Origin of the sequence: Paenibacillus sp. ALJ109b (assembly GCF_010747435.1) — a bacterium.
GTDB classification, from domain to species: domain Bacteria; phylum Bacillota; class Bacilli; order Paenibacillales; family Paenibacillaceae; genus Paenibacillus; species Paenibacillus taichungensis.
On the sequence record NZ_JAAIFP010000004.1, the window covers coordinates 288,357 to 346,027 of the forward strand.

At 46.2% G+C, this 57,671-nt stretch carries 47 protein-coding genes and 1 riboswitch (2 of these 48 cut by a window edge); of the genes, 12 read left to right on the forward strand and 35 right to left on the reverse strand.

Annotated features, from left to right (window positions below; all coding sequences use genetic code 11):
- From G3352_RS04410 to G3352_RS04455, 10 genes are all read right to left on the reverse strand, one after another.
- Nucleotides 1-134, reverse strand: the beginning of a protein-coding gene (locus tag G3352_RS04410) for a Zn-dependent hydrolase (protein WP_163754200.1). The gene continues 1,174 nt to the left of window position 1, outside the view; 134 of the gene's 1,308 nt are visible here — the first part of the coding sequence; its start codon is at nucleotides 132-134; its stop codon lies off the left edge, out of view.
- The gene (gene allB / locus G3352_RS04415; protein ID WP_163754203.1) at nucleotides 131-1,537 is read right to left on the reverse strand and encodes an allantoinase AllB; all 1,407 of its coding nucleotides are present in this window, start codon (nucleotides 1,535-1,537) and stop codon (nucleotides 131-133) included. The genes G3352_RS04410 and allB overlap by 4 nt, the downstream gene beginning before the upstream one ends.
- 40 nt (nucleotides 1,538-1,577) lie before the next feature.
- Complete coding sequence (uraH, locus tag G3352_RS04420) at nucleotides 1,578-1,955, reverse strand: hydroxyisourate hydrolase (protein ID WP_163754205.1); 378 nt, start codon at nucleotides 1,953-1,955, stop codon at nucleotides 1,578-1,580.
- Complete coding sequence (pucL, locus tag G3352_RS04425; protein WP_345940714.1) at nucleotides 1,955-3,499, reverse strand: factor-independent urate hydroxylase; 1,545 nt, start codon at nucleotides 3,497-3,499, stop codon at nucleotides 1,955-1,957. The genes uraH and pucL overlap by 1 nt, the downstream gene beginning before the upstream one ends.
- 253 nt (nucleotides 3,500-3,752) lie before the next feature.
- Nucleotides 3,753-5,375 (reverse strand): PucR family transcriptional regulator, encoded by a 1,623-nt coding sequence (locus G3352_RS04430; protein ID WP_163754209.1) that lies wholly within the window; start codon nucleotides 5,373-5,375, stop codon nucleotides 3,753-3,755.
- Nucleotides 5,376-5,631: 256 nt separating this feature from the next.
- Complete coding sequence (locus G3352_RS04435) at nucleotides 5,632-8,376, reverse strand: CHASE3 domain-containing protein (protein ID WP_163754212.1); 2,745 nt, start codon at nucleotides 8,374-8,376, stop codon at nucleotides 5,632-5,634.
- A gap of 177 nt (nucleotides 8,377-8,553) precedes the next feature.
- Nucleotides 8,554-9,942: a class II fumarate hydratase gene (gene fumC, locus G3352_RS04440; RefSeq protein WP_163754215.1), complete on the reverse strand. Its 1,389-nt coding sequence runs from the start codon at nucleotides 9,940-9,942 to the stop codon at nucleotides 8,554-8,556.
- Between the two features lie 225 nt (nucleotides 9,943-10,167).
- Nucleotides 10,168-11,178, reverse strand: coding sequence for an aldose 1-epimerase (locus G3352_RS04445; RefSeq protein ID WP_163754218.1), 1,011 nt, complete (start codon nucleotides 11,176-11,178; stop codon nucleotides 10,168-10,170).
- Nucleotides 11,179-11,391: 213 nt separating this feature from the next.
- A complete protein-coding gene (locus G3352_RS04450; RefSeq protein WP_099853967.1) occupies nucleotides 11,392-12,201 on the reverse strand; it encodes an MBL fold metallo-hydrolase in 810 nt (269 codons plus the stop codon).
- A gap of 184 nt (nucleotides 12,202-12,385) precedes the next feature.
- Nucleotides 12,386-12,652, reverse strand: coding sequence for a hypothetical protein (locus G3352_RS04455; protein WP_083678844.1), 267 nt, complete (start codon nucleotides 12,650-12,652; stop codon nucleotides 12,386-12,388).
- Between the two features lie 214 nt (nucleotides 12,653-12,866).
- Between G3352_RS04455 and G3352_RS04460 the strand changes: the two genes are divergently transcribed.
- The 4 genes from G3352_RS04460 to G3352_RS04475 all read left to right on the forward strand — a co-directional run bounded on the left by G3352_RS04460 (nucleotide 12,867) and on the right by G3352_RS04475 (nucleotide 17,165).
- Nucleotides 12,867-14,099: an aminopeptidase gene (locus G3352_RS04460; protein ID WP_099853969.1), complete on the forward strand. Its 1,233-nt coding sequence runs from the start codon at nucleotides 12,867-12,869 to the stop codon at nucleotides 14,097-14,099.
- Between the two features lie 83 nt (nucleotides 14,100-14,182).
- Entirely contained in the window at nucleotides 14,183-15,415 is a 1,233-nt protein-coding gene (locus G3352_RS04465) for an aminopeptidase (protein ID WP_163754221.1), read from the forward strand.
- A 213-nt stretch (nucleotides 15,416-15,628) separates the two neighbouring features.
- Complete coding sequence (locus G3352_RS04470; protein ID WP_076288627.1) at nucleotides 15,629-16,219, forward strand: RNA polymerase sigma factor; 591 nt, start codon at nucleotides 15,629-15,631, stop codon at nucleotides 16,217-16,219.
- Entirely contained in the window at nucleotides 16,197-17,165 is a 969-nt protein-coding gene (locus G3352_RS04475) for a hypothetical protein (protein WP_163754224.1), read from the forward strand. Before G3352_RS04470 ends, G3352_RS04475 begins: the two co-directional genes overlap by 23 nt.
- A gap of 1 nt (nucleotide 17,166) precedes the next feature.
- On the opposite strand, the gene G3352_RS04480 is transcribed toward G3352_RS04475, so the two are convergent.
- From G3352_RS04480 to G3352_RS04515, 8 genes are all read right to left on the reverse strand, one after another.
- Nucleotides 17,167-17,658, reverse strand: a complete 492-nt coding sequence (locus tag G3352_RS04480) for a hypothetical protein (protein ID WP_113054691.1) — start codon at nucleotides 17,656-17,658, stop codon at nucleotides 17,167-17,169.
- A gap of 224 nt (nucleotides 17,659-17,882) precedes the next feature.
- Nucleotides 17,883-18,848 (reverse strand): ABC transporter ATP-binding protein, encoded by a 966-nt coding sequence (locus tag G3352_RS04485; RefSeq protein ID WP_163754227.1) that lies wholly within the window; start codon nucleotides 18,846-18,848, stop codon nucleotides 17,883-17,885.
- Nucleotides 18,841-19,824, reverse strand: a complete 984-nt coding sequence (locus G3352_RS04490) for an ABC transporter ATP-binding protein (protein WP_163754230.1) — start codon at nucleotides 19,822-19,824, stop codon at nucleotides 18,841-18,843. The genes G3352_RS04485 and G3352_RS04490 overlap by 8 nt, the downstream gene beginning before the upstream one ends.
- A gap of 9 nt (nucleotides 19,825-19,833) precedes the next feature.
- Nucleotides 19,834-20,775, reverse strand: coding sequence for an oligopeptide ABC transporter permease (opp4C, locus tag G3352_RS04495; RefSeq protein WP_076288622.1), 942 nt, complete (start codon nucleotides 20,773-20,775; stop codon nucleotides 19,834-19,836).
- Nucleotides 20,776-20,788: 13 nt separating this feature from the next.
- Nucleotides 20,789-21,745, reverse strand: coding sequence for an ABC transporter permease (locus tag G3352_RS04500; RefSeq protein ID WP_063563946.1), 957 nt, complete (start codon nucleotides 21,743-21,745; stop codon nucleotides 20,789-20,791).
- 101 nt (nucleotides 21,746-21,846) lie between these two features.
- Nucleotides 21,847-23,571: an ABC transporter substrate-binding protein gene (locus G3352_RS04505; protein WP_163754233.1), complete on the reverse strand. Its 1,725-nt coding sequence runs from the start codon at nucleotides 23,569-23,571 to the stop codon at nucleotides 21,847-21,849.
- Nucleotides 23,572-23,893: 322 nt separating this feature from the next.
- The gene (locus G3352_RS04510) at nucleotides 23,894-24,802 is read right to left on the reverse strand and encodes an ArsR/SmtB family transcription factor (RefSeq protein ID WP_240342928.1); all 909 of its coding nucleotides are present in this window, start codon (nucleotides 24,800-24,802) and stop codon (nucleotides 23,894-23,896) included.
- Between the two features lie 158 nt (nucleotides 24,803-24,960).
- Nucleotides 24,961-26,277 (reverse strand): hemolysin family protein, encoded by a 1,317-nt coding sequence (locus G3352_RS04515; RefSeq protein ID WP_076288619.1) that lies wholly within the window; start codon nucleotides 26,275-26,277, stop codon nucleotides 24,961-24,963.
- Nucleotides 26,278-26,655: 378 nt separating this feature from the next.
- Here G3352_RS04515 and G3352_RS04520 point away from each other — a divergent pair, with 378 nt between their 5' ends.
- Entirely contained in the window at nucleotides 26,656-28,512 is a 1,857-nt protein-coding gene (locus G3352_RS04520; protein ID WP_205524700.1) for an alkaline phosphatase, read from the forward strand.
- 168 nt (nucleotides 28,513-28,680) lie between these two features.
- Here the strand turns inward: G3352_RS04520 and G3352_RS04525 are convergent, their stop codons facing one another.
- The 9 genes from G3352_RS04525 to G3352_RS04565 form a co-directional block, all read right to left on the reverse strand.
- Complete coding sequence (locus G3352_RS04525; protein WP_163754236.1) at nucleotides 28,681-30,261, reverse strand: sigma-70 family RNA polymerase sigma factor; 1,581 nt, start codon at nucleotides 30,259-30,261, stop codon at nucleotides 28,681-28,683.
- A gap of 217 nt (nucleotides 30,262-30,478) precedes the next feature.
- Nucleotides 30,479-30,970 (reverse strand): spore coat protein GerQ, encoded by a 492-nt coding sequence (gerQ, locus tag G3352_RS04530; protein WP_375165293.1) that lies wholly within the window; start codon nucleotides 30,968-30,970, stop codon nucleotides 30,479-30,481.
- Between the two features lie 18 nt (nucleotides 30,971-30,988).
- Nucleotides 30,989-31,411, reverse strand: coding sequence for a cell wall hydrolase (locus G3352_RS04535; protein ID WP_076288615.1), 423 nt, complete (start codon nucleotides 31,409-31,411; stop codon nucleotides 30,989-30,991).
- 159 nt (nucleotides 31,412-31,570) lie between these two features.
- On the reverse strand, nucleotides 31,571-33,256 hold the full coding sequence (locus tag G3352_RS04540) for a hypothetical protein (RefSeq protein WP_240342929.1): 1,686 nt from the start codon (nucleotides 33,254-33,256) through the stop codon (nucleotides 31,571-31,573).
- Between the two features lie 204 nt (nucleotides 33,257-33,460).
- Nucleotides 33,461-34,210, reverse strand: a complete 750-nt coding sequence (locus G3352_RS04545) for an SDR family NAD(P)-dependent oxidoreductase (protein WP_163754242.1) — start codon at nucleotides 34,208-34,210, stop codon at nucleotides 33,461-33,463.
- Between the two features lie 183 nt (nucleotides 34,211-34,393).
- Nucleotides 34,394-34,786 carry a DUF2500 domain-containing protein gene (locus G3352_RS04550; protein ID WP_062319566.1) on the reverse strand — a complete coding sequence of 131 codons (393 nt, stop codon included), beginning with the start codon at nucleotides 34,784-34,786 and terminating at the stop codon, nucleotides 34,394-34,396.
- A 327-nt stretch (nucleotides 34,787-35,113) separates the two neighbouring features.
- A complete protein-coding gene (locus G3352_RS31065) occupies nucleotides 35,114-36,253 on the reverse strand; it encodes a collagen-like protein (protein WP_163754245.1) in 1,140 nt (379 codons plus the stop codon).
- A 195-nt stretch (nucleotides 36,254-36,448) separates the two neighbouring features.
- Nucleotides 36,449-36,658, reverse strand: coding sequence for a hypothetical protein (locus G3352_RS04560; RefSeq protein WP_024632043.1), 210 nt, complete (start codon nucleotides 36,656-36,658; stop codon nucleotides 36,449-36,451).
- Nucleotides 36,659-36,793: 135 nt separating this feature from the next.
- Nucleotides 36,794-38,071 carry a WD40/YVTN/BNR-like repeat-containing protein gene (locus G3352_RS04565; protein ID WP_163754248.1) on the reverse strand — a complete coding sequence of 426 codons (1,278 nt, stop codon included), beginning with the start codon at nucleotides 38,069-38,071 and terminating at the stop codon, nucleotides 36,794-36,796.
- A gap of 312 nt (nucleotides 38,072-38,383) precedes the next feature.
- Between G3352_RS04565 and G3352_RS04570 the strand changes: the two genes are divergently transcribed.
- Nucleotides 38,384-39,313 carry an L-lactate dehydrogenase gene (locus G3352_RS04570; RefSeq protein ID WP_163754770.1) on the forward strand — a complete coding sequence of 310 codons (930 nt, stop codon included), beginning with the start codon at nucleotides 38,384-38,386 and terminating at the stop codon, nucleotides 39,311-39,313.
- 411 nt (nucleotides 39,314-39,724) lie between these two features.
- Here the strand turns inward: G3352_RS04570 and G3352_RS04575 are convergent, their stop codons facing one another.
- The 5 genes from G3352_RS04575 to G3352_RS04595 form a co-directional block, all read right to left on the reverse strand.
- Entirely contained in the window at nucleotides 39,725-40,657 is a 933-nt protein-coding gene (locus G3352_RS04575; protein ID WP_163754251.1) for a tyrosine-type recombinase/integrase, read from the reverse strand.
- A 27-nt stretch (nucleotides 40,658-40,684) separates the two neighbouring features.
- Nucleotides 40,685-41,758, reverse strand: a complete 1,074-nt coding sequence (locus G3352_RS04580) for a hypothetical protein (RefSeq protein ID WP_163754253.1) — start codon at nucleotides 41,756-41,758, stop codon at nucleotides 40,685-40,687.
- A gap of 313 nt (nucleotides 41,759-42,071) precedes the next feature.
- Entirely contained in the window at nucleotides 42,072-43,511 is a 1,440-nt protein-coding gene (gene bcaP, locus G3352_RS04585) for a branched-chain amino acid transporter BcaP (protein ID WP_163754255.1), read from the reverse strand.
- Between the two features lie 540 nt (nucleotides 43,512-44,051).
- The gene (locus G3352_RS04590) at nucleotides 44,052-45,419 is read right to left on the reverse strand and encodes an amidohydrolase family protein (RefSeq protein WP_345940715.1); all 1,368 of its coding nucleotides are present in this window, start codon (nucleotides 45,417-45,419) and stop codon (nucleotides 44,052-44,054) included.
- A gap of 221 nt (nucleotides 45,420-45,640) precedes the next feature.
- Entirely contained in the window at nucleotides 45,641-46,189 is a 549-nt protein-coding gene (locus tag G3352_RS04595) for a CGNR zinc finger domain-containing protein (protein ID WP_163754262.1), read from the reverse strand.
- A 136-nt stretch (nucleotides 46,190-46,325) separates the two neighbouring features.
- Between G3352_RS04595 and G3352_RS04600 the strand changes: the two genes are divergently transcribed.
- The 6 genes from G3352_RS04600 (at nucleotide 46,326) to G3352_RS04625 (ending at nucleotide 52,173) form a co-directional block, all read left to right on the forward strand.
- Nucleotides 46,326-46,823 carry a DinB family protein gene (locus tag G3352_RS04600; protein ID WP_163754265.1) on the forward strand — a complete coding sequence of 166 codons (498 nt, stop codon included), beginning with the start codon at nucleotides 46,326-46,328 and terminating at the stop codon, nucleotides 46,821-46,823.
- Between the two features lie 83 nt (nucleotides 46,824-46,906).
- Nucleotides 46,907-47,058: riboswitch (FMN riboswitch) on the forward strand.
- Between the two features lie 144 nt (nucleotides 47,059-47,202).
- Nucleotides 47,203-48,183, forward strand: coding sequence for a DMT family transporter (locus tag G3352_RS04605; protein ID WP_163754268.1), 981 nt, complete (start codon nucleotides 47,203-47,205; stop codon nucleotides 48,181-48,183).
- Between the two features lie 136 nt (nucleotides 48,184-48,319).
- Entirely contained in the window at nucleotides 48,320-49,825 is a 1,506-nt protein-coding gene (locus G3352_RS04610; protein WP_163754270.1) for an amidase, read from the forward strand.
- A gap of 139 nt (nucleotides 49,826-49,964) precedes the next feature.
- On the forward strand, nucleotides 49,965-50,582 hold the full coding sequence (locus G3352_RS04615; protein ID WP_163754273.1) for a DUF1989 domain-containing protein: 618 nt from the start codon (nucleotides 49,965-49,967) through the stop codon (nucleotides 50,580-50,582).
- Nucleotides 50,583-50,701: 119 nt separating this feature from the next.
- Complete coding sequence (locus G3352_RS04620; RefSeq protein ID WP_163754275.1) at nucleotides 50,702-51,328, forward strand: LysE family translocator; 627 nt, start codon at nucleotides 50,702-50,704, stop codon at nucleotides 51,326-51,328.
- 83 nt (nucleotides 51,329-51,411) lie between these two features.
- Nucleotides 51,412-52,173, forward strand: coding sequence for a YqcI/YcgG family protein (locus tag G3352_RS04625; RefSeq protein WP_163754279.1), 762 nt, complete (start codon nucleotides 51,412-51,414; stop codon nucleotides 52,171-52,173).
- A gap of 18 nt (nucleotides 52,174-52,191) precedes the next feature.
- Here G3352_RS04625 and G3352_RS04630 read toward each other — a convergent pair whose 3' ends face one another.
- The 3 genes from G3352_RS04630 to helD form a co-directional block, all read right to left on the reverse strand.
- Nucleotides 52,192-53,538 carry an amino acid permease gene (locus tag G3352_RS04630; protein ID WP_163754282.1) on the reverse strand — a complete coding sequence of 449 codons (1,347 nt, stop codon included), beginning with the start codon at nucleotides 53,536-53,538 and terminating at the stop codon, nucleotides 52,192-52,194.
- Between the two features lie 327 nt (nucleotides 53,539-53,865).
- Nucleotides 53,866-56,715 (reverse strand): glycoside hydrolase family 2 TIM barrel-domain containing protein, encoded by a 2,850-nt coding sequence (locus G3352_RS04635; RefSeq protein WP_163754286.1) that lies wholly within the window; start codon nucleotides 56,713-56,715, stop codon nucleotides 53,866-53,868.
- 262 nt (nucleotides 56,716-56,977) lie between these two features.
- Nucleotides 56,978-57,671, reverse strand: the 3' portion of a protein-coding gene (gene helD / locus G3352_RS04640; protein WP_163754289.1) for an RNA polymerase recycling motor HelD. Its footprint extends 1,736 nt past the window's final position; the window shows 694 of its 2,430 coding nt (coding positions 1,737-2,430); its start codon lies beyond the right edge, outside the window; its stop codon occupies nucleotides 56,978-56,980.

Sequence of the window (57,671 nt, forward strand, 5' to 3'; positions counted from 1 at the left end):
ACACCTCCCTGGGCATCAGCGCCATAAGCGGATAACCAGTCAAGCATGCCTTTCAGCTCCACCTGCTCCAATTGCGGCAAAGGATGGGTGGGACGTTTCGTTCCAGACGATGTGTGTACTTCAAAGTCGTTCATGACACCTCCTCCGTTCCTTCAACAACAACTTGAACAGATGAGTTAGCACAGATAAACCGTCCCACAGGTTCATCCGATAACCCTGTTTTTGAACTGTATACTCGTGTGCCCCGGCAGAACACATCGGCAATGCTGGAGGAAAACGTGCGTCCCACATAAGGACTCTGTTTATGTGTGTAGTGCAGGTCATCCGCATTTAAGGTGGTACGCTTCTCCCAATCAATCAGTACCAGATCCGCGTCCTTGCCGATGGCGATCTCACCTTTGCTATCCAACCCAAGTCTTCTGGCAGGTTGCAGAGCCAGAACTTTTCCGAGCAGCGGAAGGGCTACATTTCGCTGAAGATGTCCTTCCTCCAACATGAGCAGCAGCGTGCTTTGCGCACCCGAGATGCCACCCCAGATTTCAAAGAAATTATCAGATTGTTTCATCGATGGCGGACAGGGTGAGTGGTCGGATGCAATAACATCAATTAGACCTTCTCCCAACGCATCCCATAACCGATCTTGCTCAGCCTGACTCCGCAATGGCGGCGCACACTTGGCTACAGCTCCCAACCGGACAACATCCTCATCTGTCAGAGTCAGGTAATGCGGACATGTTTCAGAAGTTACATCCAGCCCGCGCTGTTTTGCTTCTGCAATCAGTTCAAGCGCTTGCCGTGTACTGATATGAACAAAATGCAGTGCACATCCGGTTTGCTCCCCATATTTCAGTGCTCGTGACACCGCCTGAACCTCTGCTTCTGCTGGACGAGATTGCACGTAATCCATCGGGCCGATTCGTCCATCTGCAATACTTCTGGCCCCCAGTTCAGCAACCATCGTCTCGTCTTCGGCATGAAGCGCCAGCACACGGTTTAGTTTTGCAATCTCGTACATGCCATTCAAAAGTGTATCGTCATCCGCTCTGGCGAAGATGTCTTCCCCTTCTCCGCCAGGTTCGGACATAAATGCCTTGAATCCCGTCGCCCCCATATCAGCCAAAGGCGCAAGCTCACCCCGATTGCCGGGAACAAGTCCTCCCCAAAACGCATAATCAACATAGGATTGACCGTCGGCTGCTTTCATTTTGGACTCCCATGCCTCCGGTCTTATCGTTGGGGGGACACCATTAAGCGGCATATCAACGTACGTCGTAATTCCGCCAGCAGCCAGTGATGCTGATCCAGATTTGAATCCCTCCCAGCTCGCGAGTCCAGGTTCATTGAAGTGAACATGAATGTCCACAGCCCCTGGCATCACTGTGAGGCCAATTGCTTCTATTATTTCAGTATCTTCATCACCCACCAGGTGTGAGGACAAAGCTGATATTTTTTCACCAGTAATCCCAATATCCAGTTCTTCCACGCTATCTCTCAACACAACCCGGGCCCCCCGGATGATCATGTCTAATCTTGTCATATGGATGACCCTCCCCTGATCAGAACCGGATTCGTATATTTCAGCTTCCCCGGTATGTACTGTAACCTCCTGGTGCAATCAACAAAGGAATGTGGTAGTGACTTGCAGCATCGGAAACAGCAAACCGAATCGGTACAACCGTCCATAATGCCTGCCCCAATTCTTCAAGAGATCGCCGTGCGTAATAACCCTCAACGTTGAACTGAAGCTCGTAGACCGCTTGCTCAAGCTTCCCACCTTCAAGCAACGGTGCATCCAGACGCCCATCGGCATTGGTCAACGATTCAGCAACTTTCATCTTGTTTTCCTTCTCGCCATCCTTATACAATACAAAAAGTTCAATCCGCACACCTGCGGCCGGAACACCCTTGGAAGTATCCAGCACATGCGTAGTAATCCGTCCACCAGCCACCGACATCATGCCTCCCTTTCTTTCTTCGAGCCCCAATTGTCAACATCTAGATCATCCCTTGTCATTGAGAAGCCCTGAAACCCATAAGGAGGTCTGGCCTCGGTGAATACTTTGCCTTCTCCTTCTTTTACTTCCTCCAGCACCGTTTCCCATGTCCGATTGTTGGATTCGAATGAAACCTCACTGAGCTGTCCAAATCGACGCAAGAGCCTTAGTCCAATTTGATAAATCAGATGCTGAATGGATGCCGAACGACACGCATGGAACACGGCTGCAGCTACATCTCTTACCTGCTCCGCCGCTACATAACGTCCTCGCTGATCGTCCATACCATCTCTCGGGTCCTCGTAACGCCAATTGATATTCAGGAAAATGAACAGTGGACGGTCCCATGTCTCGGGTAAGGTGGTGTACTCATCCTTGACGAAACCGGCAAATTCACTGCCTTTGACCTTAATAAGCCTGATATCTGCGACACCACTGAAATGATTGCTCAGTTCGACCTGATTTCCTTTTCGCTGCGCTTCAATTGCAGCCGTAGCCCGATCATTCTGGGAATAACGGAATACCAGCTCGCTTGTACGAAGGCTTCCCTCTCTGCGAACAGGCACATCTTCAAAAGGAATCTGATCTGCCGTCATTTGCACTTTGGTCATCTGCGGATATGTCTCCAGAAAACGTCGGCTGACGTAAGCGAGAAAACCTTCCACCGTAGCTCCGAAGTAGTCCGCAGCATGTTTCAGGATGAAATTCTTCATTGAATCCGTTGCAACGACGAGAGAATTATCTCCTTCGATAAAAGAAGGCAGAAATTCATCGCCTTGCACGGCTACTTTAATGTTTAATCCGAACAGGATATTATTGCGTCCAGTAAATGGAGATTCCGGGATGGCCTGAATACCCGTCAACGGTTTGGCGTATGAACGGTACACCCATACATCCCCTTTGCCGTAATACATTGTCCGCTGCTTTACTTCGGAGGACTTACATACAAATTCATCTTCATGACCAACCTGTGCTAACCACTGCTCCAATCGAATGGAAGCAATCTTGAACACTTCCTTCAGGGCGGTCTGGAATTCTTCCGCTCTTCCTCTCTGATTGCGATCCCGCATGGACTCCAGGATGGACTGAGCTGTGTGACCTTTCACGGCCAATATAAAAGGAAAGCCGAATTGGCTTGTATATTCTTTATTTAATTTACTAAGCTCGTTATATTGCTCCACCGAAAGTGAATTAAGCCCTGCACCAGCCTGTTCCTGAACGGAATTGCTGCTCATGCTGATCCGCGCACCGAGATCCGGGTGATTGCAAAGCAACTGCAACTGGACCTTTTCATCGGATGTCTGCACTACGTTCTTCATCACATTCATCATGTGTTCAAAAGAGTCGAATGGCCGTGAAGGCCAAGAACGCTCCGCCACCCAAGGTGATTCTTCGAATAGTCCGCCAAACGTATGCACGAACTGTGTGATAGACCAGTTGTTAACGAGTTTAATGAAGTCGCCCATGTTAGAACCTCCGGTCTTCTGTGGATTGTTGTTCTTCATTTTAAGTGCCTCATCATACTGCGACAATAATATTTACGCAATTTTGTAATATAACATAACATCAGTTATGTGATTTGTTAGTAGTGCACGGGATTTGGTTGTTCAAATGTAATGAAAAGCTCAAAAAAACCGCACTTCCCCAAGGGAAATACGGTTTTATCTGACATGCATGCTTCATTGTCATGCTGCACAACATTTGTGCGAGATAATGGTTTTGATCAATATTTACCTATTAAATGGGTTTGCCTTCGGATTAATGATGCTGGGAATGAGGTCTTGCCGAGTTTTTATCCCGCACAAACTTGCGGAAGGTGAAGACCAGCTTTAATTTCAACAGATCATTAGTCTTCTTAAAGTCCATTTGCAGCAAACTTCCCACTTTCTCCATCCGATAGGTAACGGTGTTCCGATGCACAAACAGTTGCTTCGCAGCCTCGTTAATAAGTCCATCATTCTCGATAAAAGATTCCAACGTATTCATCAGTACCTGATTGGGATCGCCGTCCCTGGCCAATAAAGGCTCAAGTACTTTATTGCAATAATTCTCCATGATGTTATCCGGAACATGTTGGAATACATAGGCGAATTCCAGCATCTCGAACTGGAGAGCCCGATCTTTCATACCGAATCGGCGAGCCAGTTGACGGGTATCTAGACATTCCTGATAGGCCTCGCGCAGCGACTTCGGCTCATGCTTCATTTTGCTGATCCAGAACCGCGGTGCAGATGCTCCCTTGGCTTCCTGTGCTGCAAGAACATCACCAAATCGATTCAGCAGGAATGCTGATAATTCCTCTCCATAATCCCGCCCTGTTGGGCAGGTATAGATGGAGAGTATGCCATCTTCAATCTGAAAATGTTGTGAGGCTGTGAATTGCATAAGTGGGTTGTATTGCAACTCGCGGTGGATCTGTTTCAGCAGCTTTCCTTCTGCAAAAACAGACGGTTCCAGCGTGATCAATACACATTGATAGGTCCCCTGGAACAAATGAACCCCTTTATTTTCGCTGAGCTTGGTGAGTTCATCTACCGTCATTTTGTTATCTAGATATTGGGTTAACAGCGTACGCATCTCATCCTGAACGGTGGGGTTAATGTGTTCTCGATAGGTCATATCCATATAGAATGCTAGAACATCCGCAGCCTGCTGAAACAATTCCTCCTCCGCTCTAAGTGACAGCGCCGATTCTGTAAAGACGAGCAAAAATCCATATTCTTCATCATTCTGCTTGATCGGTACCCGGTGGCAGCTTCCCTGATTCCATTTCACCCGGTGCATGACGGATTTCCAAGGCCAACCCTGTACTACCGCATCTCCCGCAACACCTTCGCTGCCATACAGCACATGGCCGCGGGAGCCAATAACCGCAAGCGGATAGTTCAACACGGTAGCGAGTTCGGCGAATACATTCCGATGCTGTTGTTGCTGCAATGCAAAGTGCATTAATTTTTTCTGTTTCTGCACCACCTCGTGCAGTAAACGATTGCTGCGTTCATGTTCAGCCTTGAATAACGCATTCATTTGGTCGGAAAATGTAAACTGGAACGGCAGTTCCAGCAGCGGTAAACGCAGTCGATCTGCTTCCTCGATAATTCCTTGCGGAATGGCCTGCCAGAAACGGCCCAATTTAATGCCTAATCCGGCACAACCACGTTCGTTCAGGCGGCGCATCAAACGAAGTGCATCGGTCTCGTTGTCTTTCATAATAAATGCAGTTGTAAACAGCAATTCTCCGGATTTGATCCAATCCGCTATATCTGGAGCGTCCATGACGTTAACGGATTTCATCATCCGTGAAGTCCCTTCCCCACCTGCAACCAGTCTGGCCTCAGACAACGGGTATACCTGTAAAGCCTCTTTAACCGTAAGCTGCATGGACATTACCTCCCATATATATAACGCGTAAAGCGGTTTATATCCTTATACCGCACCTAAACAAAGGTTTAACACTAAATTTCAACCATTTTATTGAAATAATCCTTGAGTGTTGTTAAGTATTATAACATCATTTTCATTTAAATAGTTTACATGAGAAAAAAATAAAACCCATGACACAATTGCAGCAATCGTTCCGCAACTGGCGTAGGTTTTATTTTCGAGTTGATACATGTTGAATTACAAACGGAAAGGATCAGATTCCCAATGTTTCGTGACTCAACCACAATTTCATCCGGGACAGTACCTCTTTCATATTGAGCGGTTTGCTAATATAATCTGAGGCTCCTGCCGCAATACATTTATCACGATCTTCTTTCATGGCTTTGGCAGTCAAAGCAATAATAGGGAGCTTTTTGAGATTTAATCTCTCACGGATTTGGCGAGTAGTTTCATATCCATCCAACTCTGGCATCATGATATCCATCAAGATAATATCCGGGTTCGCTTCTCCGCTCTCTAACATCTCCAGACACTCGTAGCCATTCTGAGCTGTAATCACCTTCATGTCATACTGCTCAAGGGCATTTGCCAAGGCATACACATTTCGAATATCATCATCGACAACAAGAACCTGGCGGCCATTCAATAATGATTCTTCAAGTGGCGTCAGTAACATCTCGACGTTTGTTGAATTCTCGCCTGAGGATTTGTTTGTTTCAGGAGCAGTCACGGCTACCTCGTTCAAGAACAATCTGGAGTTTTGCATAACCTCAGGCTCTTCCCTTCTAAGTGGGAGGAATAAGGTGAAGACACTTCCTTGTCCTTCGCGACTAGTTGCCGAGATTGATCCTCCCAACAGATTGGCAAGAGATTGAGAGATCGACAGTCCCAGTCCAGTTCCACCGTATTTTCGGGCGGTGGCTCCATCCGCCTGTTTGAAGGCATCAAAGATCTGCAGCAGTTTGTTGTCCGCAATGCCAATCCCGGTATCACTAACCGAGAAGGCTATGACATCCGTCTCTGCTCCGTTCGTTTCAGGATTGGACAGACTCACTCTGGAGATGGTTAAGGCTACTTCCCCTTCATTGGTGAATTTAAATGCATTGGATAGCAAATTCCGTAAAATCTGGTGTAACCGCATCTCGTCGGAAACAATCGTTTCCGGCAGAGGGCTTTGAAGCTGAATCCGGAAATCAATTCCTTTTTGCTCAGCCGTTTTCAGGAAATATTGATTCATCGCTTCCGGCAGGGTTCCAAGATAGACATCATCCAAATCCACTTCCATCTCCCCAGCCTCCACTTTGGAAAGGTCGAGAATGTCGTTAATCAGATTCAACAGGTCCTTACCTGATGCATGGATCACCGAAGCATATTTCTGTTCTTCACTATTTAAGTGCTGATGTTTGTTCTCAGCCAAAATCTCGGACAGAATTAGCATACTGTTCAGCGGGGTACGCAGTTCATGCGACATATTCGCCAGGAACTCAGACTTATAACCAGAGCTTGTCCGTAACTGATCGGCTACTTCTGCAAGTTCGCTAGCAGAGGTCTCAGCGGCATTTTTCTGCATTTCCAGACGCTCGTTCAACATGTGCAGTTCCTCTGTCTGCATATGTAATTCTTCAGTCTGGGACACCATCTCTTCGGTCTGTGCCTGCAGTTTCTCCGATTGTGTCTGCAATTCTTCATTCAACACCTGTGATTCATCATACAAATGCTGTAATTCCATGCGTGTTACGGTGGAATGAAGCGAGACGCCGAAGATTTCGATCAGTTCGGTTAGCAACTTTGTTTCCTTTGGTTCGATCTGCTTCATAGAGGCCAGTTCGATTACAGCTATCGTTTTACCTTCAAATACCACCGGGGCTACCGTGAGTGATGCAGCTGACGCATCACCAAGTCCCGATGAGATGCGAATATAATTTTGAGGCAAGTCGTTCATCTGCAAAACTCGCTTCTCAATCGCACTCTGACCGACTAATCCCTCACCCGGTGCAACGGATACTTTACCGAGGGAACGCTCTTTCTCTCCATCTGCCGCATACGCAGCTACACGAATGAGACGGTTCTCTTTCATCGCATATAACACGCCATAAGGGGCTTCTAGCAGGATCGCGACTTGGTTTAGGAACAACCGTGACAGTCCCTCCAAACTTGCAGGGTTCTGCAAGAGTGTAGCAATGCTGGCAACCTGATCTTTAAGTCGATTCTGTTCCTGTACCGTATCCAGCAATAAGTTCGTCTCTTTACCTAAATCACCGACCTCATCTTGTGTACGGACAATAATACGCTGTGTGAGATTGCCGCCTTGAGATATGTCGCTGATGGTATGTTTGACTTCACGCAGGGTCTTTACGATATTGCCCGAAATGACGAGCGCTGCAGCAACAGATAGTCCGGCAACGGCAGCCCATAAGGTATACATAATGGTAAGCAATGTGGAGCTTCGTGCTGCGAGCTCGGTCACCCGGCTTTCTGTCAGTCGCAACTCTGTATTGCGGAAGTTCTCGAACTCGGATCTTAACAGATCAATTTCGCCTTTCCCTGGATCGGAATGGAAAAATTCAATGACTTTATCCTGATCTCCTTGTCTCTTTAGGGCCACCGAGGCTGATCCGGCAACATCAATCCAGCGGACAATATGTGTTTTGATGGTTTCCAGAGTCATCTGCTGGGATGGGTTATCACTAACCAGCTCATACAGTTCGGCATAATTGGAGTTCCACTGGGTTAGCGCTTGGTTGTATGGCTCCAAATAACTTTCTTCCCCGGTGATCATGAATCCCCGCTGTCCTGTTTCCATATTCAGAACATTTTTCTCAATTGCATTGGTCAGGTTATGCACTTCCAGGTCGTGGTGGCTGATAAAATCGATTTCCTTCTGCGATGCATCAATTTGGGCAGATAACACCAGCAAAACGGCACCAAATAACAACACAACCACTAGATAGCCCAATAGAATTTTGGAGCGTATCGTAAATCTTCTCTTTTTCGACAACGCAGAAACCTCCAATGAAATAAACAATTCCGATCAATTAAAAAAACAGTCGCATATGTAGTTTATATGTATACGTATATACTGACAAGCATTAGTTCAAGAACCGCACGAGTTAAAAAACGACCTGCGTATGCAGGTCGCTTGTTTATGGAATGAAGTTCGCATGATAATGACTGATTAAGCTTTCGGGGCAATCATTTTCGCTGGATCAACATACTGATCGAATTGCTCTTCCGTAAGCAGACCTGTCTGCAATGTTGCTTCTTTCAGAGACAGTCCTTCCTTATGCGCAAGCTTGGCAATTTTGGCTGCATTCTCATATCCGATATGCGGATTAAGAGCGGTAACCAACATAAGCGAGTTATTCAAATTGTGTTCAATCTGGCCGAGGTTAGGCTCAATACCCACCGCACATTTATCATTGAATGCAACAATGGAATCAGCAAGGAGCTGGACAGATTGCAGGAAGTTATAGATAATAACCGGTTTGAACACATTCAACTCGAAGTTACCCTGACTTGCCGCGAAGCCAATCGCAGCATCGTTCCCCATGACTTGCGTAACCACCATGGTCATCGCCTCGCTCTGAGTTGGATTCACTTTACCTGGCATAATGGAACTGCCCGGTTCGTTCTCCGGAATACGAATCTCTCCCAGACCGCTGCGTGGGCCACTAGCCAGCCAGCGAACATCATTGGCAATTTTCATCAAGTCAGCTGCAAGCGCTTTAACTGCACCGTGAGCATAGACCACTTCATCATGACTTGTAAGTGCGTGGAATTTGTTAGGTGCGGATACAAAATCCTTGCCGGTATGCTTGCCAATTTCCTTGGCTGTATAATCACCAAAGTCAGGATGTGCATTAATTCCGGTTCCCACAGCTGTACCACCAATTGCGAGTTCTTTCATATAATTCACACTATCGCGGATCATACGTTCACTCTTATCGAGCATCGCTTCCCAGCCACTGATTTCCTGACCGAGTGTAATTGGCGTTGCATCCTGAAGATGAGTACGTCCAATTTTGATAATATCTTTGAATTTTTCCGATTTGTCTGCAAAAGTGGATTTCAGCACCGCGATTGCCGGCAAGAGTTGATCTTCAACAGCAAGTACTCCTGCAACATGCAGAGCCGTTGGGAATGTATCATTAGAGCTTTGGGACATATTTACATCATCATTCGGATGCAGACGTTCTTCCTTGCCCTTTTGTTCAAGCAACTGGTTACCCAGATTGGCAATGACTTCGTTTACGTTCATGTTGGACTGTGTTCCGCTACCCGTCTGCCATACCACGAGAGGAAAATGATCATCAATCCGACCTGCAATAATTTCATCAGCGGCATAAGCGATCGCATCCGATTTGGCAGCGGACAATTTACCTAATTTATGGTTACTAGCTGCAGCGCTTTTTTTCAAAATGGCAAGAGCACGCACGACTTCCATCGGCATATGCTCGCGACCAATCGGAAAGTTTTCCTTACTGCGTTGCGTTTGAGCTCCCCACAGCCTGTCGGCTGGTACTTTCATTTCACCTAACGTATCTTTCTCAATGCGGTATTCCACTTGCTTTTCCTCCTCCAAAAAGATGGTTTGGGTCTCTAAAAAAATACGTATACATTCTTTTCTTCACAGCATCTTACATCTGTTGATTCCAAAGTCATTTTTGGGATTTATGCAAAATGCTTTTTATGAGCAAAGCTTGTGTATCTTGTCATATTATACATGATTGCCTGTGCAATTTTCACCTTTTCGACAAAAATGTAAGCGTGAAGCAAAGTGCTTGAGTATTTATTTTTGAGCTTTGATCGGATATAGACGGCTGGTTTGCTCGAATAATTCGCCCGGCTCAAGACCAATCAGACCGATCTCTTCAGCAGGAATGCCTTGTACATTCGGGGCGTTAACGAGGTTCATCTGTGGCTCAGGACAGAAGAATCCGCCAGCCATATTGTTATTCCAGATCATCCAGTGCTTGTACGAAGTCCCTACATCATATACCAGCTTGTCACCGGTACGATGATCAGTAAGCTCCATATAGTTGCGACCGTTCTGTGGTTCAGCCGTGTAGTGGTTGTCCATGGCTGCAAAAAACGGACTAACGCCCTCTTCCTTTAATTGCTCTTCCTCTGGTGTAAGCGGTTGAAATTGTCCTGTAGGTAAAGAACGTTCATTCAATTCACGACGCTGACCAATCGTTATTTTGGCGGTGTAATCGGATGCCTGGCTTTCCGGTGCAAAAGGTACGCTAATGGCTGTATGGAATGCGAACAGGTTCGGCATACGTTCCTTCCCGTTATTCCGAACATTCAATTGCTGCTGAAGTCCCAGACTACTTAGCGAGTAACGGAGCGTCACTGTGAAGGTGAACGGCAGGTATTTGTAGAACTCATGTCCTTCCTTCACTTCCTGACTGAGCACAACATAACTCTCCAACTCGTCAGAACCGAACCCATCAACCTTCCACTCGGCATCATGCAGGAATCCATGCAGGTGGTTGCCTGTAGCTGGTTCGTTTATAGGTAGTTGATAAACTTCACCATTCCAGGGGAAGCGACCATCCTCATAGCGATTTGGTGGGGAAAGAATCGGAATACCGTATACGGCAGGTGCAGCCATAAATTCATCCATCTGTTCCTGGTCTGGCTCACGCAAATAACGGAATCCCTGCTCTGTATCACGGAAAGCGACCAGGTTGGCACCCACACTCGGAATAACTGCCGCTTCGAATTGATTAAAACGAAGCCAGACGGCTGGTATACCTCCAAATTGTTCTTCGAAAGCTGCATTTTGCTGTGTCATCGTTATATGTACCTCCTGCATACTAAGGTTATATTATACGGCTCGACTATATCATGACCGGGCACAAAATACCAATCTATGATAGAGAACAAATTCATGATGGAACGACAAAAAAGACAGCTACGATGCTCCGTGGCTGTCTCCATCCCCTTATGCTGCCGTAATGAATCATTCCAGATTTCAATGGAATACCCATGTTTGGCATCTGCTCTATCAATCCACATATTTGCCGTGATCCGGAACGGCGGTCTGTTCAAAATCAAGATCGAGTCGCTCCAGCGAATCTCTCAGCATTTCTCCGGTTAAGGAATGTCCGTGCCCGGTAACAGCAACTATGGGCTCCAGTCGACGAATATGCTGAACTGATCGATGAGCCGCTTGCCAATCCGTCGTGAAATACGCGGGTGGACCGTGCAACTGTTTGTCCTGAAGCAGCACACTCCAGAGCGATTCCTGTTTCACGGTGACGATCGCGTCTCCCGCAATCAGTGTACGGTCTTCTTTTCGAAATAGAGACACATGGCCCGGTGTATGACCTGGTGTATGCAACCATTCCCAGCCAGAAACACCTGGGATGGAATGATCATCCGGCAGACTGAATATCCGATCATCCAGATTAATAGCTTCATTAGGGTAAGCAAATGACAGCCGTGCCATCAAACCGCCACCAACAGTAGGGTCGGCCGGAGGATAATCCTTCACACCTGTCAAATAAGGCAGTTCCAGCGGGTGTGCGTACACCGGGACGCCCCAGAATTGTTCCAGTTCGATGACGGTCCCGACGTGATCAAAATGACCATGTGTCAAAATAATCGCAGACGGTGGACCAGGAAAGCGTTCAGTTGCAACATGAAGAATCTGATCAGTGAAACTCGCCATTCCAGTGTCCACGAGCACCCAGTTCCTGCTTCCAGGCTCCCCGATGAACACAACATTAACGAACAGTGTACGCAGACTGAGGATATCGTGCGCGACTTCTTCAAGTCCCGTCATTCCTGCTGTAATCAGATTGTCAGATGCCATTCACGGTTACCTCCCATTCAGGCGGATTGTCTCTCTGGTTCCATTCATCTGTCATAGACTTCCCTTTTCTGGAGTAACTATTCCTTATTCCCAATAAAATAGACGGTGGACGCCCTGTTTCAGGCATACACCGTCTAGTATAATCAGCTACATTCCATATTAGAACAAGAACCTTTCGATCCTATTATGCCGGGAAAGCGTCCAGTGCCGCATCAAGCAGCTGATTGTACATATCGTCATCGTTTTCCAGCAGCTCGTCCATACGCAACAATTCATCTTCATCACCGGATTGTTCAGTGAAATGCAGACTATAGTCCCAATCCTTGCCGTTCTTGCTCATAAACGTAATCTCATAAACTGACTTTTCGCCCTCTGCACGAAAAACCGTATTACCTACATAATTCTTCTCATCTTCACGACGCATCTCTGCACGAATAATCTCAATATTCACAATCGTTCTCTCCTTTAATCTCTCTTCAGTTGCAGGTCTCCACAATTTATGGTAAACCTAGTTTGGTAATTATTATTGGTTAATTGTACAATATATATCGTAGCAACGTATACCTTATTCAATGAGGGAACCATTCTGACTCCTTACATACCTGTAATGAGGACTATAATAACAAACAGCTACGACATTATACCAAACAGGAGGAAAAAATAGCATGAACAATTTTGAAACGAATTTACAACAATATGCCGAACTGGCTGTCAAAGTCGGTGTTAATGTCCATCCTGGGCAGACTCTCGTCGTGAACGCACCAATCTCGGCAGCACATTTTGTACGCCTAATCGTCAAAGCTGCTTATGGCACAGGTGCCAAGCTGGTCAAAGTAAACTGGAGCGATGAGGTTATTACACGTCTTCATTATGATCTCGCACCAGAAGAATCCTTCTCCATTGAACCAAAATGGTTTGCAGGAGAAATGACTGAACTCGTAGAAGAAGGTGCCGCCATTCTGCATGTTATTGCAGAAAATCCGGATCTGCTTGCAGGCGTTCCTCAAGAACGCATCGTGACTAGTCAGAAAGTTCGTGGTAAAGCGATGGAGAAATATCGTTCCTATCAGATGGCAGACAAATTCAGCTGGTCCATTGTGGCCGTTCCTTCCCCTGAATGGGCGGCCAAAGTATTCCCTGATCTTCCGGCACAGCAGCAAATTGATAAATTATGGGATGTCATCTTCAAAACCGTTCGTATCGGTGAGCAGGATGCTGTCGCAGAATGGAAAACACATTTGCTGAATCTCGACTCCCGTGCAGATCTGCTTAACGAGAAAAAATACAAAAAGCTTCACTATACTGCACCTGGCACAGACCTGACAATAGAGCTTCCTGAAGGACATCTGTGGGTATCCGGTGGTAGCATCAATGAGCAGGGACATGTCTTCGTTGCTAATATGCCTACAGAGGAAGTGTTCACAGCTCCACTGAAAACTGGAGTTAACGGAACAGTTCGCAGCACCAAGCCACTGAGCTATGGCGGCAACCTGATCGACGGCTTCTCCATCACTTTCGAAAATGGCCGAATTGTCGATTATACTGCCGAACAAGGACTCGATTCATTGAAAAGCTTGATTGAAATGGATGAAGGCGCACATTATCTGGGTGAAGTAGCTCTCGTTCCACATCAATCGCCAATTTCAGACACGAATATTTTGTTCTACAACACCCTCTTTGATGAAAATGCATCCAACCATTTGGCTATCGGGAACGCCTATGCCTTCTGTCTGGAAGGCGGCAAAACGATGTCCAAAGAGGAATTGATCAGCCATGGCATGAACTCCAGTCTCACTCATGTGGATTTCATGATTGGATCAGGAGAAATGAACATTCACGGTGTTACTTCTGAAGGTAGTGAAGAGCCAATCTTCCTTCAAGGCAACTGGGCTTTCTAATTTAAAATAGTGTAAATGAGAGAGAGGGTCACTCCTCTCTTTTCCTGCGTATGCGGGGCATTCATGATATGGAGGAACTTGATATGTTGAGTTTTGAACAAAAACTGGATCGTTATGCTGAACTGGCTGTAAAAGTTGGAGCCAACGTTCAGCCCGGACAAATCTTCGTTATCAGCGCGATGATTGATACAGCTGAATTCGTGCGTTTGTTGGTGCGCAAAGGCTACGAGGCCGGAGCAAAGAAAGTTATCATCAAATATGGAGACGAAACTGTCAATCGACTGCGGTTTGAAATGGCCCCTGAGGACTCCTTCCAAGATGCACCGAAATGGCATGCCGCTGAGCTTGAGGAGCTGGCAGCGAACAATGCTGCGTTCTTGACCGTATTGTCATCCAGCCCGGACCTGCTAAAAGGCATCGATCCAGAACGCATTTCCACTCATCAGCGTACATACGGTCAGGCGATGTCCAAATATCGTCAGTATCAGCAGGCAGACAAAATGAGCTGGACAGGAGTAGCCTGTCCTTCGCCGGATTGGGCCGCCAAAGTATTCCCTGACCTTCCCCCTGCTGAGCAGATGAAACAGCTCTGGGAAGCCATTTTTTCTGCTGTAAGAGCTGATCTGGAAGATCCTGTAGCGGCTTGGGAGCAGCATATTGAGCGTTTGGAGCACAAAGCAGTTGCCCTGAACAGCAAAAAATATAAAACTCTGCATTTTGTCTCACCGGGAACCGACCTTACCGTTGATCTTCCTGAAGGGCACATTTGGGCGCAAGCGGGCAGCATTAATGAACAAGGCACTCGTTTTGTGGCCAACATCCCGACAGAGGAAGTATTCACAGCACCAGCCAAATTTGGGGTGAACGGTAAAGTGTCCAGCACCAAACCACTCAGTTATGGCGGAAGTATCATTGATCGCTTCTCTCTTACGTTTGAAAAAGGACGCATCATTGATTTCCACGCCGAAGAAGGTCAAGATACACTAGAAAGACTCATCAATATGGATGAAGGTTCCCATTATCTCGGTGAAGTCGCTTTGGTGCCCTTCCATTCTCCAATCTCGGAAAGTGGTATTCTCTATTACACAACGCTATATGATGAGAATGCTTCATGTCACCTCGCTATCGGTAGTTCCTATGCCTTCAATATCGATGGTGGCAAAACCTTGTCAACCGAGGAGCTTGCAGCTCGCGGCATGAACTCCAGCATTACTCACGTAGACTTCATGATGGGATCGCCGGAAACGAATATTTATGGCGTGACAGCGAATGGTGAGCGTGAAGCCATCTTCCTGAACGGTGACTGGGCTTTCTAAGCCATTTGTACCTGTTATTCTGCGATTATTAAGTAACTCATAGAGGCTGCCCTACTGACCATGATTTAGTGGTTAGTGAGGCGGCCTCTTTCTATTTCGGCTATACTTTTTCCGCTTCTGTCAGACTAACCTCCCATTGTATCGCTTCCATATAATGTTGTAAAATGAAATGATACCAATGTTTGTGGATTGTTCACCAGAAAGGAGAACATCATGGCCAATCGGCTCCAATTACTCTTAGCCTCAGATTTCCATAATTTGGGCCCGCAGCTTCAAGAAGAAGTGTACTACGAATACTATAATATGGTACATGGTCTCATCGTTTACATCATCAAAGAACGTGCAGCAGCAGAAGATATCATTCAGGAAGCTTTTATTAAAATCATTAAAAACAAACCTCTCTTCGACAACGAAGTCAAACTGAAAGCATGGCTGAAGGTTGTCACACGGAATACCGCCATTAATTATCTGAGAAAAAATAAAAATAACCGTAACCAACTGGATACGGATAGTGTTTTTATAGATATGGAGACAATTAATCAGACGGCCGCTTCCGTGGAGAGCACGGTGGAGACTCAAATGATGCAGGAATCCATCGAATTCTATCTGGAACAGCTTAAGCCGGAATACCGTGTTCTTGTGGAGCTACGCTGGAAAGAGGGTCTTTCCTATCGGGAAATGGCCGATCTGCTTGATACATCCGAAGAAATTGTGAAGCAACGTTTGTTCAGAGCCCGCGGAAGTATCAAAAAGAAATTACATAAGGAATGGGGTGGAAGTATTGAGCAAAGGCAAATCCGATAAGCATATTGATTCATTCGATTCAGAGCTGGAAGACGATTTTTTCGATGCCGCGTTTGATATGGCTTTTGACGAAGCCTTCCATCAGGCTGCATCTGCCACCCCTGCTTCCAACACCGAACCTATGCGTCAATCCTGGCTCCGAGTTCAAAAGGAAATTTCCCGGGTTGGCGCACGCAAGAAAAGAATGCGCACCATACGTTTATCTGTTATTGTGGCTGCGTCCGTGACCATCGGCGCCGTCATCTTCAGTATGCCTACCGGGACGCAAGCCGTCTCCCCTTTTGTACAATCGATCAAGGAATGGGGCAATGGGATGAAATCCATTGTTATTGAGGATCGTACTACTCATTTGGGCGCTGATCCGTCGACAGCTAAGACCCCTCCACCTCCTGAACGAGGAGTTAATGAAGCTCCCAAATTCTATTCTGGAGACGAACCAGAAGAGGATGAAGATATTGTTCTCCCCTTCTATGAGACATCACATTTACTTGAACCTATTGTTGTAACCAAGGAAATAGCACGCTCGGGATTTATGGGTGATTTTTTGTTATCAAAAGCGATTCCCGAGCGGTTTACAAAGATCAAATTTGAGCTCATGCTGGATACCCTCAATCCCGTCAATCCGGAAGATTATTACGAATCTCAACGAATGAGGGTTCGTTATAGCGGCGAAGGCAAAAATGGTGAAGAAGAAGTCATTCAGTTTGATTATGCCTATGTTTCGCCTGGTCAGATCATTGAGGGGCCCATGCTTCGCGAAACAAGTATCGTCAAATTGGCTGATGGCAGCGATGCATTTATGTACCTCGGTCCCCCCTATAACACCTTTCAATGGATGATGGGTTCTGTCAATATGAGCTTATTCGGAACCGTCTCGGAAGAAGAGATGACTGCCATTGCCAACGACCTGCAGGAACAAAAATTTCCAGGTAGTACTCGCAAGTAAATTAAAATAATACATTGCTTGAAATATGTGTTGTCGTCTCAGGCTTGACCCCATCATCGGCCGTGTGAAGACTGACGACTCGATAGTAATAGCCGGTTATCACGGTCCAGCTCGATTGGGCATTCAGGGTCTGCGTTTGGGTTTTCTTCTTGGAACCGGATTGATAGAGAATCCAGGCCGATCCCGTCCAGCGTTCAAGTCGATAATCGACTTGCAGCGATTTCATTTCCGAGAAAGTTGTTGTTGTTGTATTTACAACCGCAGTCAGCCCCCCTCCAGGTGTAACCGTCCCCTCTGCCTGATAAATATATTTTGGGGAAGTCAGTGCATGAATACTTGGTTCCAAAGGCGGTGGCGGTGGAGTAAGCGCGTGAGGCTGGATACTTGGACTGGCAACAGCAACCTCTTCGGTTGGTAGCGCAAGAATTATGGGTGCCGTTAGTGCTGCAACAATCATGACTTTCAGCATGGACGTTATTCTTAATTTCCGCATATGTATCCACCCTTCATTTTCCAAATTTGATTTTGTGTAAGTATTAAACGGATGTAGTGGTTAGAAGGTTTCAAAAAAATAAAAGACGCTCCGACTTACATGTCGGCAGCGTCTTTTGGTACTTTGATACTTCTTCGAATGAACACATACAGAATGGATGAAACCTAAATAATTCCATTACGTATCCATAAGATACCGTTGATATGAAATTACTCTCACATGCTTCAGACCAAATGACAGGCTACAAAATGATCCGCTCCAACGTTCCGATACGCTGGAATTTGCTGCTTGCAGATATCTTCTGCCCATGGACAACGTGTATGGAACTTGCATCCAGTTGGCGGATTCACCGGACTGGGGATATCCCCTTTAAGCACAATTCGTTCCCGTTTCAATTTGGGAATCGGTACAGGTACAGCTGATAGCATGGCTTTCGTATACGGATGCAGTGGATTGCCGAACAACTCATCTCTGGAGGCCGTCTCGACCATGGAGCCCAGATACATCACTCCAATACGGTCACACAGATGTTCCACCACACTCAGATCATGCGAAATAAACAAGTAAGCAAGGCCACGCTCTTGCTGAAGCCGTCTGAACAGGTTAATAATCTGAGCCTGAATAGACACGTCCAGTGCTGATACCGGTTCATCTGCGATAATCAGTTTCGGATTTAAGATCAAAGCTCGCGCAATCCCAATCCGTTGTCGCTGTCCACCAGAGAACTCATGGGGAAAACGATCAATATGATAAGATGACAATCCGCAGGCTCCGAGTACCTCCTTGACGAGATCACGAACCTCGCTTGCGGTAGCCAACCCGTGATCCAATACAGCCTCCCCGATCGCATCACCAATGCGAATGCGCGGGTTCAGTGAACTGTAGGGGTCCTGGAAAATAAGTTGAAGCTGCGGACGGATCTTCCGCACTTCCTGCATAGATAACTGATGCAAGTCAACACCTTGAAAACGAATCTGTCCTTCCGTTTTTTCCGTTAATCGCACGATCGTTCTTCCAACGGTGCTCTTGCCACTTCCGGATTCACCCACTAATCCAAACGTCTCGCCTTCATGGATTGTGATGCTGATATCATCGACTGCTTTCACATGGGCTACTGTACGATTCAATAAGCCTTTGCGCACTGGAAAATAGGTTTTGAGATGTTCAATTTCCAATAGAGGTTCAGACATGACTCAATGCCTCCTCATACAGAAAGCATGCAGCCTTCTGACCAGGTCCAAGCTGCTTCAGCGTCGGCATTTGCGTGGTGCATATCGACATACAGTGCTCACAACGATCAGCAAAATGACAGGAATCTTTTAAGGACAGTGGATCAGGTACATGTCCGGGTATCGAATACAATTCATCCTGTCGTTGATTGATAATTGGCTTGGAGCGTAGTAATCCTTGGGTATATGGATGTTTGGGAGATTCAAATAATTGCACCACTTCCCCCTCTTCCACCACTTTGCCTGCATACATTACAACGACATAATCCGCCATTTCAGCTACAACGCCAAGGTCATGCGTAATCATCAGAATGGAGGTTCCTGATTGGGACTTGATGTGTTGTAGCATATCCAATATCTGCGCTTGAATGGTCACATCCAGTGCAGTGGTTGGTTCATCCGCGATTAACAGTTTCGGGTTACATGAGATGGCAATGGCAATCATAATGCGCTGCAGCATACCTCCACTCAGCTCATGCGGATAGCTGTTTGCAATCTGTTCGGGACGTGAAATGCCAACTTCGGCAATCAGCTCAACCGCTCTGGCACGAGCCTGCTTTTTACTCATTTTCAAGTGTACTATCAGCGGCTCCATTAATTGCTCACCGATCTTCAGCACGGGATTCAGAGAGGACATCGGTTCCTGAAAAATCATGGAGATGTCATTGCCCCGGATGGCGCGCAGTGAGGATTTACTTTCACGGAGCAGATCCCGTCCACCAAACCGGATCGCACCGCCAACCACCTTACCTGCCGCTTCCTCGATCAAACCCATAATCGACATGGCGGTTACACTTTTTCCACAGCCTGATTCACCAACGATGCACACCGTCTCCCCTTCACGTACATTCAGGCTTACGCCGTCCACGGCTTTGACATTTCCTTCTTCTGAGTAAAAATGAGTTTCAAGTTGTTCAATTTCAATCATATTTTGCATGAGGCGTGCTCACCTTCTCTTCTGTTTGGGATCTAATACGTCTCGAAGACCATCACCAAAAATGTTAATCGCAATAACGGTCACGAAAATGGACAGCCCTGGCGGAATCCATAACCACGGATGCTGTTGAAAATCAATCATGTTGTTGGCTGCATCGATCATATTGCCCCATGTAGGCGTTGGGGGCATGACACCCAGTCCAAAAAAGCTAAGTACCGATTCGCTGAGAATGGACCCTCCGATATTCAGAGTCGCCATGACGATGAGAAGCGGAACGATATTGGGCAGAAGATGGTGAAACAGTTTGCGACGGTCACGCAAGCCAAGAACAATAGCAGCCTGCATGAACTCACGTTCTCGCAAGCTTAACATCTGTCCCCGTACCATTCGGGCCATACCGGGCCAGTTGACAAAGCTGAGCATCAACATGACGATATACATTCTGGAATCCGGAGGAACCTTCCAATCCGATAACAACGCGCCGAAAATGAACAGCAGCGGCAATCCCGGGATCGTAAGCAGCAAGTCGGCAATCCGCATAATGACCTGATCAACAATGCCACGATAATATCCGGCGATGGCTCCAAGCAAGGAGCCGATAAATACGGATAGAACCATGGAAGCCAAACCAACAGTGAGCGAGATACGACCAGCCATCAGCACACGGGTAAGCACATCCCTACCAAGCGCATCCGTACCAAGCCAGTGATGAATGCCGGGACCTTGTTTCATCGCTGTCATATTGATCTTGTTATCGGTATATGGTGAGAACAGCGGTCCAATGAAACAAGCAACAAACATCAACAAAACCACGATGAATCCGCCAACAGCAAGTTTGTTCTTGAGCAGTCTTCGGATCGACAATTTCCATAAAGAAGACTTGGCCGGAACCTTTGAAGGTAAGGCAGCTTCTGCGGCATTTCTCGTTACAGACGATGAAGAGATTGTCATGTTCATAGCCCCCTTATTGCAAACGGACACGCGGATCTGCGATGTGATAGAGCACATCAGACAGCAGCGTTCCAATGACGGTCAGAATGGCGATAAACATGGTAAAGCCCATCAGCAGCGGATAATCCCGTAGCGAAAAGGACTGCATATATAACTGGCCGATACCCGGCCAGCTGAATATTTTCTCAATAATAAGTGAACCACCGAATAAGGACGGCAGCTCGAATCCAATTAGTGTTATCGCAGGCAACAGAGCATTGCGCAAGGCATGGGTGTATAACACTTTGCTTTCTTTTAAACCTTTGGCTCGTGCTGTGCGAATATAATCCTGCTTGATCACATCAATCATGTTGCTGCGGAAGTAACGGGTAAGTGAGCCTACCCCAAGAAGAGTCATAACAATTACAGGCAAGGTCATGTGTTGAATCACCTCTTTGACATAGGCCAGACCGGTAGCATTACTTCCTGTAGTCATCATGCCGCCTGGAGGCAACCATTTTAGGTCAACCGCCAGCAGTTTGATCAAAAACAATCCGATAAAGAAAGATGGCACGGACATGGCTGCAAATATGCCTATCATCACGAAGGTATCGAACCACGAGTACTGCTTATAGGCAGCGATCACACCGATAATAACCGCGATAAACCAGGTCAGGAATGTGGTCACCGCAGCTAACAGGAATGAATTCCAGATATATTCGTTGAACAGCGAGAGCACTGGCTTTTGTTGTGCCAATGAATATCCGAAGTCCCCGTGTACAGCATTTTTCATCCAGATGAGATATCGTTCGATAACGGGCTTGTCCAGTCCATATAATTCTCGCAGTTCGGCCTTGCGCTCAGGACTCAGCTTAATGTTGCTGGAGATGTAGTCGCCAGGGGTAAGTGCATACAGACTGAAGATCAGAACGGAAGCGGCCAGCAAAATAAGAACCATATATGTCATCCGTTTCACAATGTAAGTGCTCATATCAGGCTCCTTATCAATGCGTCCCCTGCATCTGCGACATCGCAAACACAAGGGACGTTTTGTTTATTTCGGTATTGATGTTTCTTGATTCATACCACCGCTTATTTCAGAGACCATTCCGGCAAGCTGGTTGCAATCCCGCGGTATGGACTGACAGAGAGTCCATCGATCCGACCGTTATAGGCGTAGACTGTTTTTTTGTAACTGGTGAAAATGACAGGCAGCTCATCGTTGAGCAACTGGTACAGCTCTTTGTATACTGTCTTACGCTCCTCAATGTCTGTCGTAGCCAGACCTTTGTTGTACAGCTCTTTCACTTTGGGATTGTCGTAGCCCTTCAGCTCACCATCCACAAATTGCAGTACACCGTCAGAAGGATCCGTTAACATCGGTGTAGAGAAGGAAGCTACATCGTAATCGCCACCCTCCACTTTGGAAACAAGCGAGTTGAAATCAGCGAAGACTTCCGGCTGGAACTGCACGCCAATCGCTTCAAAGTTTTCTTTGGCCACCGCAATGAAGATATCCGTGGCCGGACTCTTCGTTCCGAGGAAATGCAGGGACAACTTCTTCCCGTTTTTCTCACGGATGCCATCCGCTCCAGGCACCCAACCTGCGTCGTCCAGCAATTGATTGGCTTTGTCCGGATCATAGGCATATGGATTAATACCTTCTTCCGTATATGACCAGGAAATAGGTGAAGTCGGGATGTTGGCAACAGCCCCTGCCCCTTGGTTGGCGTCCACATAGATGGACTGACGATCCAGGCCATAGGTGATGGCTTGCCGTACTTCTTTTTCCTGAAGCTGTTCATGCTCCAGATTAAGCTGTAAATATCCGTATGTACTTGGTGTGTAAGGTAGAAGGTTAAGGTATGGGATATTTTTCAGCTTATCGATATTCTCCTGGGTAGCCGTGAACGAAGTGAAGTCGATCTCTCCGGTCTCAATAAACTGCCAGGTGTCTCCTTCCGATGTTTTATATATGAAGTGCTCGGTTTTCGGTTTGCCCTTATAGTAGAATTCGTTGGCAACGAATCGTACTTCCTGACCCGGAATGAACTTTTCGAGTTTATAAGGACCATTGCCTACAGGTGTTGCATGAAGATTTTTAATGTATTCAAGCTTGCCGAATTGATAGTCTTTGCCGTAGTAGGCTTTGGATAACACCTCTGAGCCCAATGTAAGCAGAGCAGTTGCGTTGGGCTGTTCCAGCGTGACCGAGATCGTTAACGGATCAATGACCTTAATACCCTCGATGTGATCTGCCTTTCCTTTGGTATACGCTTTACCGCCTTTCACCTTGGTGGAGAAAATATCGAATCCACCGTCATACGACTTGTCATGCAGAATGGTCCATGTAAAAGCAATATCATCTGCGGTGAGCGCGGAGCCGTCACTGAACTTGGAATCTTTTCTCAGATGAAACGTGTATGTACGCTGATCGTCTGACACATCCCAGCTTTCAGCAAGATCAGGAACAGGCAATCCTTTCTCATCTACGGTCACAAGTGAAGCAAATAGCAATGAAGCAACGTTGCCATCATATCCACTCTGATGGAAGTACGGTGTGAAAGCCCCACTGGGATCCGTAAGTCCCACAATCACCGTATCCGTTCGTTTTTTTGCCGTCTCAGGTAATTGATTCAGGTCCGTTGCCTGAAAGGGTGCATCCAGTGCTGCTGAAACCGGAGTCGCTTGTGTGCCCGAATTTGTTGTCCCGCTTCCAGCAATAGTGGTCTCTGCTCCCCCACCTCCAGCACATGCCGATAACACAATCGCACTACTGATGATTAACGATGCCACGGATAAACCTTTCACTCTCATAAAATCCTCCCCAATTCATAAATGATCCATATTTTTCTCGCTCAGCCATTCCTAATTCCCGAAATAATCCAGAATATATATAATTCCTATGAAATTAGTAAGGTATAAGTTCGATAAGCCCTATTATAAGAACCGCATTTGGTTCTGTAAATAGAGAACCACAAAAAAATATTTATATTAAACCCATTAATATCCACTTTAAAGCGATAAAATAGCCGTATGTTTTGCGCGGATTTACTGAATAAATTTCAGTTCGACCACAACAAACATACGGCTGTATCAGAGGAATACTTTTTTTCTAAAAACCACATTTTGATAAACGTTATTGCTCCAAATAATTCATGACATTCGGTAAAATTTGCTCCAGTGCATGAAGACGAAGTGAATACTCAACCAGGCTCTCTCCTTCAAAATGCGCATAGACCAACCCTGCTCCACGAAGCTTGGAAAGATGGTCATGAGTAATTCCTTTGGAGAGCTTCAAGTGACGAACAATTTCTATGAACGAACGTGGTCCCTGATGCAGAAAACGCATGATTTTCAGTCGGTTCTTCTCTCCCAAGCTGCGAATCACACGCAAATGATGGGTCGGAATATATTCGTGATCTCCCATATACAATCTGGAGGAATAATGGCACAGCAGAGTATCCCCAAAATGCAGGATGACATTTAGCGGTTGAAAATGAAATTGTGGCACAAGCAGTAGTCTATCCAGCCCCTTCATGTCCCGGAACATCAACCCGTTGGTCGCATCGTCGAGTACCTCTTTCTGGGGAGATTGATTTAACTGTTCCTTGCGGTTCAGAACCTCCTGGCGCAGATGCTGCAAGATGGCGGGATCAAGCAAACGAAAATATTGCTCATTCCAGCCGGTTAAGACATAGGTCATCTTGGTCTGGAAAGCAGCGATATCATCCGTATAAGGGAAACTGTACCGACTAAAAATGTCATGAAGGTCAAGCACTGTTCGTTGGCTAAACCATTCAATAAAATCCTCTGGCTCCTCAGCTTCCACTCGCAAACAGACAAGCAGATACATCCATTTCCAATCATCATCCACGTTCATATTTTGTAAGACAGCAGCAAGCTCAGGTGTTAGCTGCCCTTCTGTTTCTTGCGCCCAGGCTATGGATAAATCAATCTTTTTATGCGATTTCCGGCAAATATATGTATGCAAACTGGCCATGAATTCAAATACAGGCGTAAATCCAACCTCAATGCGATAGCTCAATCTCAACCTCTCCTATCTTGCAAAGTCGTTCCATTATACCCTGTTTGCAGCCGTGCATGCTACGATTATAGGGTAAACAAAAAGCCGCACAATGGAATAATCCACCGTACGGCCTCTCTATAGACTGGAATCTCCTGTCTCCAAAATAATACTTTGGATTAAGCGCCTTCGCCTTCAACCATCAGATCCAGCTTAATCACATTCACACGCGAAATCCGCTTATGTTCGGTCTCTTGAATGACAAAGACATATCCATCATACTCTACCGACTGCCCTACTTCGGGTGGGATGGTCTCTACTCTGGAGTATAACCAGCCGCCAATCGTATCATAATCTGCCCGGTCCATATCCAGGCCAAAGCGCTCACTAACCTCTTCAATCAGCATGAGCCCGTCAATAGAGTATTCCATCTCATCCACTTTCTCAATCACCGGACGCTCCTGGTCAAATTCATCTTGAATCTCGCCCACGATCTCTTCCATGATGTCTTCAAGCGTTACAAGGCCGGAGGTTCCTCCGTACTCATCAATCAGGATGGCAATCTGTGTCTTGCTACGCTGCATCCGCTTGAGCAGGTCACTGATCGGAGTGGAATCGGGTACTGCGAGAATCGGCCGAATTACCGAGATGGTATCTGTAAGCTGAGATCGCATCAGGTCTTTAATGTGAATAAAACCGATAATATGGTCTTTGTCACCGTTATAAACCGGATAACGGGTACGCATGCTCTCACTGGCAATTTCCAGATTTTCCAGCATGGACTGATTGGCATTCAGGCAGATCATTTCCGTCCGCGGAATCATAATTTCACGGGCGGTTGTTGCCGTAAAATCAAATATATTATCAACAAGCGCCAATTCAGTATTATCAATTAAACCGCTCTTATTGCTTTCTTTCATCAGAATGCGTATTTCATCTTCACTATGCGCTGAGTCATGCTCTGAGGCCGGTGCCATGCGAAACACTCTCAGCAGGCTGTTCGCCATACCATTCAATGCCCATATAAAGGGATACATTAATTTGTAAAAGAACGTAAGCAGCGCCGCAGACCATAACGTAATCGTCTCTGATTTGCGGATAGCCATCGTCTTGGGAGCAAGTTCCCCGAGTACAATATGCAAAATCGTAATAATAACAAAAGCAATCGCAATGGAAATACCGTGTACGTATACCGGACCCATTCCAAATGCAGTAAACATGGGTTCTAACAGGTGAGCAATCGCTGGCTCTCCTAGCCAACCGAGTCCAAGTGAAGCAAGCGTTATGCCCAATTGGCACGCAGACAGATAAGCATCCAGGTTGCGTACAATATTAGAAGCATAAATCGCATTTTTATTACCTGTTTCCACTAAAGCTTCAATCCGGCTGCCACGAACTTTGACCATCGCGAATTCTGCCGAGACAAAGAAACCATTCATCAATACAAGCAAAGCAATTAAAAATAAATTTAATATACTCGGTAAGGGGTCACTCAAATTATCTTCCTATTCGCCGTCATTCCTCGGCAAATAGGTCCACCTCCTTCGAAAATGTAGGATATTTGCCATTCTGCCGCTCATATGCAGTTTCAACTTCCCAATGCATTCACCTCCACCTTCTTCTGTCGAATAACAAGGATATGCTTCTTTTATTATATAATTCTACACTACACAGTCAATCCGTGTCCTATGACAACGAAATGATGCATACGGGCTATTTCGTTAACAAATGTACCGAATGCGCAGTTTTTTTTACGTTTTACTAACAAATATATGCATCTTCTTGCTTACGGTTTAACTTTTCTCTTACGCTCAGTTAATCATTCAGCTATATACTTCCAAATAGAACAACAAATTGATCTCGGAGGTATGTTCATGAAAAGTCATCATGCTATGAAATGGAATGCTCTACTACTTAGTGCGGCTGTTGCAATTACAGCAGTGCCTTGGCAGGTCAATGCTGAACCCGTATCTGCCCAGCAACAGACGGCCCCTGCCGCATTTACCATTTTACCTATTGACCGCGCTCAGATTCTGGCAGGCCAGAAGCTCGATTTCCGAGTTGAATTGAACGGTGCCAAGTTAAAATCGAAAGACATTAAAATCCAGGTTAATGGCTTGTCACCGGACAAATACTTCGGCAAGTCCGGAACGTGGACAAGCAGTACCGAACTGAGCACAGAATACACCATACGGGATGTTGCCTTCAAAGAAAGTGATTCCATTGTGGTAACCGCCGAGACGACGGCTACAGGCAAGCGTACATATTCACGGGTCGTATACCAAGTGTTCGATCCTTCCATAGACACGGCGACACTGACAAACGGTGAGCAAGCCAAAAATGTCGTTCTAATGATTGGCGATGGCATGAGTGCCAATATTCGCACCGCCGCTCGTGTTGTATCCAAGGGTATTAACGAAGGCAAATTCAAGGGTTGGCTGGAGATGGAACAAATGGATGCCATGGGCATGGTCACCACCTCTGGCATGGATTCGATCGTCACCGATTCAGCCAATAGTGCTTCCGCTTATGCAACTGGTCACAAAACGGCCGTCAATGCCGAGGGTGTCTACCCGGACAATACACCAGACCCTTTTGACGATCCGAAGGTGGAAAACATCGTTGAGCTGGTGAAGCGGACACGTGGCATGGCTACCGGCCTTGTAACGACTGCGGATGTGACAGATGCGACACCTGCTGCAATGGCTGTACATACACGTAAGCGCGGGGAGCAAGAAGCGATTGCGAGCATGTATCTGAATGAAGCCAATCGACCGGATGTTATTCTTGGCGGTGGTCTGGAGTGGTTCCTTCCAGCAGCTGACGGCGGAAAACGCAAAGATGGACGTAATATTGTGGAGGAGTTCAAAAAAGAAGGATATACCTACGTGACAGATGCAACAAATCTGGACAAGTCTGCCTCTACCAAATCATTGCTTGGATTATTCCGCAAAGGCAACATGAACGTATATTATGACCGGGAGTATACTCAGCCTAACAATGCAGAAATTGTGGGCAAGGATACTGATCAGCCAACGTTGATGGAAATGACTGACACAGCCCTTCAAGTGCTGGAACAGAACAAAAACGGATTTTTCCTGATGGTCGAAGGTGCATCGATTGATAAACAGGCTCACACGATGGATTTTGAACGCTCCGTATGGGATGCAATTGAATTCGATCAAACGGTTGGTCAGGTTAAGGAATATGCGAAGAAACACCCGGATACGCTCGTTATCGTCACATCCGACCACGGTCATTCCCTTACTCTAAACGGAACGTATAACACGGAAGCCGCCAAAGGTAAATCGGGTGACGAACTCCGTGAATTGATCGGCACATATGCTGATTCCAAGTTCCCGACGTATGTGGATGCAAACGGAGATGGATTCCCGGACAATCCGGATTCCGAGTGGAAGATCGCTGTTGGCTGGGGCAATATGCCGGATAACAATGAGGATTATCTCGCTAATCCGGTGCCAATCAGTCCTACCATCCAGGACCCTAACGTCAAAGACAAGGCATGGTATATCGCTAACCCGGACAAAGACCCGGACGGTGTTCACTACACGGGTAACCTGCCTCATGATGAAGGCCAGGAAGTCCACACATTCGACGATGTACCAATCAACGCCTCAGGACCAGGGTCCCACCTGTTCTCCGGCTATCTCGATAATACGGATGTGTTCCGTAAGATGGTAACTGCATTGAAGTTGGATGCGGCCAAGTAGAATAAAGGTTGAACTAACAAAAGAGTATCCTAGCTCATGCTCAGGCATGGCGGGATACTCTTTTTTTATGATTTTATGGATGATGAGGATTAGCTGGCACGTTAGCTAAGCAATTACCCCTCTACTGCTTCTACTGCTTTTATTTTATTTCTGATGCCATCGCATTCTCTATAGGATCACTACGTTCCCATTAACGGTATCCCAGCGCCACAGTTTGTCTTCCTCTTCACCTATCTGAAGACCACCAATCCAGGAAGTATAAGAAGTATCATGTCTTAATAGTGCCCAGTCTACTTCTCCATTCAGCACCTGAATACCGAGTTCGGTCAAAGACAAGACAGCGTGACGAAATTCATCATGATGCTGCTGGAAGTTAGGAAAAGCTTGTACACCGCTTAATTGAAGTAAAGCATGTGGTTCCTCTGTCATTCTCTTCAGATGAGCCCAGTACTCCAGATCACCCATTCCCAAGATATGCAATTGGTCTCCAACATGCTTGAACAATGGATAAGGACTATTCACGCCCTCTCTTATAGCCTCCAGTGTCGATTGCTCAATTATGCCCAGTCCGTTCGATACAGAAGGCAGACGGGACAGGTGGGCCTTGAATGCAGCATGTGCAAAAGGGAGCACCGATGTATTTTTTAGCAAGTAGTCCTTGTGATCCTGAATGTCAGATGATGCATACGCTGCCCAAAACTCGCTGCCAGCCTGGATTTCCTCCGCCCCCATCACGTGCCAGGTACCTGATAAACGTCCAATCTGTGAGGGTGTGAGTTGCCCAAGTCCCCGAAAATGTTCTATGTCTGGATAGTTATCGATGCATAACAGATTCAGCTTTGTATTCTTCAGGTCCTGTTCCCTGAAATAGTGCAGCAAGTACGATAGCATTGCCTGATCATAGAGGTCATACTCAAACCACAGGACGATCTCTTCGTGCTGATGGAATGACTTAAGTGTCTGCTCAAGTTCCTTGATTTTCAAGTATTCAGTCTGTGGAATACCCAAGTGATGCTCCAAATATTGTGCTCGTTCACTTCGATCCTTCTCATTCCTCATATTTCTTGTTATTGGTCCAAATGTATAAAGCTCTCGCCAGACCAAAATTTCACCTTGAATCCCGCTTTGTCTTAATCGATCTGCCGCATGGTCACCATTCATAATGTGAAGCATTCCTTTTCCTCCTTCGTATAGATCACTAAATACTGAAATCACATCCGCCACAGGCAATGAACGTCTGAGCCTGGATCTGGCATCATACAACCGTTTCTTCAGAGCCGGAACATTAACCCCGAGAAATTCCGACATTTCCTTGAGCGAGTAGCCCTGAAAATAAAACAGTTCAACAGCAAGCTGCATGGAAGTTGGCAAATTGGAAATCGAATCTTGCAGGAGGCGATGCACCTCTCCTTTCAAAGCCTGTTCTTCAGGATTATGAGCCTGATTCTCTTCCTGAATTACATCCTCAATCTCCAGGACCGGGACGGTGCCATGCTGCTTACGCCTCATTAGACGGTAACACTGTCTCTCCACGATGACTTTGAACCACCCGGGAAAAGCATCAGGTTTGTCCAGTTTGGACAAATTTGCAAAGGCCTCCGTGAATGCCTCTTGTACCACATCTTCGGCCAGGAACGTATCCCCTAATTTTTGATAAGCAACAGCCAGTGCCATCCCGCTAAATTGCGTCACCAGTTGCTCATAAGCCTCGGCTTGCCCCTGGAGTGCTCCATCGATCCATGTCTTCAATATGTTTTGCTCCTTCCTGTGCGCTTGCTGCTTGATGTATTTATCTTTAAGTGCCCTGATTGGAGGAAAAGGTTACTTCTGCTTATGCTTTAATTTTTTATTTGTTTATGCTTTATATCATAATATAGGAAAAGCTGCCCCGTTTGCGTAATTATAAACGCATGCGAGACAGCCTGAGTATTACCGTATTATAATTATGTTCTTTTTTCTCTACAGATTAACGTCTGCTCGGTTGTTGCGGATAGTTCCCGATCACACCTGGATATTGATACAACAACGGCTCATCGAATGTAGCATAGTCGAAATTGACCATCAGAAGCATGATCCGTTTTCCGCTGTTCGGGTCACTGATGATGATATGGTCACGACCAGCAGCTTCCAGAATGCCTTGGAAAATGCGGGCATTCCATTCTTTGTTGCCTTCGTATGTCATGTAGAATGTTCCACATTTCCCCAGGTTAAGCCGTAAAATATTTTCAATGTAGGATTGTTCAAACTGTGGCGCAGTAGTGGTTACCACTCCACCCGTAGGTGTCATTGGAGCACCGCTTGATACGAGCGGAGGTACGCTTGTGGAACTAGGTGAAACCATGCCTGGTGTTGGGGACATCATTGGCATACCGTTACCGATTTTATATGATGTTCCTTGGACTTGCGAATTGGCCTGTTGGCCCATAACTTGTGTCGGTTGATACGGCTGGTTAATCATAATGATTCCTCCCAAAATTTAATATACGGTTGGACAGTCTTCGCCTGTCGGACTGAAGAAACAATGCGCCTTGAAACGGCCTGTATTTTGCTGGTTATACCAGGTTGGTGGACATTCCCCCACCGGACGGAAAAACCACAGGGAGTTGCTGGCTGGCCAGAAGCGTTCGCCGTTAATGACACGCTGTGCCAAGCGTATTTCCGATGATCTTGCCCGTTGGTAGAAGTACCCTTTTTGCGTAGACTCGAAGCCACCCGGATTCTGAAACACCATTCGATTAATGTCCCGAATATCACCGAAATCCAAGCAATCGCCGAGCACCCGGTTTACACCCACATTGCCTACAAGCAGCATGCCTTGTTCGCCGTCACCTTCAGCCTCCGCTCTCATCAGTCTAGCGAGCAGCTTGACGTCTTCCGAGTTGGCTTTAATAACAGCCATATCCTGTTTCCTCCCTTGTTGAACCTCTTCATCACCGTATATCGTATTGTGCAGATGCCCATTCGGTGACACGATTTTATTTTTTTACCATAAAAAAAGCCCGGAACCTCACCTTAAGTGGAGTCCCGAGACATAACATTTCCTATATAACCTGCCTATTCAGGGCTTGGCTTGAATCCAGTAATCGTAAGCATGGACGATATTGCCTTTGTAGGCTTTATACTCGCTTAACAGATCTGGAAGCAGTGCCAGCTGGCGTTCCATCTCTGCTGCTCCCTTATCATAAAATGAAATATGTTTACCTTCAAAATTCTCTTTCATCTCCACCGAGATCAGGAGTGGTTTACCCAAACGATCCGCAATTTCCATTTCCTGACTGACGACGTCGGCAATTCCATTGGAGCCTTCAGCAATGTTACGGAATGCCATCAGAGATACGTGATCCAGCGTTGTGATCATGTATTCACTGACGGACATGTCTCTTCCCGGTAATGGGGACGTATCGAGCCAAACGGCCAGATCGGCACTCGTTTCCAGATCACTGTCCTTTTTCGTCTCTTCATGGAAATAAGCAATATTAGCAGCCCATTCGGTCAGCAGCTTGTCCCGATCATTTTCCCATTCAGGTAAGGTGTATGGTTCAATATCCAGATGGATTCCCTTAAAACGTTCATCCGGTTCGGATTCGGCATTATAATGTTTCACATAGTCGATCAAGCGCTGTATCCGTGGCCGATTTTCCTTTTTACCCCAGATTGGATGACCGCCCATCGCATGAACCTCAATACCTTGAGCCTGGGCACGTTTCACAAAACTGCGATAGCTGGAATACGGTTGATCCAAATCAAGCCGGACGTATAACCAATTAATGTTTTGCGCTTTGGCGAACTCCAGAATGTGATCTCCACCGTCATTCGTAACCTGAGAAGCCTGCCAGATATAGGTTCCTCGGATTTCAGGTTGATTGGATGGATTCTCTGGTAATGGTACTTCCCCTGGCTCCAGCTGCCCCCAGTACACGATGTCATGCACAGCCGAACCTGCATAGGAAGCATGATCTGTGAATGCAGATGCCACTTCACTTAAGACACTCTCCAATTGCGCCGCACCTTTGCCAGCAAAAGTCGTGAACTCTTCCCCAGGCATCGGCTTGGTATTTACGCCAACAGTAATCGAACCATTTCTGGCGTCAGCCCATATCATTTCTTGTTCTACCAAACGTATAATGCCATTGTTTCCTTGTGCGCTGTCACGGTAAGCGAGCAGTGTAATATGATCAAATTGTCCGATAAACCAGTGTGACAACGAATCGTTATCCGCATCGTCAGTAGTTCTGCTACCTGTCACCGTGTATGAATCCAGCCAAAAAGGCAAGTCGACATTCACTTCAACCGCCCCATCCAGTTTCACCTGTTCCAGCAAGAGCTTCATATTGACAACCCAGGACTGGACGAGCGGCTTGGCATCTTCATTCCACTGTGGCAATACATACGGTTTGATATCCAGATGAATGGCGTCAAAACGCTCTTCCGGCTTTGCAGCCAGGTTATAATTGCTCACCCAGGACGCCAGTTTGAGCATTGGACCTTCACGACCACTCACTGCCCATGAAGGATCTCCGCCAAGAGCTTCAACTGCGATTCCAGCCTTGGTGGCTTTGGATATAAATGTATGATAAACCTCCTGTGACAGATTCATATCCACATTCACATACAGTCTGTTAATCTTATGTTTAGCTGCATTCTCCAGCAGCTCATTTCCTCCATCACTGACAGACTTGGCCTGCCATACCCAGGCTGCTCGTATATCTGCTTCAGCTTCAGCAGTAGATTCAAAGCCTGTCATTATAATCCCTCCAATCAGCAGTAATAGCCAAAACACTTTCCGGGATGAGTTCCCGAACATAATCTCCCTCCATTCCTGTACTGTGGTAAAATCACATTTATTATAGCAACCGAGTTATCAAAAACAAATAAGCCCAAGTGCTTAACTTGGGCTTATTTCTGCTATGTTTTCAAAAGTTTACATTCAACCTGAGAAATCCCGGTACTAGTCCTCATATATCATTTTTCGCGTCATTCCCCCATCAATAATCAGGTTGGTCCCTGTGACAAAGGTATTGCTTGGATCGGACAAATATAAACAAGCACGGGAGATATCCGAAGGAACGCCTACACGTCCTGCCGGGTGTTGTTCATGGTCCTCTGGCTTCAATTTCTCAACATTTCCTGTCTCAATCCATCCCGGACTGATACAATTGACCCGAATTTTGTCTTTACCCAAAGAGACAGCCATCGCATGCGTCAACGCTACAATCGCTCCTTTGGATGCAGCATAGGCCTCTGTTTCCGGCTCTGACATAAAGGCACGTGTTGAGGCCATGTTCACTATCGCTCCACCATTTTCGTTGTGCTTCATATGTTTGGCCGCTTCCCGGCTTGCGAGAAAGCAACTTCGCACATTGGTATTGAGTATATCGTCCCACTCTTCCAGCGTTAGCTCATAGGGAGATTTCCATCTGGAGACACCCGCATTGTTTATAAGTACATCAATCTGCTTGAATTCATCCATTGTCGTTTGAATGAGGTTCGTTATATCCTTCTCTTGACGTACATCACATTGGACAAATATGGCTTCTCCGCCTTCATTGCGAATCGAAGCTGCCGCCGCAGCCCCTTCCGCTTCCTCATAGTCGGCAAGTACGACTTTAGCCCCTGCAACCGCATAGGCCTCAGCTACACTTCGACCGATTCCTTTGGCTGCTCCCGTCACAACCACGACTTGATCTGTAAATGACATCATCATTTCCTCCTCTATTGGGATGGTCCATTCATCACATAAGTCTACATTAACTCACCGAATATGGACCATAAATTGAATAAAGTCTCTTCTTATATAAAAACACGTTAGCCCCATTAAGAAACGCTTGTCCGTAAAAGAAATTAAAAAAAGCTTACGCCACTATGGCGCAAGCCAGCCGGTTTATCCGCGTACACGCTCTGAATACAAACGATTGTAGCGTTCAAAGCCTACATAACGCGTTCCCTTGAAAGAGAGTCGACCTTCATCTCCCTCGGCGCACAAACCGTACTCATCACCATTCACTTTGAATTCGAGCCGATCCCCGCTCTCCACTTCAAAAGTAATGTAATAAAGCGTACGGGCTGTACTTCCTGGTTCGGAGTGCGACTGACTCATCTGCATTCTCCTGCTGGTAATACGTGAAGGTACAGTAAGCAGAGGCTCTGAGTTATTACGCCCCCATCTCCACACTTCTTTCCCTACCGACAGAAGAACAATACCTATAATCAGGACAAATACTACCGGAAAGACGGTTCCAAAAAAATCAAACATCCAGGATGATTCAATGCCCATGTCTCTCCCCTCCGTTCATCAAACCTAGGACAGCCGGAGTCTTGACCCGTCTTCTGTAATATGTATGCACGTTAACAAGGAACTTGCTATTCGGATCCAAATCCAAAATGTTCAAGGGAAAAACCTCCGGCAAAATGCCGAAGGCTTACCTCCAAACGAAAATGAGCAATTTTCTCAACGTTTAATACATTATATTATACTTTGGAGCAGCGTTACTTTTTACTATTATGGATATAATCGATCTTTTTTTGAAACCCTGGCACCAACTGGGACAACGGCCAAGATGACTGACCGATATCCCAGTTGAGGATAGCCTTTGTACCCTCTTTATGCCAATTGTGTGATAACCAGATGTGCCGAAACTGGTCTTGTTCCTCCAGCAAGCGGTGTGATCGTCAGCGCAGTGGAATTACCAGCTGGATTTCGCACGGTCAGTATTGAGTTAATAACAGTCGTTTGTACTAAAGCCATTTCTACGATCTGAGACGTTCCTGTTGCCCGCCCAACTACCGTAGGAGCTAAATCAGCTCCATTGAGGGTTAAAATGAGTTGACCTGCTTCACTAACGCTAACTTGGAACAACACTTGGTACGTGCCTATCGCTGCTAGATTGAATGAGCTAGGTCCCGTTCGAGTAATTGTCGTTCCACTAGTTGGACCATTTTGGGGAAAACTTACATCCGTTCCTGGAGCAACCGTTGCGGCATTATCAGGGGGCATCAAAGCAAAAAAATCGGCAAATCCAAGAACTCCTCCCGCTGCGCCTGTCGCCCCTGCCGGACCTGCTGCGCCTGTCGCCCCTGCCGGACCTACTGTGCCTGTTGCCCCTGCCGGACCTGCTGCGCCTGTCGCCCCTGCCGGACCTGCTGCGCCTGTTGCCCCTGCCGGACCTGCTGCGCCTGTCGCCCCTGCCGGACCTGCTGCGCCTGTGGCCCCTGCCGGACCTGCTGCGCCTGTCGCCCCTGCTGGACCTGCTGCGCCTGTCACCCCTGCTGGACCTGCTGCGCCTGTGGCTCCCGCTGGTCCGGGGAATCCTTGTGGCCCGATTGCTCCGGCTGGACCTGGTTGCCCTTGAGGTCCTTGTGGACCCACAAGACCCTCTTCCCCCGGAATACCCTGTGCACCCATCGGCCCTGCTGGACCTGCTGCGCCTTGAGGACCTATTGCTCCCGCTGGGCCAGGTTGCCCCTGTGGCCCTTGTGGACCTGGAGGACCTCCAGCTGGCCCTTGAGGTCCGGGCGGTCCTTGTACGCCTTGATTACCTTGAATCCCTTGAATGCCTTGTGTACCTTGGGGGCCTCTTGGACCAACAACTGTCGGCGTAGTCACGTTCACCTCAGGTGGCGGACATTTTACCCGAACTATCTTTTTTACCACTTTCACTCTGCGTGCTTTGTTTTTCCCTTTACATGGAAATACAGTTACACCTTTTTTCTTATGACGTTTTTTTTCGTCTGAATAACTCACTACGTACACCTCCCTATAAACATAGTTTAATGTACGTGTGTAGTTAGTTTGAGGTATGGACGAAACAACTATTATTAATCTATTTCCAACAAAAAAAGGCTACTGACATGGTAGTTTTGCTCATTAGGGGTACTAAACACAATCAAAAAACGCTGACAGCGTTATGCTGACAGCGTCTTTTTTGTTTTATACACTTTAAGCGTACATCAGATCCATATATCCGCGTGTTACTTCTCCACCATCCGTCTGCTCCGGCTCATCTGCCTGTGCGTACTTCGCCATGCAGGCTTTGACTTCTTCCTCAGTAGTGCAACGGTTGGCATCATCACATGTGTAGCATAATTGGAGCATATATCTGGTTAACTCGTCCGCCTGCGTGAATTGAGCTTGTTCATTCGTTCTCATGTTCATCACTCCCATCTCTTCTTGAATTCAATATAACATCATTTGAAGGGATTTATTGTGATTTATTTCACAAAGTTATTAAAATGAAAAGAAACCCGAAGGTTCCTCTTCTAAACACGTTCTATTCAACCACAATTATAGTACTTTCCAACGCACACCGCCGTCTACGGTTTGCAGCAAAAGCGATCTTTTGGCATCCGTATTTTCGACCAAAATCCAGCCTAGTTTCGAAGAAACCATTTGGAGCTTGACGATCTCAGGGTACTCTTTAAGAATGTTTTCCAATACTTCACTTGTAGGAAGTGCTTTCCAATTCTTGCCGGCATCTTTGGTGTAATAAGTCTTGCCTTTCTGCATGACCCAGCCTTCCAAAGAATTCAGAAATGTGGGAGTCAGACCGCGATTGATTCCGGTTTGTTTATTCAGACTGAACGTTGATAACTGCCAGCTCTCTCCGCCATTGGTTGTGAAAAAACCGTTAAATTTGGTGCTTTCCCCTTGAGAACAGGATATCGACATCCAAGCTGTTTGAGCTTCCCGTCCAAAAAACTGTGGCGAGCTGATGTTAAAATTACCACACCCGTTAAATTTGTTACGGTCAAAGAATGACGGACCCGCCTTCCAATGTTGGCCCCCGTCCGCTGTAACGTACAATTTCGGCGTACCGAACTCTAGAGCGGTCAAGAACCCGTGATCCGAGTCCGAGAAAGTCATCCCAGTTGAATAACCCCGTGTGGGGATCTCTGCAGATGCTGGTTTGCCGTCCTCGTCACTGGAGGTCATCTGATTCCAGGTAATACCGCCATCTTCGGTAAGATACAGTTTCTTGTCTTGCTTGCCAATGGAAGTATCCACAGTAGTCAGTATCCAGCCTTTTTCAGGAGAAACAAATGTGATGGCCGTCACCTTATCCGTTTTGGACAAAGAGGACAGGCTCCAGCTCACTCCTCCGTTGTTCGTGCGCAGCACCATCGTATCTGTTCCGCCCATTCCTTCACGAACAATCCATCCATGTGTACTATCTACAAAATAAATGCTTTGTCCATATTGCGGATTAGCCGGAAACTGAACATTTTCCGAAGGTGAGATATTGGTCCAGGTACTTCCCTGATCCTGAGTATAATACAAACGCAAGGCGTTCCGCGTCACTCCCCAAGCTAATCCACCGTTACCGTTAAGCAACTGGAAATCGGTTAAACGGGTCTGAATTTGATATTTGGCTGTATCCGCAGCTTGTGTACTGTTTGCGGGGGGAACTACGGTTAGTGTCTGACCCATATTCCCGTTATCTTCTTTCTCCTGCGGCGGTTCTGCCACCGGGGTCTCTCCCGAATCGGTGCAAGCTGCCAGCAGAGCAGCTATACCGATAGACAGCAATGCTGTCTGCGCGATTTTGATCCATTGCGAACGCAAGTGGTTTCCACCTCTCTCATCCAATAAGCAGGCGCGCATGCCTGTCCATTCATGTTGTTTTTACGATTCATCTGAATCCACTGCTCCTATTCTACCACAAACGATGTCGAAAAGGTTCATCTCCACTCTCTGGAAGCAGACAGCGATCTTTTTGCTGCATCTGTTTCTTCTATAAAACATAAACCAGGTTTTCGACGAAATCTTCCGCAAAAAGACATGAAGTGTGAAAAAGTTTATAGACATGGCTCGCTTTTCGAACGCTTATCCCTTAATATGGATGGAAGTATACCCCAAAAAGGAGAGGATATGAAAATGGTAAACAGTGCAGCGCTCAAACCAAGTCGTGTCGTTATTGTAGGCATGGGTGCGGTGGGAACAACAACGGGATACACGCTGATGTTAAGACAGCGTTCGTCCGAGTTGGTATTTGTGGATGTGAATCATGATAAGGCTACCGGCGAAATGCTGGATATGAACCACGGTCTCCCATTTACCGGAGGCGTTAAAGTATGGGCAGGCGATTACTCCGACTGCAGAGACGCAGACATCATCATTATTACTGCGGGTGCTTCCCAAAAACCAGGAGAGACACGCATTGATTTGCTGAAGAAAAATGCAAGCATTTTCAAAGAGATCATTGAACGTATTACTGAAGTTAATTCCCATGGTATCCTTTTGATTGCAACGAATCCTGTAGATATTTTGTCCTATACTTCTTGGAAACAAAGCGGTTGGCCCGCTTCTCGCGTGATTGGTTCTGGTACGTTACTGGACAGCGCACGTTTCCGTTACCTTATTGGTAAAAACAAAGGAATTGATCCACGCAGTATTCACGCTCATATTATCGGGGAGCATGGCGATTCCGAAGTACCGGTGTGGAGCCTCGCCAACGTTGCTGGAACGAATCTGGATCTGGATGAAGAAACACAACAAGATATCTTCGACCGGACCAAAAATGCAGCTTATGAGATTATTAATGCCAAAGGTGCCACTTCCTATGCAATTGCGCTCGCTTTGGACCGTATTGTGGCTGCCATTCTGGGCAATGAAGGCTCCGTACTGAACGTTTCCACATTGCTGGAAGATTACAATGGCGTATCCGATGTATATCTGGGTGTTCCATGTGTAGTTGATCGCAATGGTGTTCGTGAGATTCTGCCACTTCCTTTGAATGAGACGGAGAAAGTTGCTTTCCAAGCCTCTGCCAACAAATTGAAGGAACAAATTGCCGGACTGGAGTAAATCCAAATCCAGGCGTGTGACTAATCACGTTATTTTATCTTAAGCAATATCGTTAAGGTTGTATAACTAAAGGATCACCTGTATCTTCGTTATGAGGATGCGAGTGGTCCTTTGGTCTTGTTAATAGTTTACACTGTTGTATATCGTTAAGTTTCAATTGAAGGTCAATCTCTGGCTAGTTTATCACCCTATTTCATATGAACAAGAAAAGCAAGTATTGATTTCTTGTTTAAGTTAACATAATAATTTTTCCGTTAATAATGACGAGATTATTTTATAATTTCTGACTTCTTCTGACATCTTCCATTAAATGTATTATTTCTCTTCTACATCAAATTGCAAAAAAACCTGTCGTTTTGGACAGGTTTTTCTACCATTACTTGCTTCTATTATATAAACCAAGTTTCTTTTTTACATATCAGCCACAAACGCGGGAAGTTTGACATCCAGCAAGGCCATCGCTTCTTCCTTCTCACGGCTGGTTACGTGGGTGTACACCGTGGTCGTTTGAATGGAGGAGTGACCCAACAGCTCCTGAACCGTTCGCAGATCTGCTCCACGTCTAAGCATCATGGTCGCGAATGAGTGACGCAGTTTATGACTGGAGTAATTCACACGCTGATTGGAAGCCGATTCCTGCTGAAAGCGTTCAAAGGTTTCGGTGGATATAAGCTGAATACTGCGAATGGACAATCGTTTCCCTTTTTGCGAGACGAATAATGCCTCTTCCTTCGCCCGCCATGGATCCAGCCGTTCTTGAAGAGCCTGGGATAACAGTTCGGCAACGGTCTCAGGTACAGGCAAAGTACGCCATTTCCGGCCCTTTCCGAATACATCCAGCGTGCGCCGTTCCGCATTATAGTCTTTGCAGTTCAAGGCATGCACCTCTCCGACCCGCAATCCCATGTATCCCATGAGCAGAAAAATAGCCAGGTTTCGTGTACGGTACTTACCCTCAACCGATTGCAAAAATCGTTCCAATCCGCTTTCATCAAGGAAGACAGGGGCCCGATTTTGCTCGGTTTTGGATTTCTTGATTCCGAAAGCGGGGTTATTGGTCACCAGTTCAAGCTCAATCAATGACTTATAAAAACAGTTCACCGCTGCGTGTTTCCGATTCCGCGTCGAGTCACTGACCCCTCTTTCCCGAGCTCGGGACAAGAAGGATAACACATGCAGTTTTTTGACCTGCTCCAGTGACTTTCCATGAATAGAGACGAGAAATTCAGCAACGTCACCTGTGTATGATTTTACCGTATGTCCCGTGTAGCCCGCATCTTTCATCCATATATGAAAAGCTTCAAGCTCATCGACGTATTGCTCCTGAATCTCTTCGGTCATCATCTGTGTTGGTCACCACACTTCTATTTATTAATCTACAATTACGATATCGATTAGTGGGATGATCGCTTCGGGTTGTCCCTTAATGCGGGTGAGTACAAATGAAGGCAGTGGATTTTCGTGCAGTCCATTCACTGATTCACAGACCTGAACATACAAGTCCATACGCAGCGTCTCACCTTCACCCGCAACATCAATTACAGGCCATGCTTTCTCTGCACAGGATGGCCAGTATGCCAATTCGTTTACCGGCACGATACTTAATTGTTTAATTTCAGGATGCACACGGTATATTCCCGTATTCTGAGGTTCATCACCCAGCTTGTCTACCAAAAGTATAGTTCTCGAATGTTCATCCGGAGCCGAATATATCGAATAACACCATGGTGTTACTCCCCAGGCAATCGCCATGACACCTTCCTCAAGCAAGGTGTCCGAAAGGTCACCCTCACTGAATTGTTCAATCAGATTATGGTTTCCAGAACCGATCAGATCTTCTACACGTTTCGCCATACGAGGCAGATCTGCGAGAATAAAGCCACCACTGCCGTAGGAGTCAAACACATGATTATCCCGTGTCCATACCCTCTCGGGTACTGAGTTCATCTGCACAACTTTGGCTGGAAACAGACATATCGATACAGTTACCACCTGAGCATATTTCACCATGGCATGCTGCTCGGGCTCCAGTGGTCCTTCTGCGATGCGGGGTGTTTTCACGTGCAGTGAAATTCGCAGCTCGTACTCCCCTTCTGCAAAGTCTCCCAAATCCAATACGATCGGATGATCTATTCCTTCAATGGGAGTGAGTGAGCATGTACTGTCTGGTCGCAGGGTAACTGCATATTGTGCAAATCCCAGCTCCTCCCCATATATGATAATTGTATCTTGCCGATCCGGCGGTGTATCCATATGCCGCGCAACAACCGATACTTTGCGTCCATCCTTCAAAAGGCGCTGCGGATCAATGTCCAATTGAAATTCGTTTATGTCTTCTGGATGTGAAAGGATTAGCTTCGCCTCGGCAAGTACGGCTGAGTCAGCTAATGCAAAACCGAAATTCGAATTTTGGTGATGTTGATTGGTATGTAATGGTGTGTTCATGATACATCCCCTCTCCTATGTCTGATGGCATGTCACACCCCCAAATATATGTCATATTTGCCCTGACCGCAACCCCGGTTCCGCTCAAATGGATAGATATATCACTTATTAGATACCCAAATATAACCTTAAATATCAGCATTTTTTTCATAACATACGAACTGCTCTCACAAAAAAAAGCCCCATACCCCGCCGTTTTGGCGATGCGGTATGAGACAGTGGAGTTGACTCTATTAACGTATAGTTTCAGTGTGACAAATTAATTTACTAATCTTTCACGATATCTCTACAATGTAGGAATCAGCTATGACAGCTATTTCCCATTTGTTGTTTTGAACGAGTCCGATATACGCCGTGCCGGATTCAAATGACTGTGATGACGACCGTAGGCAAAGTAGATGATTAAACCAATAATCAACCAACCGAAGAACGTAATCCAAGTCAGAGCCGCAAGACGTGTCATGAGATACATACAGCCAACAGCACTTAGAATAGGAATCAGTGGAACCAAAGGCACGCGGAATCCCCTTTTCAGTTCCGGGTTGTTTTTCCGCAATACGATAATCCCCAGACTCACTACCGCGAAAGCGAACAGTGTTCCGATGTTGGTCAACTCTGCCAGATGGCCAAGTGAGATGAATCCCGAGAATAAAGCGACGATGATCCCAGCAACCCAAGTTCCCGTAGCTGGTGTTTGGCTTTTGCCACTGACTTTGGAGAACATTGGAGACAACAGCCCGTCCCGTGACATGGAATAAAGCAAACGTGTCTGACCATACATCATAACAAGTAATACAGTGGTAATCCCCGTAATCGCTCCAAGCGAAACAATCCAGGACAATCCTTTTAACTGTACAAATTCAAAGGCAAAGGCAACCGGATCACTCACATTCAGCATATGAAAAGGTACTATTCCTGTCAGGATCAACGATACAACGATGTAAAGTACGGTGCAAATCGCAAGGGATGCAATAATACCGATTGGTAAGTCCCGTTGAGGACGTTTCACTTCTTCCGCAGCCGTAGAGACTGCATCGAAACCAATGTAAGCAAAAAATACTGTTGCCGCACCTGCGGTTACCCCAGCGATGCCAAATGGAAGGAATGGTTGCCAATTATCCGGCTCCACATAGAACACACCCACACCGATGAAGATCAGAACTACGATAATTTTAATCGCTACCATAATTCCGTTGGCACGAGCAGCCTCTTTCACCCCTCGGGTGAGCAGGAATGTAATGATTAACGTGATCGCCGCTGCGGTGATATCAAAATAGGTTCCCTTTTCAGGACTAAATGCACTGGTAAGCGCATGGGGTAATTGCAACCCGAATCCGGACAATAACGTTTGAAAATATCCAGACCAACCGCTAGCAACAGCCGCACTCGCAAATCCATACTCCAGAATAAGATCCCATCCGAGAATCCAGGCAATGACTTCGCCAAAAGCGGTATAGCTATATGTATACGCACTTCCTGAAGCAGGCACACTGGATGCAAACTCCGAGTAACACAATGCAGCGAAGGCGCAGATAATACCTGCCAGCAGAAAAGACAGTACCAAACCGGGACCTGCATATTTTGCAGCAGCAACGCCTGTGAGTACAAAGATACCCGTACCGATAATCGCACCTACCCCGAGAGTCATTAGATCAAATGGGCCAAGCACCCTTTTCAACATGTTGCTTTCGTTATCTCCGGTGGCAATCGGCTTTTTTCTAAACAGGGAAGATCGATTCTGGTTTTGATTCATACACAGTTTCCTCTCGTATTGAAAATGATGAATGTGACCCTATACTTCAAATGTTTTGTTTGTTTCATCTGTTCTATGAAAAAGTCCTTTGTTCTATCTTACTGACCAACTACAAAAATCTATCGATTTCTACACTTTGTCGCGTTGCTTTGTTAAATTTATTTTGGGATGATGCTATATTTTGTTCATTTCAGACGAAAATTATCATGATCTGTTGGGCAGGGGTGAATATAAAAATCGTTTTAAAACAAAACTGCGTATAATTTATATTATGCGCAGTTTTTTAACAGCTTTTTTCTTTAACAAAACATCATAAATTCGTTGTTACATGCAACTATGCAAATACAGTGCCTTTTCGCCTCTTTTTGCGGTTTATTCCTTGCTCCCCCTGTTATCTTGTACGATAAACAGATACGCTAAAGAGCCGCATACCCGTATGCGGCCCCTCTCTTGTAACGCTATTAAATCTATAAGCCAGATGAGAACCCTCTCTTTTCATTCCAGAAGAGAATCACCTTTCACTCACATGGATTGTCTAACTTATGAAAATACAATTCGCTCTGCATCCGACATCCGATATTGAGATAGCAGATATTCCTTGCTGTCCAAAGCCTTCCGCCGGACCTCATTCAGATCGACATGCAGCAGCTTACCTTCGCGCTTCACCGGACGACCTGCTACAAACACAGTATCCACATTGGATGGATTGGCAAATTGAACGACGGCTCCAACCGGATCATGCACCGGGAACAAGTTAAGGTCGGTGGTTCGGATCATAATCAGATCGGCTTCTTTACCTGGCGTAAGTGTGCCAACCTTCCGCTCAAGCCCCAGAGCCTTCGCCCCAGCAGAAGTTGCAAATCTTAGCACTTGACTGGATTGCAGATTAAGCTCACCAGGCATTTCACCCTGCAGCAAAAGTTGTTCATTTTCACGGGAACGTTCAGCTTGAAGTGCAAATTTCATCTGGGAGAACATATCCCCACCTGTTGATGTTACAACATCGACTCCGAGCGTTGGGGTTCCGCCATTTTCAAGGAAGTACCCCGTTGCCGGATACCCGTGCCCCATCATCATCTCTACTTCCGGTGTGACGGACAGTGAGGCGCCGCTATCGGCCAACATTTTATACTCATCCGTATCCATCGTATTTCCGTGTACGACGTTCAGACCTGGGCTTAGTAAACCAGCCTCATACATTTTACTTATCGAACGATCTACAGACCCCCAGCTTCCAAAGCCAACATGCATTGAACATATCGCATCCAGCTCTTGGGCAAGCTGAACTTCCTTCACCGTGATATCCCAATGGCTAAACTCCGGACCTCGAATAGCAAGGCCGAACGTAAGCAGCTGATCCCGTGAGGAAAAATACTGGTCCTTAACCCTTCTCACATCATTCGAATATGTCAGCTGGCTCTCTCTGTTCCAGTATGGCGTCTCACCTGGTACACCATAAGCGAAAACCGACCGAATACCCGCATCCTGAAGTCCGCGAATCAGTTCATCCGTATGCTCCGGGGAATACGGCATACTCCAGTCAAGCACCGTGGTCACTCCTGCATTAAGCGCTTCCAAAGAACCCAGCAAATTGGCTATATAGCTGTCTTGTGGCCGAAGTTTACTCCCCATCGCTCCATAGTAGAGATTCTGCAGATAGACCGGCAGTGACCAGTTGGTTCCCGCTGTTTTTACAAGTGACTCCCATACATGCCGGTGCGTATCTACAAGTCCAGGGAGAATGATCATCTCCGATGCATCTATCACTTCCGCTTCAATACAACTCAGATCGGGCTGGATAGCAGTTATAAGAGAATCCTCAATGAGAACGTCCGCCCGTTTATACTGACCCACCGACGAATCCATAGACAATACACAACCATTTTTCAGTAGATAACTTGTCCCCACAAGACACATCTCCAATCATTGTTTTTTGTTGGATATACGCTTGAATCCTGGATGTTAATCTCTGATGAAATGACTAGCTGAAATATTTTAAGTATATAACCATTATATAGAAGTGGATGGTAAGATTCAATTTTGGTTTTATACAAATCTTATTGAATATTTCCTGTCTGTTGCAAAGTATAGAAAATCACACTTTCTTTCTGTACACCCTACTCTTGCTCCTAATCCTTCTTCTGTTTTGCCCGAAACCTTCTAACCTTCATCAGATTACCACACATCTTGTCATCACAATATTTCTGGGTTCTACTACGTGTATCGTCATAGAAAATCCAACGGCAATCCGTATTGTCACAGATACGAATTCTTCCCCCATCCCCTTCAACTACAGTGATGGCAAAATCGGCTGCGACCTCTGCCATGACCTGCTGCCATTGAGTTCCTACAGGAATAAGTGAAAGATTCAGTCCCTCATCTCCAGCGTTCAGTCTTCTTATGACTTGACCTTCCTCCATTATGCCGTTAAACCATTCCTGGTCTTTGTTCGATAATGCATTTCCGTCAGATAAACGAGTTGCAATAGCCTGCAATTCATTTCTGAAGTTTCTCAAAGCTGCCTCTTCTTCAGAAGAGGCAGGTACAGATGCGTTCAGTTGCCATTGTTTGAGGAATGACTGCTGCCATTCGGCTTTGCCAAGCCTGTCCTCTGAGCGATTTCCGCCACGCCAGTCGTGGTAATCACTGTTCACAAAATCAGTCCATAGTCTATCCATACGTACCTCCGCTAAATTGTAACTTTCTAAAACGAAAAAGATAGTTACAAATATTCGTGTTTGGGTTATATTAATTGTAACCACATTTTAGCACTTTAGCTAGTTACCATGAATTCATTTTAGGGAGGAAAAATCAATGACTACAACAGCAACGGAACTATTGCTCATTCAGAAAGATGACACCTGGGATCAATGTAACTGGATTGTGCCTTTATCCAAGGCACTCGAAGGACTGACTGCTGAACAGGCAGCCTGGGTTCCATCAGCCGGTGGATTAAGCATCTGGCAGTTGGTTAACCATATGTATTACTATAATCATCGCTTGTTGAGTCGCATTCAGGGCAAAACACCCTCCGGTACACCTGCCGAAAACAATGAATCCACCTTTGGAGATCCTGGCGACCCCTCCGATACCACTGGCTGGAGTGTACTTATGCAAAACACAACACAATTAGCCGGACAGCTTCGTGATCAGCTAGCTTCATTAGAAGAATCCGATCTTGAAGCTTCGTACATGGATACGGATGAAAAATGGACACATGAGCTTGCCCGCTGGGTACTCCACGATGCGTATCATGCAGGACAGATTGTATTACTACGCAGACAACAGGGAAGCTGGAATATCATATTCTAAAAAAACACTTGAACTGCTAGCGCTTACAGGAATAAGATGGACTTATTAATGTTACAGCTTGTTTAATACACAATATAATTGAATAGGATCTTCGGGGTAGGGTGCAATTCCCAACCGGCGGTGATGTTCTTCGGAACCAGCCCGCGACTCGCTGTTTGACCCGATGTAGGGATTCAGCGACTGACTTGGTGTGACTCCAAGGCCGACGGTACAGTCCGGATGAGAGAAGATCAACACATTGACATGCCGTTACGGAAAGGCTTATTTTCGTACGACATGTTAATGATTGAGCCCCCGTTTATTTGGTGTATACCAAAACGGGGGCTTTTGTCGATTTTGCCAACTGAAGATTCCGTGTTCTGACGAAGGAGTCCTGAATATGGAAAAGACCCAATCTGCATCAACAGTTTACCGCAAGGAACGAAGTAATACCGGATTTTGGCTCGTCGTGCTCGGCGCCGCCCTTTGGGGTGTAGATCCACTGTTCCGTATTATTTTGCTCAAAACGATGACCTCAACTCAGATTGTACTGGTGGAACATATTATTGTCAGCCTTGTGGCGATTCCCGTCTTGTGGAAGTTCCGGGCCGATCTGAAAAACCTGCGTGCACGCCACTGGATTGCGGTAATTTTTATCTCTTGGGGAGGATCTGCTCTAGCAACGGTATTGTTCACTCTTGCGCTAACGCATAATGATCCCAACACCGTCTTATTATTGCAAAAGATGCAGCCGCTATTTGCGATTGTTCTGGCTAAGCTGCTGTTGAAAGAAACATTGCCTCGTCGCTTCGGTGGACTGTTTATCATTGCACTTGCAGGAACATACCTGCTCACGTTTGGATTCACCCTTCCCCTCGGCAACTGGGACAATTGGGTTCATGCAGGCAGCTTGTTATCACTCGGTGCAGCTGCATTGTGGGGCGGTTCAACAGTTATGGGGCGGCTAATGCTGGGGCAAACCCGTTATGAAACGGTCACCTCCCTGCGCTTTGTCGCAGCCTTGCCGCTGCTGATCTTTATGACGTGGAACGAAGGTGCTGCGTGGACATTCCCTTCCGCAACAGGTGAACAGGCGGCTGTAGCACTTAATATTCTGGGTCAGGCTTTACTGCCAGGCTTACTGAGTCTTCTGTTATATTACAAAGGGCTCTCTTCCACCAAGGCCTCAGTCGCAACGCTCGCAGAACTGAGCTTCCCGATGGCCGGTGTACTGGTAAACTGGATTGCATTCCGTACATTAATTACATGGGAGCAACTGGTGGGCTTCATCCTCATCTGGATTGCCCTATTCGCTATCTCCAAACAGCAAGAACGCTCAGCAACTCCGGCTGACGGTGCACCAAAGCTTCGTACGGATTGAATTTTATATAAAAGCAAATCAATTAAGGCACTACACATCCTTCGAGATGTATAGTGCCTTTTGTTTTTTCGCTATTCCGGTGGTACGATAACTTATGGAATAGTAGATCAAGTCAATTTAGAGAGGAACGATCATCATGTCTTCATCTTCATCATTTTCATATACGTCTTACGATGCCATTGGTTTGGCTGAATTGGTTCGAGCACGGGAGATATCTCCTGTTGAATTGCTGGAAGCGGCGTATGCACGCCTGGAAGAAGTGAACCCGCAGCTCAATGCAGTCATTCGTACATATGAAACACGTGCACGTCAGGAAGTGAGTATGGTTCGTCCGGGAGAGCAACCCTTTGCCGGCGTGCCCTTGTTATTGAAAGATATCTCTCAATCCCTGGAAGGTGAAATTCTCACCTCGGGTTCTCGTCTTCTCAGTGAGCATCGTGCACAGCGGAATTCTAATTTCGTTTCACGTCTGCGCGATGCAGGCTTCATTATCATTGGACATACCAATACACCGGAATTTGGCCTGAAAAATATTACTGAGCCCCGTCTTCACGGTCCAAGTCGAAATCCATGGAATACGAATCACTCGCCAGGTGGTTCAAGTGGAGGTGCCGCTGCCGCAGTAGCCTCGGGTATTGTACCCCTTGCGGGAGCCAGTGACGGTGGCGGTTCCATCCGAATCCCTGCTTCATTCAGCGGCTTGTTCGGACTCAAACCTACACGTGGACGGACACCTGTTGGACCGGGAGTTGGTCGTCAGTGGCAGGGTGCTTCGATTGATTTTGCCTTGTCCCGCTCAGTTCGCGACAGCGCTGCTTTGCTCGATACATTGCAAGTGATTCAACCCGAAGCTGCGTTCCATGCTCCGCTCTTTCCAGGCAGCTACTTGGCTGATATGCACTATCCTCATCAACGCAAACTGAAAGTTGCATACACGACAGCTTCACCTGTAGGTACACCCGTGAGTGATGAAGCCAAAGAAGCTGTTTATAAGATGGTTCGCTGGCTGGAAGAACAAGGTCATGAAGTTGAAGAAAAGCTGAGTCCGGTTAATGGTGTCAAATTGATGGAGAACTATTACATGATGAACAGCGGCGAAATGGCGGCGATGATCTCTTCGATGGAACGTTCTATGGGCAGAGCTTTAACCTCTGATGATATGGAGATCGAGTCCTGGGTTCTGGCTGAAGCCGGCAAAAAAGTATCCGCTGCCGAATTCGTACATAGTCTGGCCGAATGGGATGTTGCCGCAGCTCAGATGTCCACATTGTTTGAACGGTATGATTTTTATGTCACACCTGTCAATGCTTTTCCAGCACCCAAAATCGGCGAATTGACGCCTCATGATGAACAGATTCAGCATCTGATGCGTATTAGCGATTTGGACAAGATCCAGCAGCAACAGCTGATTTATGAGATGTTTGAACCAAGTCTCACCTACACTCCGTTCACTCAGCTCGCGAATCTGACGGGTCAACCCGCCATGAGTGTTCCTGTGCATCTTACTCCTGAAGGTCTGCCCATGGGTGTACAGATTATGGCAACGAAAGGCCGTGAAGACTGGTTGCTCCACCTGGGTGGTCAGCTGGAAACATCCGAACTATGGGTTGGTATGAAGGGTAATCCCCTGTTTCCAGTATAAATGCAATCCCTTTTTCACGTATCTCAGCAATCTTACGTACAGCGTATTCTTCAGATTCATCTGTTACATTACTAAATAGTGAATGAAAGTAATGTCATCTCCACATACTGAGTTTAAAAAACATGTGGGGGAAATACGGATGAATTCAACGAAATCCCATAAGCAGTCTATTCATATTCCTGCCAAAACAGGTTACGCAATTAGAGTGAAGAAAGGTTCGTTGATCCGTATAACCGATTTGGAGGGGCAGCAAGTGGTCGATTTTGTTGCTTACGATGCGCAAAATATCAATAATCGGCTTGATCCCGGTGTAACACTCGATGTCCTGCGCACATATAGGATTAAACCAGGACAAAGCCTGTATTCTAACCGTTATGAACCTCTCGTTTCCATTGTCCAAGAAACTGTAGGCATTCATGATTTTTTCAATTCGGCCTGTCGTCCAGAGATGTATGAGGTCTTATATGATAAAAAAGATCATCCCAGTTGTTATCATAATCTGAATACAGCCTTGGAACCTTTCGGCATCGCTCCCCCAGATCAGCATTATCCTTTCAACCTATTTATGAATTCGGTTGTAGACGGTAACGGGAAAATTGATGTTATCGCACCCGAATCGAGCGCTGGTGACTATGTGGAAATGGAAGCTTTGATGGATCTGATCATCGGTTTGTCTGCTTGTCCATGTGAGGAGAGTTCTTGCAACGGGTACCATTGTACTCCTGTTCAACTAGACGTAGAATCTCCTACTGTTTAAATGAGCTCTATGCTAACAGCTGTTCTAATTTGCTCCAGACGGGAATACGATGACTTGTACCCATATGTGTGTGACTTACCGGTACAATTTGTCGAACCCGTTAAGGAGTGAACGCGTATATGTCTGTACTGTTTAGTTATATTATTCTGGGAATCTCACTATCAGCTCCAATTGGTCCGATTAATGCCGCTCAGTTGGATCGCGGAGCCCGCCACGGATTTATGCATGCCTGGATTCTAGGACTTGGTGCCATGGTTGCCGATTTGGTGTACATGCTTCTGATCTACTTTGGAGTTGCCCATTTTCTGGACACGCCGTTCATGCGCTCGTTTCTTTGGTCATTTGGCAGCTTTATTCTGGTGTATACCGGTGTGGAAACACTATCCAAGTTAAAAGACGGCATTCAGGCCTCTTCTACAGCAGAAGCGAGGGTTGGAAAATCCTTTGCCTCTGGCTTTCTCATGGCCCTGTCCAATCCGCTGAATATTTTATTCTGGCTCGGAATTTACGGCTCTATTCTCGCTACTACCGTGAAGCATACCGACACCGCTCATCTGCTACTATACAGTTCTGGTATTTTCATAGGCATCCTTGTCTGGGATGTCATCATGGCTGGCATGGCCAGTCGATTTCATAAACGCAGCAACGAAACCGTTTTGCGCTGGATCTCCATTATCTCAGGAATCTGTCTGATCGGTTTTGGCCTGTACTTCGGGCTTGAAGCTGTACGATCTATCTTTTTCTGACATAAAAACTACACTGGACAGTCACCCAACGCCATCCGCATTAATACGTTAACGGTATCATGTGGAATGGAGTTGGGGAATTCATGGCAGAGCTGTACAGTGCCGATGAAATAAATGCATCATTCAAAGGCCTGCCCGAATGGCAGCAGGACGCATATTCAAAATTTGCTAATATGATTGCAGATGAGGGTAATACGTATCCCTGTGTACCCGGACGTATGGGTTTTCTCTCAGGACATTTGAGATACGGATTCACTAGGGATCCGCGTAAACAAGCTTCTGCTGAAGACATGGTGGAATTGCTAAGTCAATATGGGCCTGTTTCGCGGGAAACGGGACATTACGCTTCTTTGGTTGTCATTTGCGAGACACCTGACGATTTGAGATACAACACAACGGTGGAGCAGTATCAGTCCTTGTTCTGGGAGATGCTTAACCGGGTAAGCTCACTCGATACTGCCTCCTGGCCTGAACATATTTCGACTGATCCGCATGAAGCCACATGGGAATTTTGCTTTGGCGGGGAGCCTTATTTTTGTTTCTGTGCCACTCCCGCGCACGAGCTTAGAGCCAGTAGACACTTCCCCTATCTTATGTTTGCTTTTCAACCACGGTGGGTGTTTGAATCCATTAATGACAACACACCTCTTGGCCGAAAAATGAAAACCTTGATTCGCAAACGTTTGGCAGCCTATGATGCCGTTCCGGCTCACCCTTCGCTCATGTGGTATGGAGAGCAGGATAATCTGGAATGGAAACAATATTTCCTGCCCGATGACGAGCAGACCCCTTCCAAATGTCCTTTTTTGTGCATGCAGCAGGCCATTAGCAAATTGACGAAATAACTGATACGAAACACCCATTCAGGGCTTTGATGGCTCAGTAGATGGTGAAGTCCGCGGTTTGCGTACTTTGTTTACAATGTAAGTAATCAAGGCAATCAATACAACAAGACCTATACTTGCCAGCAGACCTCTTCTGCTGGCTTTTTCCATAGCCGTGCCAGCTACTGCTGCAAGTATAAGGACCATGGCGATCCAAACTTTGATGCAATTCCAACTTGTTGGCTTCATTTTTTTGATATACGTGATGCAAATCAGAAGCCAGGTATACATTAATACCAAGCTGCCTGCGGTTGTTACATATTCAAATAAGCTCTTAGGCATCCATAACGCCATGAGAGTAGAAAGGATTAATCCGGCCGCAGTGCATCCTAATGCATATAGGGGCATGTTCTTTTTTCCCCAAGTCTTCGTAAACATCTTCGGTGCATCTCCGTCTTCACCCAGTTTAACCAACATGGACGTAATCGCATAGATTGAAGCGACCATCGTGGAGAACCCGGCGATTATCAAAATTCCATTGAGAATATGAACCACAACCGTAAATCCAATCGATGACATCGCTTTGACGAGAGGACTCTCGTCTGGTGTTAACTTAGCAGCAGGAACCAGAAGGAGGATTAAGGCAATCGCCACAACATACAGCGTACTGACGGTTAATAACATCACTCTGCCTGATTTCACAGCGTCCTTAGGTTCTTTCAGCTTGGCTGCCATTAAACCCATGACCTCAATCCCGGCAAAGGCAAAAAAGGCATAAATAAACCCGGTCCACACGCCTTTTATTTTGTGAGGGAACCATTCATTCGTTATTTTCTGTGGTGTAATCTTCACATCTAACCAGCCCAGACAAGCCGCTGCTGCAATCGCGATAAAAGCAACCGTTGCAGCTAACTTGATTACGGCGAGCACATTTTCTGTTTGAGTTAACCCTTTGGCTCCCAATGCGGCGATGAACAATCCAATGCATGCGTATACTGCCACAAACACCCATAATGGAAACTTGGGAAACCAAAATTGAGAGAATAATCCGAGCGCCGTTAATGAACTGCCCATGATCAGCATTTCGGAAGACCAATACATCCATCCGCTTCCGAAACCGGCCCATGGGCCGAACGCTTCCCCGGCATATGTTCGAAACGCCCCTTCTTTCGGATCTTCTGCCGTCATCTGAGCCAATGCTCCAAATACAAAATAGGTTCCCGCGGCAGCCAGCACCAAAAGTACAAGCACGGATAAACCGGACCAATGAATAGCCAGACTTGTTCCGAGGAAAAATCCGGTTCCCAGCGTACATCCCGCTCCAAATAAGGACAGACTAATCCAGCTCAGTTTCTCTTCTTCTTTTTGATGCACATGGCTTTTCATATGTATCCTCCTTCATGCGTACCCCATTACGGTTTACATATGATGGAGGTTTTATGTCATTAAGGTAAAAAGAAATAAAACTTACTTTTTATTAAGTTTACATAATAATATTCTTGTTAACTAACTGTGTTGCTGTTGATTACGTCAATGCTTTTGAGAGTAAATCATTAGCGACACTTTTAAGCGTCTATAATAAATGAAAACCCTTCGAACTGTAAAAAAACAGTTTGAAGGGTTTCTTGTTAGTTCCTGAGACAAACTTCTCGTTTGTTATGGCGAATCTGATCGGTGGATGTTCTTGTCGCTAATAACCTGCATATGCAGGTTCTATTTCTTGCCTAACAACTGTTGAAGCTCATCCAGCTCTATCTTGGCTTCCGGTTGGAAGTCCTCACTTTTTACATATTGTGCAAGGCTGTAAAGTAACTGGCGCCCTTCTGTCTGGTTAATCAATTTATCATAATTCAGTGCCCCAATCAGCAGCTTGCCTTTTGCAACCTGGCATTCAAACAGCAGCCCCAGCTTATGATTACGTTCAAAATTATCGATGGTTTGAACGAAAGGCTGAACATTTTCTGCGACCTTATCCAAAATAATAGACCGTGAATTCATAACGATATGCCACCAAGGATAAGTGGAATACGCCTCACTTGGGAAGTGCTTCAATGCTGGGTGCGAGTTATCAATTAGAAGGCCAAGTGTGCCAACCGGCACTTGCTTGTTCATGCTTTCCGAAATGGATCGGAACATCGGATAACACCAGAAATCGGTACAATATGTGCCTTCGATTGAATTATCGTTATCATCGAGTGTTGGGAGTAACAGCACACTTTTTCCTTTTTCCAGTAAGTTCATTACTTCATCGGACAATTCCTTATAAATATAGTCATGTTCAATAGCTGTCACATCATGATCAGGGTATATCCATAGGTCATATTGTTTCCGAATATCGGTACCTGGAATATGCAGGGATAGAGTGATCGGCGTCATCTTTTTCACATCAGGCAGCTTGAACTTAATTTGGCTAATTTCAAACCAAGTTTCTCCAGAGACAAAGGAAATCTCGTCTTTTCCTTGTGCAATTCGCTGATCCGAATCACGCATTTCCCACTCCACAGTATGACCCCTCAAAGAATCTGTTCGGTAGTACCTTAATTGAATGTGGGCATTGAAATCTTCACCCGAATTGTAGTTAAATTTCTCGAATCGGGCCAGAAGCACTGCATCGGAGCAATACGTTCTCCACTCCTCGGGAGTAACCAGCCCTTTCGAATCCATGAAGGCATCCAAAATACCTACCAGTGCTGTCCCCTGTCCACTAAAGTCCTGAAGATCGAGCAATTGAAATCCTGCCAGATGATTGGATCGAAATGCCGCCTCAAGCTCCTCCTTATAGCAGGCTACTGCAAGTTTGCCAGAGCTTTTGAAAAAGGGTTCAGCCAGATGTCCCATTCCTTTGGATTGCAATCGTTCCCGAAACACCTCGAAGTTTTTTGCCTTCAGCGATCCGGTATACTTCTCGATCTCTTCATAATTGGGATACATGGCATATTGTCCAATCTCATGGGAGATGACGGGTAGATGTGGAATGAGTTGTTGTTCAACAGAAGCGGCTTTCACGGTCTTGGCTTCCGTGCCATATTGAATTTGAATTTCAGATTCTTCTGCTTGAATTCTCTCATTCTCTGAAACTGTTCCAACGGGCAAAATCATGTCGTCGTAGTCCTTCAGAGTACCAGGCACGTCGGTTTGAACATGACCCAACGGTGCATCACACATGGCATAAGAGCCGCGGAAAAGTCTATCTTTGGAAAAACGTACGCCACAGTAAAAATCTTCTTCCTCTAGAATCAGCGGAGTGAACTGAAAATTGTTTGAACCCTGGGTGTACAGAGGGCGTGGATCAAATGCTCTATACGCTTTGATAATGGCATTCAGTCTTTCTTTACTGCCCCAAAGTTCATTACCGAGTGACATCATTACAAAAGAAGGATGATTCCCATACGCCTTGAGCATGGCAAAGCCTTCTCGAATGAGATAGTCCTGTTCAGCCTGATTGTGCTGTGGGTCAAGTTCATCCGTGATCGTTCCCCAGAATGGCAATTCAGGCTCCATATAGATACCAAGCATATCTGCAGCGGTGAACGCTGCTTCAGGCGGACAACAGGTATGGAAACGATAATGATTTATACCATATGATTTGGAAATGCTCAGGATTCGCAGCCATTCATCCACATCGGTTGGCGCGTAACCTGTAAGCGGGAAGATTAGACCATCATGTTTTCCACGAAGAAAGGTCTTTCGACCGTTGATGGTAAAAGCATCTCCATTAGCTTCAAAATCTCGCAGTCCTGTTATGATTTCAGTTGTATCCAGCACATCGCCATGTTCACCCATCAGAGTAAGGGTCAGCACATACAGATGTGGGTCAGAATCACTCCAGAGAAATGCGTCGTCTCCCATCTTGTAGAGCACATTAACCTCGTCCTGGCTACATGGATAGGTTTGCTCATTCACCACATGATTTTTGTCTGATGCCACATATCCATGAGACTCTTTTAAGAGGGGCTTGAAAGTTTGCGCAGTAACGGACAATACAGTGCCTGGTATCAATTTGGACAATGCACTTGTGATTCTGAATGTTCGCTCTTTAGCATTGGGATAGATCTGTACCTCACCCAAGTGCACGTCGTGGTAAAAATGAAGCTCAAGCTTCCCGGTAATTCCGTTCCAGTTGGTCTGAGTATCGACGGATGTAAGATGCCCGCCTTTCGTCGGATAGTCCGTATTATCGACCCGGATGGTGAGGGTGTGTTTTCCCTCCGATAACCCTTCCGGCAAGATATACACATGGGGGGTGTTAAGACTATCCTGCGCTCCATATTCTTCACCATCGACCCATAACTTGGTTATGCGCGTGCGTTCCAGATACAAACTGCATTTCTTGCCAGCAAGTGTTGCCGGTATATCAATCTCCCTTTTCAGCCACACCCATCCTTCATATGAGTATTCATCAGTCAAAGACCCGATGTGAGCCACGTCATTCTTTCTTCCTTTGCGTGCATGAGAAGTCGTGTTCGGCAGCGTTATGGTATCGTCAAATGGGCCTTGTACGCCTTGTTTATGTTCATCCAGTTGAAGCTCCCAGCTTCCCTGCAAGTTTATTTTGGTTAACATGATCTTAGCTCCTCTATACTTTATGTATGCAATCTATTCTTTTGGTTACGTATTTCTATTATATAACTGTAATCTTTGTCCACCCATATAATAAAATTTATGGTGAGTATAACAATATGGAAATAATCCAAAGGTTATCGCTGACAAGTTCGTCTCTATAATGACTTAGAAATTCAAAAAAAGTCGCCTAAAAGGCGACTAATGTTACTTATTTGACTAGTTCAATTCTCATACGCTGCTAGATCAGACAATGCGAGCATGTTTACTCCGTTGTATAGTCCTCTGATTCCTCATACAAAACTGCTGGCAAGGCCTGTATGAAAGGCGACCAGTCGCCCGTCGTGTACAGATGAAGGCGATGCATAGCGCGCGTACACGCCGTATAAAGCAGTTTGCGTTCATTGTCGCGACCATAAGCTCCAGACGAAGCATCATAGACCAAGACTGCATCGAACTCAACACCTTTGGCAAGGTACACAGGAATGACCATTACACCTTTTTCGAAGTTGAACGTTTCCTTTGTAACGAGCTGCAAAGATTCGCCTCCCTGAATCTGTAACGATTCATAGGCCTTGTGGCTTTCGGCGGCTGTCTTCGTAATAATAGCGATGGAATCAAAGCCCTCCGCTCTTAGCGCAGCGATATCTGCGGCCATTTGTGCATCCAGCTTCTCCCGGTCATTGCTGCTCGTCAGCAGGGGCTTTAGGCCTTTTCTTTCAAATGGTACAATTTCATCTCCGTCTGGAAGCATCACTCTTGTAAATTCAACGATCTCCTTCGTAGAGCGATAACTGCGAACTAGGGAGAAAAGGCTTGTTTCCGCTTCACCGTAGAGACGGACTAGTGGTGAATCAGCTGCGGCCAAATTAGTAGCCTGCGTGAAGATCGCTTGCCCAAAATCGCCGAGCACAGTCATACGGGCTCGGGGGAACAGCTTTTTGAGATATTCATATTGA

Bases quoted from the DNA above. Each gene is read 5' to 3' on its own strand.
- G3352_RS04460 (WP_099853969.1), top strand. From the start codon at position 12,867: ATGAACAATTTTGAAACGAATTTACAACAATATGCCGAACTGGCTGTC.
- G3352_RS04615 (WP_163754273.1), top strand. From the start codon at position 49,965: ATGAATTCAACGAAATCCCATAAGCAGTCTATTCATATTCCTGCCAAA.
- pucL (WP_345940714.1), bottom strand. From the start codon at position 3,499: ATGAAGAACAACAATCCACAGAAGACCGGAGGTTCTAACATGGGCGAC.
- G3352_RS04595 (WP_163754262.1), bottom strand. From the start codon at position 46,189: ATGGATAGACTATGGACTGATTTTGTGAACAGTGATTACCACGACTGG.
- G3352_RS04630 (WP_163754282.1), bottom strand. From the start codon at position 53,538: ATGAAAAGCCATGTGCATCAAAAAGAAGAAGAGAAACTGAGCTGGATT.
- G3352_RS04545 (WP_163754242.1), bottom strand. From the start codon at position 34,210: ATGTCATTTACAGATCAAGTCGTGGTTGTGACGGGAGCAGCCAAAGGA.
- G3352_RS04560 (WP_024632043.1), bottom strand. From the start codon at position 36,658: ATGAGAACGAATGAACAAGCTCAATTCACGCAGGCGGACGAGTTAACC.
- opp4C (WP_076288622.1), bottom strand. From the start codon at position 20,775: ATGACAATCTCTTCATCGTCTGTAACGAGAAATGCCGCAGAAGCTGCC.
- gerQ (WP_375165293.1), bottom strand. From the start codon at position 30,970: ATGATTAACCAGCCGTATCAACCGACACAAGTTATGGGCCAACAGGCC.
- G3352_RS04535 (WP_076288615.1), bottom strand. From the start codon at position 31,411: ATGGCTGTTATTAAAGCCAACTCGGAAGACGTCAAGCTGCTCGCTAGA.
- G3352_RS04470 (WP_076288627.1), top strand. From the start codon at position 15,629: ATGGCCAATCGGCTCCAATTACTCTTAGCCTCAGATTTCCATAATTTG.
- G3352_RS04500 (WP_063563946.1), bottom strand. From the start codon at position 21,745: ATGAGCACTTACATTGTGAAACGGATGACATATATGGTTCTTATTTTG.
- G3352_RS04625 (WP_163754279.1), top strand. From the start codon at position 51,412: ATGGCAGAGCTGTACAGTGCCGATGAAATAAATGCATCATTCAAAGGC.
- G3352_RS04610 (WP_163754270.1), top strand. From the start codon at position 48,320: ATGTCTTCATCTTCATCATTTTCATATACGTCTTACGATGCCATTGGT.
- G3352_RS04480 (WP_113054691.1), bottom strand. From the start codon at position 17,658: ATGCGGAAATTAAGAATAACGTCCATGCTGAAAGTCATGATTGTTGCA.
- G3352_RS04450 (WP_099853967.1), bottom strand. From the start codon at position 12,201: ATGGCATCTGACAATCTGATTACAGCAGGAATGACGGGACTTGAAGAA.
- uraH (WP_163754205.1), bottom strand. From the start codon at position 1,955: ATGTCGGTGGCTGGTGGACGGATTACTACGCATGTGCTGGATACTTCC.
- allB (WP_163754203.1), bottom strand. From the start codon at position 1,537: ATGACAAGATTAGACATGATCATCCGGGGGGCCCGGGTTGTGTTGAGA.
- G3352_RS04550 (WP_062319566.1), bottom strand. From the start codon at position 34,786: ATGGGCATTGAATCATCCTGGATGTTTGATTTTTTTGGAACCGTCTTT.
- G3352_RS04540 (WP_240342929.1), bottom strand. From the start codon at position 33,256: ATGACAGGCTTTGAATCTACTGCTGAAGCTGAAGCAGATATACGAGCA.
- G3352_RS04485 (WP_163754227.1), bottom strand. From the start codon at position 18,848: ATGTCTGAACCTCTATTGGAAATTGAACATCTCAAAACCTATTTTCCA.
- G3352_RS04520 (WP_205524700.1), top strand. From the start codon at position 26,656: ATGAAAAGTCATCATGCTATGAAATGGAATGCTCTACTACTTAGTGCG.
- G3352_RS04430 (WP_163754209.1), bottom strand. From the start codon at position 5,375: ATGCAGCTTACGGTTAAAGAGGCTTTACAGGTATACCCGTTGTCTGAG.
- bcaP (WP_163754255.1), bottom strand. From the start codon at position 43,511: ATGAATCAAAACCAGAATCGATCTTCCCTGTTTAGAAAAAAGCCGATT.
- G3352_RS04620 (WP_163754275.1), top strand. From the start codon at position 50,702: ATGTCTGTACTGTTTAGTTATATTATTCTGGGAATCTCACTATCAGCT.
- G3352_RS04575 (WP_163754251.1), bottom strand. From the start codon at position 40,657: ATGATGACCGAAGAGATTCAGGAGCAATACGTCGATGAGCTTGAAGCT.
- G3352_RS04600 (WP_163754265.1), top strand. From the start codon at position 46,326: ATGACTACAACAGCAACGGAACTATTGCTCATTCAGAAAGATGACACC.
- G3352_RS04505 (WP_163754233.1), bottom strand. From the start codon at position 23,571: ATGAGAGTGAAAGGTTTATCCGTGGCATCGTTAATCATCAGTAGTGCG.
- G3352_RS04570 (WP_163754770.1), top strand. From the start codon at position 38,384: ATGGTAAACAGTGCAGCGCTCAAACCAAGTCGTGTCGTTATTGTAGGC.
- G3352_RS04445 (WP_163754218.1), bottom strand. From the start codon at position 11,178: ATGACACAGCAAAATGCAGCTTTCGAAGAACAATTTGGAGGTATACCA.
- G3352_RS04580 (WP_163754253.1), bottom strand. From the start codon at position 41,758: ATGAACACACCATTACATACCAATCAACATCACCAAAATTCGAATTTC.
- G3352_RS04635 (WP_163754286.1), bottom strand. From the start codon at position 56,715: ATGTTAACCAAAATAAACTTGCAGGGAAGCTGGGAGCTTCAACTGGAT.
- G3352_RS04490 (WP_163754230.1), bottom strand. From the start codon at position 19,824: ATGCAAAATATGATTGAAATTGAACAACTTGAAACTCATTTTTACTCA.
- G3352_RS04605 (WP_163754268.1), top strand. From the start codon at position 47,203: ATGGAAAAGACCCAATCTGCATCAACAGTTTACCGCAAGGAACGAAGT.
- G3352_RS04465 (WP_163754221.1), top strand. From the start codon at position 14,183: ATGTTGAGTTTTGAACAAAAACTGGATCGTTATGCTGAACTGGCTGTA.